The organism is Pseudomonas sp. Leaf48, from assembly GCF_001421885.1.
Lineage (GTDB): Bacteria > Pseudomonadota > Gammaproteobacteria > Pseudomonadales > Pseudomonadaceae > Aquipseudomonas.
The window spans coordinates 1-56,629 of sequence record NZ_LMLH01000012.1 but is presented as its reverse complement, the minus strand read 5'-3'; the positions used below and the strand labels follow the sequence as shown (position 1 = coordinate 56,629).

Genomic DNA, 56,629 nt, shown 5'->3' with positions numbered 1-56,629 from the left:
TCCCACAGGGGGTGATGCCCTTATTTCGTATACTGTCCGAGAGTCCTCCATGCCCCTATCCGCCACCCTTTGCGACGCTCCGATTGCCCACAAGGCTGAAGGCTCCGATCCCTACGCCTGGCTGCAGGAGCGCGACACCGAGGCAGTGCTCGACTACCTCAAGGCCGAAAACGCCTATCAGGAAGCACAAACCGCCGACCAGGCCGCATTGCGCGAGACCCTGTTCGAAGAGATCAAGGGCCGGATTCTCGAAACCGACCTGTCCCTGCCCTCGCCTTGGGGGCCGTACCTGTATTACACGCGCACCACCGCGGGCGACGAATACGCCCGGCACTACCGCTGCCCGCGCCCGGCAGATGACAGCCTGACCCTCGACGAAAGCCGGGAACAGCTGTTGCTCGACCCGAACGCACTGGCCAATGGCGGTTTCTTTTCCCTTGGGGCGTTCAGCATCAGTCCCGATCACCAGCGCCTGGCCTACAGCATCGACTCCAGCGGCGAGGAGATCTACACGCTGTTCGTGAAGGAGTTGTCCGACGGGCGTGTCAGCGAACTGGAGTTCCAGGACTGCGACGGCAGCATGACCTGGGCCAACGACAGCCTGACCCTGTTTTTCGGCGAGCTGGACGACACCCATCGCCCGCACAAGCTGTACCGCTATCGCCTCGATGGCACTGCGGCCGAAGAAGTGTTCCATGAGCCCGATGGCCGCTTCTTCATGCATTGCTATCGCTCCAGCTCCGAGCAGCAATTGCTGCTGTCCGTGGGCAGCAAGACCACCAGTGAAGTCTGGGTGCTCGACGCCTCCCAGCCCCAGCAAGCCTTTACCTGCATTGCGCCGAGGGTCGAAGATCACGAATACGACGTCGACCACGGTACGTTCGACGGTCAATGGACCTGGTTCATCCGCACCAACCGCGATGGCATCAACTTCGCCTTGTACACAGCCATTGATAACGGCGGCGCGCCGAGCGAGTCCGACTGGCAGAACCTGATCACGCACAGCGATACGGTGATGATCGATGGCGTCAGCCTCAATGCCGGCGCCATGACCCTGAGCCTGCGCATCGGCGGCCTGCCGATCATCGAGGTTCACCCCGAGGGTCTGCCGAGCTACCGCGTGCAACTGCCCGACGCTGCCTACAGCCTGCACGTGCAGAACAGCCTGGAGTTCCTCAGCGAGCGCATCCGCCTGCGCTATGAGGCATTGAACCGTCCGGCGCAGATTCGCCAGCTCGACCTGGCCACAGGCGAGCAGCAAGTCCTCAAGCAAACGCCGGTGCTCGGTCCGTTCGATGCCGACGCCTACGTCAGCCAGCGCCTGTGGGCGACCGCGCCGGACGGTACGCAAGTGCCGATCAGTCTGGTGATCAAGCGTGAGGACCTCGGCAAACCGGTACCGCTGTACCTCTATGGCTACGGCGCTTACGGCGAAAGCCTCGACCCGTGGTTTTCCCACGCGCGCCTGAGCCTGCTCGATCGCGGCATGGCCTTTGCCATTGCCCATGTGCGTGGCGGCGGCGAGCTGGGGGAAGCCTGGCATCGCGCCGGCAAGCAGGAGCACAAGCACAACACTTTCAGCGACTTCATCGCCTGCGCCGAACACTTGATTGCCGAGGGCTTCACCTCCTCTGCACAATTGGCGATCAGCGGCGGCAGCGCCGGTGGCCTGCTGATCGGTGCGGTACTCAACCAGCGCCCGGAGTTGTTCGCTGCCGCTATCGCCGAAGTGCCGTTCGTTGATGTGCTCAACACCATGCTCGATCCGGACCTGCCACTGACCGTGACCGAATACGACGAGTGGGGCAACCCCGAGGAGCCGGATGTCTATGAGCGGATCAAGGCCTATGCCCCGTACGAAAACGTCACCGCTCAGGACTATCCCGCGACCCTGGTGATCGCCGGCTACAACGACAGCCGTGTGCAGTACTGGGAAGCGGCCAAGTGGGTGGCGAAGCTGCGCGCGAACAAAACCGACGACAATCCACTGCTGCTCAAGACCGAACTGGGCGCCGGTCATGGCGGGATGAGCGGTCGATATCAGGGATTACGTGACGTAGCGCTCGAATATGGGTTTTTGTTCAAGGTTTTGGGCATTGCCTGAGGAACCTGGCCCGACGAAACGGTCTTAATTCCTGACGCCTCGGGCCGATACAACACTATCCCCCTGTGGGCGCCTTTGTGGTGAGGGGGCTTGCCCCCGTTGGGCTGCGAAGCAGCCCCAAACCCGGTGTCCTGAATTCATTCTGATAGATCGGGTGTGCTATGCGACCGCTACGCGGTCGAACGGGGGCAAGCCCCCTCGCCACAAAGCTCGCTCGTACATTAGGGGATTGCGGTGTATTCATAATCCAGCCAGTAAAAGACACTACAAAAAGACCGCAACGACATGTCAGAACCGACCTTGCTTAACAACGAAATCCGCGACTGGCTGATGGATTGCGGCCTGTTCAACCAGCTGCTGCCAGCGGACTTTGCCGCCGCCTCAGGCTACTTCAGCATCAGTGCCATCCCCCAGGGCGAAGAAATTTTCCAGGAAGGCGATGCCGGCAGCTTCATGTGCATCATCCACAGCGGCCAGGTGGCGGTACAGAAAACCACCGCCGACGGCCAACGGGTAACCATCGCCACTTTGCGCAGCGGTCGCTCGTTCGGTGAAATGGCTGTGCTCGACGGCGAGCGGCGCTCGGCCAGTTGCGTGGCGGCGAGCAACTGTCAGTTGCTTAACCTGGGTAAGGACTCACTGGAAAAAATGCTCAACGACGCGCCGAAAATCGCCGCGAAGATCATCCGTGCCCTCGCCGTTTCCCTCTCCAGGCGCCTGCGCATGGCCGACGGGCAACTGCTTTCACAGCAGGTTTAACCGCCCGGCGACTTGGCTTTCGGTGGTTGCGGTGTAAGCCCTGGCAACGGCTGGTCTTTGCTCGGCGGGCTGGGCATTTCCATCGGCACCAACGGCGGACCGCTGCTGCCTGGGCCAACCCTGGGCAAAGGTGCGGGGCTGATCTGCGGATATGGTGTAGGCGTCGCAGTGCCGGGAGCACCGAGCGTCGACGCGGGGCTGACAGGAATGGTTTGCAGCTGTTGGGCCTGCGCTGCAGTTATCGAGAGCGCGGCCAGGGCAATGACCGTTAGAATGGTGCGCTTCATCAATGGCTCCGTTGGCCTTGTCGTCATAAACAGGCTACTCCCAACTGCGTCGGTTTGCCCTCCTGAGTTCTGCCAATTTTCTTCAAGTGAGCCCCATGAAACGTTTTGTTCTGCTCGACACCACCCCTATTCCTGAAAACGGCGGCGCCCTGTGCCTGTTCGAGTACGGCGAGGATTTCGTCATCAAGATCCAGGGCGGTGACGGCGGGCAATTAATGAACACCCGTATGCACGGCTCCGAAGACGCCCTGGCCGAGATCCCTTGCCGCAAAGTCGCTGGCCGACCGAATTCACGGGTGCTCATCGGCGGACTGGGCATGGGCTTCACCCTCGCCTCCGCGCTCAAGCACCTGGGCAAGAGCGCCGAAGTGGTGGTGGCCGAGCTGGTGCCAGGCGTGGTCGAGTGGAACCGCGGGCCCTTGGGCGAAAAGGCCGGCAAGCCGCTGCTCGACCCACGCACGGTAATTCGCATGGAAGACGTCGCCAAGGTACTGCAAGCCGAGCCACAGGGTTTTGATGCGATCATGCTCGATGTCGACAACGGCCCTGAAGGACTGACCCAGAAGGCCAACAGCTGGTTGTACTCCGCAGGAGGCCTGGCGGCCTGCGCCAAAGCCTTGCGGCTCAAGGGCGTGCTGGCCGTGTGGTCGGCCAGCGCCGATCGGCAATTTTCCGACAAGCTGAAAAAAGCTGGCTTCAAGGCCGAGGAAGTCCAGGTCTTCGCCCATGGCAACAAAGGCACCCGTCACACCATCTGGATTGCCGAGAAGCTCAAGGGCTAGGCTAAACTTCACCCTATAACTGTCATTAGTCTTTCTACAAAGGTGAACCCATGAGTTCGTCCACCCCGACCAACACTTCGAAGCTGGATCGCATCCTTGCCGACAACCAGCGCGACAAGGAAATGGGCTACCGCGACAAAGCCCTGAAGATGTACCCGCACGTGTGCGGCCGCTGCGCCCGTGAGTTTTCCGGCAAGCGCCTGAGCGAACTGACCGTGCACCACCGCGACCACAACCACGACAACAACCCGCAGGACGGCTCGAACTGGGAATTGTTGTGCCTGTATTGCCACGATAACGAGCACTCTCGATATACCGACCAGCAGTACTTCGGCGAAGGCTCGCTGAGCACACCAAAAATCGCCAAGGCGACGCACAATCCGTTTGCGGCTTTGGCCGGGTTGATGAAAAAGGAAGACTGAAGATTTTTAGCGCCTGAACCGGCCCCTTCGCGAGCAAGCCCGCTCCCACAGTGGATTGGAGGTGAGCACTCAATTTATGTGCGCTTCAGGTCCAGTGTGGGAGCGGGCTTGCTCGCGAAGGCAATTGCGCAGACACCACTAATCTGCGAACAGACCACTGCCACCCATTCCCCGTATAATCGCGCTTTTTTCCTGAAAGGCGCTTCGCTCGTGGCAGACAAACGGTACAGCTGCATCGGTTTGTACAACCCAAAATCACCGGAGAACGTCGGTTCGGTGATGCGCGCCGCTGGCTGTTATGGCGTGGCGTCGGTGTTCTATACCGGCAAGCGCTATGAACGCGCCGCTGACTTCGTCACCGATACCAAGCGAGTCCACTACGACATTCCGCTGATTGGCATCGACGACCTGAAGAAAATCCTGCCCCTGGGCTGCGTGCCCGTTGCCGTTGAACTTGTCGACGGCGCCCGGGCGCTGCCTGAATACACTCACCCGGATCGCGCGCTGTACATCTTCGGCCCCGAGGACGGTTCGCTGGATCAAGAGATTCGCGACTGGTGCGAAGACGTGGTGTACATCCCGACCACCGGCTGCATGAACCTGGCGGCCACCGTCAACGTCGTGCTCTATGACCGCATGGCCAAGGGTCTCAATACCCGATCCGGGCCGAAATTCCGCTGAAGTGCCGCACATCCGATGGAACAAGCTGGCCGTTTCGGCAGTCAGCTTAACTATCCATTACTGAATCAACCCTTCCTGCCTGGAGTCAGATCATGAGCGAACTCAAGCGCGTCGAGCGTATCGAATCCACACCTTTCCAGAGCCCATCCGAGCAAAACGTGCAGGGCTGGGAACGCATCGGTTCCCTGGCGGGCGGCGTTGTGATGGTCGGTAAAGGCCTGCGCCGCGGCGGTATTTTCGGTTTGATCCAGGTGGCCATTGGCGGCGTCGCCCTGGCCCGCGGCATCACTGGCCATAGCTCGGCGAAAAGCCTGCTGGAAAAAAGCCGTCAGGACATGAACAACGTGCGGGCGAAAATCCAGCGGGCCGGGGAAGAGTTGAGCCAGTTGAAGGCCAATGCCGAGGCCGCGACAAAAACGGCAACTGTCACGGGCAATGATTCGCTGCAATCGCCGAAAGCCGGGGTCTGATCCAAGCGTTCTGGTGAGGCTGATGGCCTCATCGCCGGCAAGCCAGGTTCCACTTGTGGGAGCTGGCTCGCCAGCGATAGCCGAGTTACTGAAGCAACTCGGTATCCAGTACCTTCGACGAATCCCCGATCACACTCTCGCTGAGCTGCACAAACGCCTTGGTATCAACGTTCTCCAGGCGCATCACCCCACGCAGCACATCATCGAGCGAACGCTTGTTGTGGGTTTTCAGGCGAATCTCGCGATCCAGCTCTTGCAATAACACCACCGCCCTGGCCACCTGCGCCGGGCTCGCCGATTCAACGCGCAAGGTCGTGACCTTCTGGCCTGTCTTGATCAGCTTGGCGTGCAGACTTTCGTACCGCTCATCGCTCATGCCGCCGGCCCGCCGCACCAGTTCGATGGCGTAATACTCGGCAAGACCTTCGCTGATCCAGTCACTGCGCTGCGTGTCGTTGATTCTCCCGCACAGCTGAGCCAGTTCACGCACCAGGACGCTGGTGCCGCTTTCGCTGACCAGCGGCAGACGGCTGTTGAGGTAGATCGACTCATGTGCCGCCTGGCTGCCTCGCCACATGGGATCGCTGGCGCCGACAATCAGCAGTTTGGTCGGGTGTCGGGAATAAACCGCCTGTACCTGGGGCCAGACGAAGGTCAGCATGGTCAGCACATCCATGCGGCGCATGCCCTGCCCCTGGGGAGAGGCGACGGTGACTTCGGTTTCCCCAAGCCGCGTGCGCCGGCTGCCGAGGTGGCCGGCGAGCATCCAGCCCGTGGGCCGGTCGAACAGGCGGGAGGGATTATCGATGCGGAATTTGTTCGTGCCGATGCGCGGCCAGGCGGTTTCGACGCTTTTCCAGCCACTGGGCAGTTCAAACTCAAGGCGCGCCACCAATTCGACGCCATCCTGCTGATCGAGTCGGGCCGGCGGCACCAGGTCGTCACCGCGCATCAAGGCCCAGGTCGGGGTCATACGGCTATCGAAGCTGCCATTGTTGCGCCCGTGGCTGATGCGCACGCGATAGGTCAGGCTGGCCTTGTCGGCGCCTGGTTGCCAAACGCCCCGTGCTTGGCTGCCCGGCGTCAGCTGCCATTGGCCATCGGCCTTGAAATCACTGTAATGGCTGCCGTCACCAAGGTCGAAATCCAGACTGCGCACTGCCGAACCCTGGGCCAGGGTAAGGCGCACTTCGGCCTGATCGCTCTGCGGCAGCAAGCGCACGTGATAATCCAGATCAACCTTGTTCGCCGCCCACACGGGCGAACCCAGGGTCAGAAATCCACAAGCCAACGCCAGCCGCCATCCCACAGCCATACACACTCCTTCGTGAAACGCTAAAACCCCGGGCGATCAGCCCGCCCGGAAAATCAGGTGATCTTCCCAATCATCTTCCGGCACGCTGCCTTCGGCCAGCATGCGCCCGGACTGGGAGATGCGCTCGTGGTGCACGGCATCGCGATCACCGCACACCAGGTGATGCCACAGCGGCAGATCCTTGCCTTCGCTGACCAGGCGATAGCCACAGGTCGGTGGCAGCCACTTGAACTCGTCGGCCTTGCCCGGCGTGAGCTGGATGCAGTCCGGCACGAAGTCACGACGATTAGGGTAGTCAGTGCACTGACAGGTTTTCAGGTCCAGCAGTTTGCAGGCGATGCGCGTGTAATAGACGCTGTTGTCGTCTTCATCTTCAAGCTTTTGCAGGCAGCACAGGCCGCAGCCGTCGCACAGCGATTCCCATTCCTCTTGATCGAGTTGATCGAGGGTTTTGCGTATCCAGAACGGTTCGACTTTGGCGGCCATGGCTCGAGCATCAACATCAGGTGGTGAAAAGGCCGCCAGTCTAGTGCCCCCGGCCCGTTGGGCCAAGCATTGGCGACTGTCGGTACATCGCACTTGTCAGTTATTGCGCTGCCAAGTAGCTTTGCCAATCGCAAGGAGCCATACCCGCGTGCCATAAACGCTCGACCGCGTTGCATTGCAGTAGTCTGCCAGGCTCTCGACAAACCTCATCGCCCAGCTCAACTGCGCCCGCAGGTTTCAGACAACTCTCTTTCAAACGTAGCAAGGAATCTCTTGATGAGTGCCAACCCACGCGTTGCCGAATACGCCATTCACCCGCAGTTCACTGATCGCTGGTCCCCTCGCGCCTTCACCGGCGAAGCCATTCCCGTCGAGACCCTGCTGAGCTTCTTCGAAGCCGCACGCTGGGCGCCATCGGCGTATAACTCGCAGCCTTGGCGCTTTCTTTACGCCCGTCGCGATACACCGAACTGGGAGCGTTACCTGGGTTTGCTGAACGAGTTCAACCGCAGTTGGGCGCAACACGCCTCGGCCCTGGTGATTGTGATCTCGAAGACCACCTTCGCCGCACCCGGTGCCACCGAAGAAACCCCGGCCTTGTGGCATACCTTCGACACAGGCTCGGCCTGGGGCCACCTGGCGCTGCAAGCGAGCATCAGCGGCTGGCACACCCATGGCATGGCCGGCTTCGACCAGGAACTGACCCGCAAGGAGCTGAACATTCCTGAAGGCTACGCCCTGCACGCCGCCGTTGCGGTCGGCAAGCTGGGTGACAAGGCAAGCCTGGCGGACTACCTGCAGGCCCGCGAAGCGCCAAGCCCGCGGCAGCCGCTGAGCGAGCTGGCGGCCGAGGGTGATTTCACCCTCTAACTCCCACAGCATCCCCTCCTGTGGGAGCGGGCTTGCTCGCAAAGGTGGTGAACCAGTCGACATTTATGCTGGCTGACACACCGCCTTTGCGAGCAAGCCCGCTCCCACAGTCGATTGGGGTGATTTTAATACCCGCGATCGAAATCCACTTCCCCGCGCATCCCTTCGCCCGCCTGATACGCCCGCAGGTTCTCGAGGAACAGCTGTACCATCATCGCAGGTGAAGTCGGTGCCGAGCTGTGGCCGGTCAACAGCAACCCCCAGGCAGTCCAGAATGGGTGTCGTTGCGGCAACGGCTCCTGGCGGCACACGTCGATTATCGCGCCAGCCAGATGCCCTTCTTTCAAGGCCTCGACCAGGTCCGCATCGACCACGGCGACACCGCGTCCGACGTTGATAAACAGCCCGGTCGGCTTGAATTGCCTGAACAGCGCGGCATCGTAAATATCGTGGGTGTCCGGGGTATTGGGGAGCAGATTGACCACATAGTCCGCGTCGCCGACCAGTCGCGGCAGATCCGCCAGTGCACCGACTTCGATAAAGGGGGCCTGCTCACGGGCGCTGCTGGCGATGCCGTACAGTTCAACGCCAAACGGCACGAGGAACTGCGCCACACGCTGGCCGATATCACCGGTGCCCACAATCAGCACCTTGCGCCCCGCCAGACTGCGGCTTGCGCGATTGTCCCACTTGCGCTCGACCTGGCTGACCAGTCGCGCCAGCACTTCACGTTCATGACCGAGCATGTAGGTCAGTACATATTCGGCCATGACCTGACCGAAAATCCCCACTGCGCGGGTCAGCCGATAGTGGCGAGGCAAACCGTCGGCCAGCAGTGGAGTGATGCCTGCCCAGGTCGATTGCAGCCATTGGGGCTGGTGGCCCTGACGCAACAGCGTGGCCAGCAGATCAGGTTGACCAAGCCAGACCGGGCAATCGGCGGCCTGACTGGCCAGTTCGGCGGAATCACCGCTGGTCAGCACCTTCAGATCCGGCGCAGCCTCGCGCAACAACCGGGCGTAGACGGGGTGGTCGTGTTCGGCAATCAGAACGCGCATGCTTCAAACCTTTCAAAAACAGTGCAGATGGCCGCCGACAACGCTTCACAACGTCGTCACGGCCACCGCGAAAATCCTTCCAGTGTTTCATAAAGGCTCTGAACAGAACCTGTCTGGGTTTTACATCGGGTCGTTGCGGCGCAGCAGTTCTTCCGGCAAGTGCTCGATATATTCATCCTCGGCCGGAGGCATCTGCAGGTGATAACCCTGTTTTTCCAGGTTCTCCAGCACGACGGCAATGTCTTCGCGCGACAATTTGCGCTCGGGCGTCAGCACCAGGTCAAAAGCATGGATGGCTTTGCCGAAGGCGGCCATCAAAGTCTCCGGCACGCGCTCCAGAGCATCGCTCTTGAGCACATACAGGTACATTTCGTTTCTCTTCGAGCTGCGGTAGATGGAGCAAATACGTTTCAAGGCTGTTCTCCGGCGGTGGCCAGGCTGTCGAGCAGCGCCTGGCCCATCAATTCGCGGCGCCAGCCACGCAGCGAATCAGGCAATTGGTAGGGACCATTGGGGAAACCGCTCTTGAGCAGCGCTTCCAGGGTTTTCTTGCGCAGCATCAGTTCCGGCGCGATGTTCAGGCGCTCGGCCTCGGCCTGGCCGATGGCTTTGAGTTGCTTGAGCAATACGGCAGCGTCCACCGGCAACGGCTCCGGCACGGCTGGCGGCCACTGATCAGGCGACACACTGCCAGAGCGCTTGATCAGATCAAGCAGAAACTCGCCGTCCTGACGCACGGTACGCGGGTGCATGTCTTCGATTTTCGCCAAGGCACCGAGGTTGTCCGGCTGCGTGCGCGCCAGTGGCCACAGTGAGTGTTCACGAATAATACGATTGCGTGGCAAATCACGGGCCCGGGCTTGCTGTTCGCGCCAGGCGCAGAGTTCACGCAGTACGGCGAGCTGGGCGCGGGACAGTTTCCAGGCCAGCTTGGCGTCGCGATAGACCTCGTATGGGTCGGTTTCGCGGCGCAGGTTAGCCACCAGCTCGGCACCGTCCTCGAGCACCCAGGCGTATTTGTCATCGGAAAGCTTCGGACGTAGCTGTACGAAAACTTCCGCCAGGTGCAAGGCATCTTCGGCGGCGTAGCTGATCTGGGTGTCGGACAACGGCCGCTGCAGCCAGTCGGAACGGGTTTCACCCTTGGGCAGGTCGATGCCGAGCACTTCCTGCACCAGTCGCGAATAGCCCATGGAGAAACCCAGGTTCAGATACGCGGCGGCCAGTTGTGTATCGAACAACGGGGCCGGCAGGCTGCCGGTCAGGCGCAACAGGACCTCGAGATCCTCGCTGCAGGCGTGCACCACTTTGACCACGGCCGGGTTTTCCAGCAGCGCGGCCAGGGGTTGCCAGTTGTCGATGGTCAGCGGGTCGATCAGGTAAGCGCGAACGCCATCGCCAATCTGCAGCAGGCCGGCGATGGGGTAGAACGTGTCGACCCGCATGAATTCGGTATCGAGGGCAACGAATGGCAGCTGCTGCCACTCGGTACAAAGCCGACCGAGGCTATCGTTGTCGCGAATCCAGTGAATATCGATGGCCACACGGCTCTCCCTTGAAGAATGGCGCGCAGTATATATCGCCCCCGGCGATTTCCGCGCATCCACTGAACAAGAGCGTTAGCGAAAATTCGTGCCTGATACCAAGAATAGTCCGACAAATCGACGCTAGCTGGCCTTGCCCAGTACGTAAACGCGCATCCGCGCGCAACCGGGCAGGAAATCCTGTTGGTTGAGCAAACTGAAACCCGCCTGCCGGATTTCGTTTTCCACTTCGGCCTTACCCGGTAACGACCGGGTCGCGACACCCTCCCCGTCGCAATGTTGTCCCTGGAAGCGACCATCGAGGTGGACCGCCACAATCACTGTATCGCGGCTGACCCGATGGAACTCGCCAAGCATCGCCAGACGAAGTTCGCGGGTGGTGAGGTGTTGAAACACTTGCATGCAAAAAATGCAGTCAACCGCATTCTCCGACAAGCCGATGGCGAAAGCCGAGCTTTGAAAGGTCTTGACCCGTTTGAACAGACTCTGTGGATGGTGGGTGCGCGCATGATCGAGAATGTCCTGGGACGGATCAGTCGCAAGAATCACTCGATTGGCGTGCCCGGCCAGTACCGGCCAGTATCGCCCGACTCCACAGGCCACATCGAGGATCAGACCGGGTTCACCAGCGACCTTGAGCGCATTACGTACCAGCCGCTCCTCGCGCCAGTACCGCAGACGCTCGACCAAGCCTGGCGTGTGCGGCTGCAGGCAGACGCGCGCGTGCTCCTGATCGTAACGCCGGGCAATTTCAAGCTCGAAGGCGGATGGGGGCTGGAAGGACATGTGCAATGGCTCTTGGAGAAGGATTACAGGCCGCTGGTCGGCGGCCGTCGCGTGAGACAGGGTCGAAGCAATCAATCCTTGGCCAACACGCCATCGATCACCGCGCCGCGACATCCGGCAAACATATCCAGACCCTGGTTATAAACCTTGCTGTCGACCTCCAGCAGGCCGAGCATCGAATGAAACAGGTTGTCCTGACTCAATGGCATTTCCCGGCTCAGTTGCAGGCAATGAGTGTCCACCGAAAACGACTTCTGATAGCTGTCGGAGAACCAGGCCAGCATCGCCACATGCTTTTGCTGGTCTGGCGCCAGCATGTAAGGCGTGCCATGGAGAAACAGGTTGTATTCACCCAGGGACTCGCCGTGGTCCGACAGATAAAGCATGGCGGTATCGACCTTGTCCTGGTTCTTGCGCAACAAGTCGATCAGGGTCGACAACACATGGTCGGTATACACCAGGGTGTTGTCGTAGCCATTGACGATACTTTCGCGACTGCAGTTGTTCAGCGCGTTACTTTCACAGACCGGGGTAAAGTGTTCGAACTCTTTCGGGTAGCGCTTGAAGTACTCCGGACCGTGGCTGCCCATCTGGTGCAGGACCAACACCGTGTCCTTATCCAGCGTATCGATAAAGTGCTGCAAACCCTGCAGGAGGATTTCGTCGCGACATTCACTGTTGGCGCACAGCACCGGGTCTTTCAGGTTGCTGACGTCGTCGAGGGTGACGCGATCGCAGGTACCCTTGCAGCCTGACTGGTTGTCACGCCAGATCACGTCGAGGCCGGCGCGCTTGAGTACATCCAGCAGGCCTTCTTCATTTTTGGCCTTGCTTGCGTCGTAATTCTTGCGCCCCATATTGGAGAACATGCAGGGCACCGACACTGCTGTTTCAGTGCCGCAGGACTTCACATCGGTAAAGGCAATCAGGCCAGCTTCCTTATCCAGTTTCGGCGTGGTGTCGCGGTTATAGCCGAGGACGCCAAAGTTCTCCGCCCGGGCACTTTCACCGACCACCAGCACCGTCAAGGACTTGCGACCATGGGTTCGCCAGGCAGGATCGCGGCGGGCGTCTTCACCGACTCTGACAAAAGGCTGGCGTGCTGATACGACCTGCTCGCTCAAGTAACCGGCGGAGGCACCGATGTAGTTGCTCGGAACTGCCATCAAGTGCAGTTCATGGTGATTGCGAAACAGTGAAGAAAGGCCTTGATAGTTAACCAGCGCGACACCACCAATGACCGCCGCCGAGGCAAACATCACGAGTGCCTTGCTTAATAACTCACGATGCCAGCGTCGATAGCTTATCGGAGTTTTCCACAACAACCAGGTTGGCAATACGCCGAGGAAAAAAATATAAGCAAGCAACTTGAACGACAGTAAGTCGCGCACTTCCGTGGCATTGGTTTGAGCGAAGTTGCGCAACATGCCAACGTCGATCAAGACGCCGTATTGGCCCATGAAATAAGTAACGCCCGCGCTGATCATGAACAGCAGGCTCAGCACCGGTTTCAGCACCGGCCGTAAAGCCAGAAAGGTCAGGAAAATATTGAAGGCGGCGAAGATCATCACCCCGAATGCCACCCGCATGGCAATGCCTTTACCGTCAGACGCGGTGATTTCGAACAGGTGCTGCCACAGCACAAAATTGAAGCCAATTAACAAAAATGCGCTGGCAATCAGTGTCACCCACTCGGGGCGCACGGTTTTGATCTTAAACATGAGGCTCGGCTATTCCTGAAGATAGGTGCCTTCGGCAAATGTGAAAAATTCATTTACCGTGACAGTACTCATGCTAGAAAGCCGACCATCAATTTTTTGTGAAAAAGAAGCCAACGATTAGTTGGCTCTTAATAGGATTCTAACGTTTACGCTATTTGAGAATAATTAACTTTAATTCAGGCCTGATGCAAATACCACCGCCAATCCTGTTCCCCGACCTCCCCCATGAACTGGCGATACTCGGCGCGCTTCACGGCCAGATACACACCAAGGAATTCACTGCCGAACGCATCCTTTGCCCAATTCGACGCTTCCAGTGAACGCAGCGTGGTCAGCCAGTCGGTCGGCAACAGCTTGCTGGCCTGGGCGTAGCCATTGCCCTCGACCGGCGCACCAGGATCAAGTTGCTCACGGATACCCCGATGAATCCCGGCCAGAATCGCCGCCGCCGCCAGATACGGGTTGGCGTCGGCGCCACAGATGCGGTGTTCGATATGTCGGGAGAACGCCGGACCACCGGGCACGCGCAAGCTGACGGTGCGGTTGTCCACACCCCAGGTGGCTGCCAGCGGCGCATAGCTGTTGGTCTGGAACCGGCGGTAGGAATTGGCGTTGGGGCAGAACAGCAGCAGGGAATCGAGCAAGGTAGCGAGCATGCCACCCACCGCCTGCCTGAGCAGGGGTGTGCCGTCCGCGGCTTCGCTGGCGAACAGATTGTTCCCCTCCTCGTCCGCCAGACTGACGTGCATGTGCATGCCGGTGCCGGCCAGATCATCGAAAGGCTTGGCCATGAAGCAGGCCGTCATGCCGTGCTTGTGGGCGACGCCCTTGACCAGGCGCTTGTAACGCACCGCTTCATCCATCGCCTGCAAGGCATCGGTGCGGTGCTCCAGGGTGATTTCCACTTGTCCCGGTGCGTACTCGGAAATCGCCGTGCGCGCGGGAATCCCCTGGAGTTTGCAGGCGTTGTAGAGGTCGGCCAGAAACGGTTCTATCTGCTCCAGCTCACGCAAGCCGTAGACCTGCGTCCCGCGCGGGCGACCGCCGTCGACATCCCGCGCCGGTTGCGGCCGGCCATGACTGTCGCGTTGCTGATCGAGCAGGTAAAACTCCAGTTCGGCGGCCATGACCGGGTAATAGCCATCGGCGTGCAGGCCTTCAATGACTTTCGCCAGCAAGTGCCGGGGATCGGCGATGGTCGCCGGCATGCCTTCAGTGGGGTGCATGCTGACCTGCACCGCCGCTGTTGGAATCAGACGCCACGGCATGCGCGTCAGACTGCCGCTGATCGGGTAAGCCCGGCAATCGATATCACCGACATCCCAGACCAGCCCGGAATTTTCCACATCATCGCCGTTGATGGTCAGGCCCAGGATGGTGCTCGGCAGTGGCCGACCACTTTCATACACCGCCAGCAATTCATCCCGATGCAGCAACTTGCCCCGGGGCACACCGTTGTTGTCGAGGATGAACAACTCGAACATCTCGATATCCGGGTTCTGGTCCAGGAATGTCAGGGCTTCTTGCTTGGTGGCAAAGGTGGTCGTGGCACAACTCATGAGAATTCTCTTTTTTCCGCGTCGGGCAAACGCGCAGGCGCTGCCGCTTTGATCCGGCGCGCAGCGCGGGACCTGTAAGAAGATCAACGGGAAATGCAAAAATCCGGCGGGCGCGCATGGCGACAGTGCCATAACGCCCAGAAGGCCAATTCAGAAGGGAGTGCAGAGAGACTGGGGGCGGTGGCGCACGTAAATCGACGACCAAGGCTCGACGCTCGAACGCCGTTGCATGCCTTGTAGTGGATTGTGACTGGCCAACCGTCCATAGAGCGAACCGAGTAAACAGATGAGCAGCAGCGTCACACGGCGGCTTGAGGGGTTAAATCGGGATTTGAAGAACTTTGGTTGTGAAACGACTAAACATCTCCCGTACATCCCGGGCTTTTTGTGGGAGCGAACCTGCTCGCTCCCACAGTATTTTGTGTCGTTTAGCGCAACGCCAAACAGGCAACCACCTGAAATTCAGCCGTTGATAGCCGCCTTGCTGTAGGAGTCCCGATCAATATCAAGAATCTCCACACACAACTGAACCTCCACCCCGGCCGGCCACTCACACAAATCCTGCACCACCGCCAGCAGGCTTTCAGACAGCTGCTTCTTGATCTGCGCCGAGCGGCCGCTCAACAACGCCAGCTTCACATGCACGAATGCCCGCTCGGCCAATGCCGTTCCGACCTTGAATGCCTCAACCTTGACGGCGCGGCTCTTGATGTCGAATTCAGCAGCAAACTGGCCGGACCCCACCAGCGTATTGTTCAGCCGCATCAACGCCACATCGGCATTCAGCGCAGGCAGGTTGGCGGTGTATTCCATGTGCAGGTGAGGCATGAGGTAGCTCCTTAAGGGGTCCGAAGGTCGTACGTATAACACGGCAACACGCTGTTCACTCGGGCGGCGGCAACACGTCACGCTCGCTCATGAAGGCTTCCAGGCGCGAACGCAACCAGCGCTCGGCGGGATCGGTATCGACATGACTGAGCCAGACCATGGACAGATCCAGGGTCGGTGTCTCGAAAGGAAAGGGTTCCTTGAACAACAACCCTGATGCTGCCATCGCCTCGGCAGTGTAGTCCGGCAGGCTGGCAATCAGGTCAGTCCCGGCGAGCAAGGCCGGCAACGCGCTGTACTGCGGCACCGAAAGCACCACCTGACGGCTGCGACCTATCTCTGCCAGCCACTCATCGGCATAACCACTGACATTGGCGGTGTGCGACACCAGCACATGCGGGCGCGAACAATATTCATCGAGGGTCAGCGGCGCATCAGAGGCATCGGCGCGCAGAATGCTCGGCTGGATATGGCGCAGCAACTTGCGCTTGGCATTGGCCGGCAAACCGCGTGTCTGACTGATACCCACGGTGATATCGCCGGACGCCAGCAGATCGGGAATCCGCCAGTAATCGACGTGCTGCACGACAAACACCACCTTCGGCGCTTCCTGGCGCAGGGCCCGCAGCAACGGCGGCAACAGGCCAAACTCGACGTCGTCGGACAGCCCGATGCGAAAGGTCATGGTGCTGCTGGCCGGATCGAAGTCATGGGTCAGGCTCAAGGCCACCGACAACGAATCCAGTGCCGGCGACAGGTGCCTGATGATTTCCTCGGCCCGCGCCGTCGGCTCCATGCGATGGCCGACTCGAATGAACAACGGATCATTGAACATCGCACGCAAGCGATTGAGCGCAGAACTGATGGTCGGCTGACCGAGGAACAACTTCTCCGCCACCCGCGTGACGTTGCGTTCGAGCATCAAGGTCTCGAACACCACCATCAGGTTGATATCGGCCTTGCGTAGTTCGTTGCGATTCATTCCCTGCCCTCGATCCTTAGCTGCCGACAGTTTAGGTAGCTGGGGCAAGTGGCGTCTACGCAACTCAAGTGCCAATGCTCGCCACCTTCCTACCCTTTGTGGGCCATCGCATACAGAAATCCGTAACGCTCCAAGACGTAGTCAACGATTACATAGAGGCCCATCGTGCCGATTGGAAAAACGTCAAACATGCTCAGCAGTGGACGAATACACTGACTACTTACGCCGCCCCCATTATCGGTGAGCTAGCGCGCATACTCCAACACCACTTCCAACGGATGACGCAGCTGCCTGTCGGTTAAGCGCTTTACCTGGCTGCGGCAGGAATAACCCGTCGCCAGCGCTTCGCCCTTTTTATCCAACTGGCCAGCCCATGACTGCTCGAAAATGGTCCGCGAGGTGTTCTGATTCCGCGCCTCATGGCCGTAGGTGCCGGACATGCCGCAGCAGCCGGTCGCCTCCGTCACCAGCTTGAGCCCAAGCCGGGTAAACACGGTTTCCCATTGCGCAGTACTGGCCGGGGCATTGGTCTTCTCGGTGCAGTGCGCCAACAAACGGAATGTCTGGGTAGCGGGAGGCGAGTTTGCGGGCAACACATCGAACAGCCACTCCTGCGGGAGCAAGACTTTCGGGCAATCATTGAGCCCTGGTACTTTCTGATATTCCTGGCGGTAGACCAGCGTCATCGCCGGGTCCAATCCCACCAGTGCTACGCCGCAGTCGGCGAGAGCCTTGAGTTGATTGCCGTTGCGGATCGCCGCCTTGGCGAACGCTCCGAGAAAACCCTGCACGTGCAAAGGCTTGCCGTTGGGGCTATAGGGCGCCAGAAACACCTGATAACCCAATTGATGAGTCAATTGGATAAAGCTCGCCAGCAACGGCGTTTCGAAGTAACGGGTGAAGGCGTCCTGCACCAACACCACGCTGCGCTCACGTTGTGCCTCGGTCAGTTCGCGCAGGGCTGGCACGCTGGCGACCGCGACGTTGCAGCGGGTCAAAGTGCCCTGCAAGTCATGCCGGTGGATCAGTGGGCTGTCGAGCATGCCGACTTGTCGCTCAAGAAGGCGGCTCACCCATTTCGAGCCCATCACTGCGTTGTACAGGCCCGGCGCGTAAGCCATGTATGGAATCGTGAACTCCAGCGAGCCGATCAGGTAGTCACGCAGAGGACGTTGATAGCGACCGTGGTAAAGCTCCAGAAAACGCGAACGGAACTCCGGGACGTTGACTTTGACCGGGCATTGTCCCGCGCAGGATTTGCAGGCCAGGCAGCCCGCCATCGCGTCATAGACTTCATGGGAGAAATCCGCCTCGCCGCGCGAACGCGCCAGGTTATTACGCAACCTTGTCGGCAACCCGCTCAACCACGACAACTTGCCCCGGGCCGCTTGCAATACATCGATATTGGCCGCGCCTTGCAAGCGCAACCACTCGCGAATCAACGACGCCCTGCCCTTGGGCGAATGCTGCCGCTCACGTGTAGCTTTCCACGACGGACACATCGCATCGTTGGGGTCGTAGTTGTAGCAGGCGCCATTACCGTTGCAGTGCATCGCGGTGCCAAAGCTTTGCCAGACACGCTCATCAATCTGCCGATCCAAATCACCCCGCAGCGAAACTTCGTCAACCTTGAGCAAACCTTGGGCAGCATCTGGGGGCGTGCAGATCTTCCCGGGGTTGAACTGATTGTGTGGGTCGAACGCACCCTTGAGCGATTGCAACGCCGGGTACAGCTCACCAAAAAACCCGGGAACGTATTCCGAACGTAAACCTTTGCCGTGCTCGCCCCACAGCAGCCCCCCGTAACGTTTTGTCAGCTCGGCCACAGCATCGGAAATCGGTTTGACCAGTGCGGCCTGGGCCGGGTCTTTCATGTCCAGCGCCGGGCGCACATGCAACACGCCGGCATCGACGTGACCGAACATGCCATAGCTCAGGCCATAACTATCGAGCAATGCACGAAACTCAGTGATGTAGTCGGCCAGTTTCTCCGGCGGCACGGCGGTGTCTTCGACAAATGGCTGTGGCCGAACCTCGCCTTCGACGTTGCCCAACAGTCCGACCGATCGCTTGCGCATGGTGTAGACGCGGGACACGGCTTCGGCGCCTTCCGCCAACGTGTGGCCCAGCCGCTCGATCGTCGTGTCGGCCTTCAGATGCGCCACGAAAGACGCTACGTGAGCGTTCACTTGCGTCACGTCGTCACCGCTGAACTCAACCAGATTGATGCCCAGCGTCGGGCGCTCGGCGTCCGTCGGAAAATACTCGGCGACGCTATGCCAGACGATGTCTTTCATCGCCAGCAGCAACACCCTGGAGTCCACGGTTTCGATGGACAACGGCTTGTGCACCAACAACGCATTGGCATCGCGCAGCGCATCCATGAAGCTGCCGTAACGCACGTTCACCAGCACTGAGTATTTTGGAATTGGCAGCACGTTGAGCTTGGCTTCGACAATGTAGCCCAATGACCCTTCCGCACCGCAGAGCACACTGTTGAGGTTGAAACGCCCTTGCTCGTTGCGCAAGTGCGCTAGGTCATAACCGGTCAGACAACGGTTGAGCTTGGGAAACACCGCCTCGATCAGATCGGCCTGGGTGTCATGAATACTGCGCGCCACCCGATACACATGGCCGATACGGCCGGGCTGCGTGCAAGCCGCCTCCAGTTCCGCATCTGACAGCGGCTGGCTGTGCAAGCGCTCACCACCGAGCAGCACGCTATGCAATTCCAGAACGTGATCACGGGTCTTGCCATAGGTGCAACTGCCCTGGCCGCTGGCGTCGGTGTTGATCATGCCGCCGACGGTGGCACGGTTGGACGTCGACAACTCCGGCGCGAAGAACAGCCCGTGAGGCTTGAGCGCGGCATTGAGCTGGTCTTTGACCACGCCCGCCTGCACCCGCACCCAGCGCTCGGCGACGTTGATTTCGAGGATGGTGTTCATGTGCCGCGACAGATCGACCACGATTCCATCGGTCAATGACTGCCCGTTGGTACCGGTGCCACCACCGCGCGGGGTCAGATTGATCTGGCGAAAGCGTCGCTCGGCCATCAAGGTCGCGATGCGTACGATGTCATCCACATCCAGGGGGAACACCGCCGCTTGCGGAAGACGCTGATAAATCGAGTTATCGGTCGCCAGTACGGTACGGGTGGCGTAGTCAGCGCTAAGCTGACCGCGAAAGCCGCTGGCACGCAGGGCTTGCAGAAATTCCGGGTACTGTGCCGCAAGTGCAACGGTAGGCAACTGAGCGATCATCGCAGGCGGGTCTCTTGTTGGTCTAATCACGGAAAACTCAAAACACTTGTCGCCTGAGCATTAATGGGTCAGCCTCAGGTCTTCAGCTACACCAATGATCCTGTAGGATCCGGCACCAGACAAACGGATAATCCTGCCGCTATCGATGACTTTTACGAATGAATTACCGTCACCTCACCCCTTCAATGTCGTTGCTGCTGGCTTTTGAAGCCGCCGCCCGACATGAAAGCTATACCCGTGCAGCGATGGAGCTCTCACTGACCCAAAGCGCCGTGAGCCGGCAAGTCCAAGCGCTGGAGCAGCAACTGGGCCTGACGTTGTTCCGCCGTGAAGGCCGGCAAGTACAACTGACCGATGTCGGTCGTCTTTATCAGCGGGAAATGAGCGAAGCGCTCGGGCGCATCCGCAGCGCCACGTTGCAGGCCATGGCTTATCAGTCAGGCAGCGGCACGTTGCGCCTGGCCACCTTGCCGACCTTCGGCTCGAAGTGGTTATTGCCGCGCCTGCACGACTTCTACAAAACCCATCCAGGCATGCTGGTACACATCAACTCCCGAATCGACGCCATAGACTTTGAAACCAGCGGCATCGACGCCGCGATCGTCGTTGGCAATGCCGACTTTCCAGGCTTGATCAGCCATCGCCTGCACACCGAAGAACTGATGGTTATCATGTCCCCACAAGCGGCCGAAGCCCACGACACCTGGACCCCGGAACGCATTGGCGGTCAGACGCTACTCAACGTCGCGAGCAATGCCAACGTCTGGGGCGAGTGGTTCAGCCACCAAGGCCTGCCCCATCGGATGATGCGGCTGGGCCCGAGCTTCGAACTCACTTCACACTTGATCCAGGCCGTCAGGGCCGGCATCGGCATCGGTCTGGTACCGCGTATTCTGGTGGCCGACGAGTTGGCCAACAGCGAACTCATCAGCCTCGATCGGCCCTTTGCCAGCCAGCGCAGTTATTACCTGGCTTATCCGCCGCGCAACGAAATGCTGCCATCACTCGTCGCGTTTCGTACCTGGCTGCTAACACAGATCTGACGTTTACCGACCAAGGAACGCATAGCCGAAACCAACCACCTTGGCGTCTTCACCATAGCCACCCAGGAACGAAACACCTACCGGCAGGTTGCCCTTGATGGTGCCTGCCGGAACCGTAATCTCGGGAAATCCTGTGGCGGAGGCAATATACGACGACGCATAGGTATCGCCGGATGTGCAGACGTAACTGTCATCGGTCACGCCATGCACCACCGACGCAGGGCAGTTGATGGTCGCGAAGAACAGACTGTCGACTTTGTTCTGCTTCATGATGCCCATCAGCTGCGCGCGCAACTGAGGAATCTTCCGGGACAGGATGGAGATGTACTGCGGCGAATCGGTGCTTGTGGCATTCGCGACCGTTTCCAGTCCGGCCAGGCGTGCCGGGTTCATCCCGTGTGCAGCGTTTTGCGCCTGATTTTGCCTGGCCAGCTCGAGAAACTGCGCAAGCGTTCGCGGTTGGCCCGGATTGAGGGTGGCGAGGTAGCGTTCGAATTGAGGCTTGAATTCGCCCTCTCCCACTGGGCCGAGCACATCGCTCCATAAGGTTTCAAAAGCTTTTGGCAGTTCGATGGAGACGACACGAGCGCCGCGCTTGCCGAGGGTTTCCTGAGCGGCCTTGAAGACTGCATCCACCTCTGGATTGGCGCCTTTGAAATTGGTGATCACGCCAATGGTTTTTCCTTGTAACGAGGAACGGCTCAGCGTTGACTCGAACTGTATTTTGTCGGAGACCAGATCCAGGGTCGCCGGGTCGCTTTTGTCCTGCCCCTTAATCGCATCCAGCACGATGGCCTGATCCAGCACGCTGTTGGTTATGACGCCACCCGTATCAAACGCGAGCGACAGTGGAATGATGCCGCTGCGGCTGATCAACCCCAGCGAAGGTCGCAAACCCACTGTGCCGGTGACGCTGGCTGGCGCTCGGATCGAGCCGCTGGTGTCCGACCCTAGCGCAAACGGTGCAAACGCTGCCGCCACGGCGGCGGCAGAACCGCTACTGGAGCCAGAAGCATCACGCTTGGTATTTTTCGGATTCAGTGTCTGGCCACCGAACGAACTGTAACCAAACCAGCCAAAGGACGCCGCCAGTTCCGACAGGTTGGCTTTGCCGAGCAGGATCGCTTGCCCGTCGATCAGCTTCTTGACGGTAAAAGCATCCTGACTTGGCACCGACGTACGTAGCACGAAGGAGCCACCGGAGGTGACCATACCGGCAGTGTCAAAGTTGTCCTTCACCACAAACGGAATGCCGGCCAGAGGCGCGTATTTGGCAGTGGGGTTTTTCGCCCGCTCAGAATCCCACTTGCGGGCCTGATTGATCGCCTGTTCATTGATTGTCACCAGCGCATTGATCTTTTGGCCCTGATGATTGTTGGCCTCGATGTTATTCAGGTAATGCTGGACCAGTTGCTCGGAACTGAGGGTCCCGGCATTCAACGCATTACGCATGTCGGCGAGGCTCATACGGTCGATACCGTCATCTGCCTGAGCACTTGCCGCCAGAAGCAAAAACACGCACGCCACGAACTGTTTATTCAACTGCATGGGTAATTCCCCTAAGTACAGACGAACGGAATGAGCTCACGCCCTAAGCGATTGGGCTGAGCGTCATAACTACGCAGGATAAAAAGAGGCCAGCTAAAGAGCGCTGGCCCGCAAAGTCATGATCAAACCGGGTGACTTCAACGTCCCCGCGAATTAACTACAGCAACTGACTCTTTTGCAGAAATTCCTTGGACACGCTTTCGATGGATTCACGGCCGACATCGACCCGGGAATTGAGGCCCGCGATGGTGTCGTCATCCAGCTTGGACGACAGGGCGTTGAGCAACTCGCCGATCTTCGGATTTTCTTTAAACACCTCAGTGCGAATAACCGGGGTCAGCGCATAGCTGGGGAAGAAGCCTTTATCGTCTTTGAGCACCACAAAGCCGAAGGCCGGAATCCGCCCATCCGTCGACAGGACCAAGGCCAGATCGACCTGCCCATCCCTAAGCGCCTGATAGGTCAGCCCGCCGTCCATGCGGACGATGTTCTTGCGCTCAAATTTAAACTTGTATGTCTCTTGCAAAGGACCCAGGCCATCAGGCCGGGAAAAGAATTCAGCATTGGAGGCAAACTTATAGGACTTGCCTGTTTCGATATTCTTCGCAAGATCGCTGATCGAAACGATTCCATCCTTCTGTGCCTCTTCCTTGCGCATGGCAAAGGCGTAGGTGTTGTTGGCCTTGGAAGAGTTCAACCAGGTGATGCCTTTCTGCGCATCAAGCTCGCTGATTTTTTTGTACGTTTCGTCAGGGCTGAGCTTGTCCGTAACTTTATTGTAAGTAATCAGCGAAGTGCCGGTGTATTCCCAATACACATCGACCTGACCATTCTCTTGTGCTGCGCGCAGAACGGAAGAACCCAGGTCAGGGCGTTTGTCGACATTGTAGCCATTGGCGCGCAGGAGTTGAGTGGTCATCTCGGCAACCAATTGCTGCTCGGTAAACTTCTTGCCGCCGACCACAATCGTATTATTTGCAGAAGCACTGCCTACAACGCCAGAAACAAGACTCAGGGTAAAGATCAAACTGGCTAGCATTCGATAAATCATCGTGCACCTCATATTATTGATTTTTGTCTATGGTCTTCAGATTCATTCGCGCCCGGTCAACCTCAAGCCCCGTGACACTGCAATGTTTTGAATCAAGCCGCAGCCCAGATCGACCGCAATCGCCAATAGCGCGGTCGCTGCGGCACCGGCCAACATCATGCCGAAGTCGTTCAAGTCGATCCCGGTAAAGATCAACTCGCCCAGCCCGCCGCCACCGACCAAAAAGGCCAGCGGCGCAGTACCGACGTTGATCGCCAACGCCGTGCGGATGCCCGCGAAAATCACGTTCATCGCGTTCGGAATTTCAACTTTCCACAGCGTTTCCCGTGGCGTCATACCCATAGCTTCGGCGGCTTCAAGCAAGTGCTGCGGCACTGCGCGCAAGCCTTCATAGGTGTTGACTGCCACGGGCAACAACGTCGCGACAAACAACCCGATGATGGCCGCGCCGCTACCGACACCAATGAAGCTCATGGCCAGCGCCAGCAACGCGAGCTTAGGGATTGCCTGCCCTACGTTAAGGACCTGCATGCTGGCCATGGCATAACGCTGGTTCGCCGGCCGGCTCATCCAGACGCCCAACGGCAGCGCGATGATCAGGGCAAGTGCCCCACTGACTGCCACGATCTGCAGATGCTGGACCGTCAGGTAGCTGATGTCACCCCAGTAAAACTGCAGCCCTTCCCACAATCTGATCAGTAAGTCAGACATTGTCAGTGCACCACCGGAGTAATGTTTTCAACAAGTCGCGCCAAAATGTCGGTTTGGTGGACATAGCCGATAAAGCGTCCGTCGCTGTCGTTGCAAAGTGCCCAGTCCTGGCCGCGACCCAGTAATTGCGAAAGCACCTGACGCAGGTCATCCCCAGGTTTAACGATCAGGTGCGATTGCGAAGTAACACCGCTGTTGCCGCCGACGATCTGCATGTGTTCCCGCGGCGGGACCTTGGTGGCCACATCAACCGCGCGCAGCAGACGCAGACGCTTCATGATGCGGTCGCCGCCCATGAAGTTCGCCACGAACTCGCTGTTGGGCCGGGCCAGCAGATCATCCGAGCTGCCGAATTGCTGGATTTTTCCGTTATGGAACAGGGCGACACAGTCCGCCATCTTCACCGCTTCATCGATGTCGTGACTGACGAACAGTACGGTCTTGTTGACGAGTCGCTGGATGCGCATGAACTCGTCCTGGATCACTTCCCGGTTGATCGGGTCGATCGCGCCAAAGGGCTCGTCCATCAACATGACGGGCGGATCCGCTGCCAGGGCCCGGGCCACGCCTACGCGTTGCTGTTGACCACCGGAAAGTTCACACGGGTAGCGCTTGAGGAATTTGGACGGATCCAGCGCGACCACTTCCAGCAACTCCGCTGCGCGCTTTAGGCTTTTGCTTTTGTCCCATCCCAACAGATTCGGAACGACGCAGATGTTTTCCTCGACGGTCATGTTCGGGAACAAGCCGACTTGCTGGATCACATAGCCGATGGAGCGTTTAAGGGTGACGCTGTCCAGTTCGGACGTGTCGCGACCACCGATCCTGATCGTGCCGGAGGTTGGCGTGATCAGTCGGTTGATCATTTTCAGCGTCGTGGTTTTACCGCAGCCCGACGGACCAAGCAGTACGCAGATCTGCCCCTCTTCAACATTGAATGAGACATCTTCTACTGCTGTGATTGAGCCGAATTGCTTGTTCAGGTTTTCGATCTGGATCACGTCGTCGCTTCCTTCATTTGGCCGGTGGCCATTTTGTTCTTGTTCAAGCCTTTTGGCGTCAGGAGGCGCTGCAAGCCGTACAACGCGTAATCGGCCGCAATGGCGATGACGCTGATGACGATCGCGCCGGCCAACAGCTGGCGGGTATCCGACTGCGCAATGCCGCGAATGATGAGACTGCCCAAACCGCCGGCACCGATGTAGGCCGCGATGGCTGCGATGCCGATGTTGATGACGGTCGCCATCCTCACGCCCGCCATGATCAGCGGAACCGCAATCGGCAGTTCAACCTTGCGCAATCGTTGCCCGGTCGACATGCCCATCCCGATCGCCGCTTCGCGCAATGCAGGATCGATGTTGGAAATCGCGGTGGTGGTGTTTCGGATGATGGGCAATTGGGAGTAGAGAAACAGCGCAATGACCGCCGGTACGACGCCGATCCCATAGCCAATCAGCGACAGGGCCGGAATCATCAGCCCGAACAGCGCGGCAGAGGGAATAGTCATCAGGACGGCAGCGAAGGCCAGGACCCAACGACGTGTTCTGGGGTGCTGAGAGATCGCGATCCCGACAGGCACGCCGGTCAGAATTGCCAAACCTACCGCTACCGCCACGATGAGAAGGTGTTGTCCGAGTAGCAGACTGATCAGCCCGACGTTTTCCAGAATGAAACTCAAGGTTTCCATGGTTGTTATGCCTTCTGTAGTCATTGTTATTTTTATCGGTCGCGTATCTGGAATTGAGCGCCGGATCTGTAAGAAACATTACCGCGCTACCGTAGGCCCTCTTAGATTCGAGTTCGACGATTTCTATCAAAAAAACGACGTCTCGGAGCAAATCAACGTGTGATGCAAAGCGTAGGGGCAATTGAAGACGGGAGTATGCGGGATCACCAAATGACCAAGGTTGGCCAGAGCGCACCACCTGCTCGCCCGAGTCATTAGCTTGCTACGGGATTTTGAGGAGAGGATTGGCTCAGATGTTTTTCAGGGGGTTAGCGTATGTTGATCCATGCTTTCAGTGACTGAAGTCAGAGTGAGCATCATCAAATTTCCGCCGCTCTTCACCGGGCGTACATCCCCAGATACGACGGTAAGCTGCACCCAGGTGTGACGCTGAGACGAACCCGCAGCTGTAGGCTATGGACGCAATGGGCTGGGCGCTCTCACGGAGCAACCGGCGTGCTTCGCTCAACCTGAGCTCTAGATAGAATTTCTTCGGCGTCATGCCGAAGTGCTGATGCCACAGCCGTTCAAGTTGGCGGTGGGACAGATTGCATCGGTCGGCGATTTCTTCGATGCCGACGATGTTCTCCAGATTGTCCTCCATGAAGGCGATGGCTGCCGTCAGCCTGCGATCGTGAATGCCGAACCGCCACTGAATCGACATCCGCTGATGCTCTTCCGGTGCCCTTATCCTGGCGTGCAGAAATTGCTCGGCGATGTTCGCCGCAAGCTGGTTACCGAAATCAAGCGCGATCTGCGCCAGCATAAGATCGATGGCCGCCGTCCCCCCGGCACACGTCCAACGGTTTCCATGATTGACGTACAGCTCCTTGGTGACTTCGATCGTGGGGAATTCCTCCGAAAACTGGCCGATGGACTCCCAGTGCAAGGTGCAGCGCTTACCTTCGAGTAGCCCGGCGCGGGCGAGGATGAACGTACCTGTGCTCAGTGCGCCTACGGTTATCCCGCGGGACGCTGCACGCTGCAGGAAGCGCAGCATTTTCGGTGGTTTCTGACGCTCGATATCCAGGCTCGCCAGGACAAAAACACGATCCAGTTCCGGGGCCTGATCAACTGGTATGGTCTGGATCTCGATACCACTGCTGGAGCTGACCGGCCCACCCGTTTCCGTAAGCAGGCTCCACTCATAAAGCGCTTTGCCAGAAAGTCGATTGGCCGCGCGCAGAGGCTCGCTGGCACCTGCCAGGGCCATCATGGAGAACTGAGGGAGAATGAGCAGCCCAATTCGCTTGGTTGTGGAGCTATTCACAGACGTCGCTGATTCACTGGGGGCTGTCATCGCCGGGTCCTTGTCATGGTTGGTTCCAGCAGTTCAAGTGAACAGCTTAGGCCAGCCCGAGGGAGTGGCTTTGGACACACCATGTTAGGGGTTGGGCACGCATTCAGCCAGATTGAATCGTTGAGACAGTGAACGAGCCATGCCGAAGCGTTACAACCGATCAGAATGACGGGAGGAATACACCCCACGATGCAAAAAAACGCTGCGAGTCCTCGACGCCCGAGGTCTCGCAGGAGAGTGACGAGCGGATCAGCCGCGCGCGCGGATAGCTTCGTCGATGCTCTGGATCATCGACTCGAACACAGGGCTGTCGACCTGATTCTGCTGGCCGTGTTGCATGTGCGAAATGATCAGCGCGTTCGGGCCGGCATCGCCCGGATAGTTCTGATGCAGACGCACAGACTCCGACGGCATGTGCAAGGTGTTGTCGGCGCCGTGGATGATCAGCGCAGGCGGGAAGCCTTTGGCACCCTCGATGGACTGCTCAGGGTCATACGCCACATAGGACTTGTAGGACTTCGCCGTCACGTAGGTGCAGCCCGGCCAACGGTCCGCTCCGCCTGCTTCAGTGTAGCCACCCAGTTGCTGATCAACATACGCCTGAGTTTCAGGGTCCAGCGGGTAGTAACCGAGACGGGTCGCATCAGTGCCGGTGTCGAATGGAGGGATCGGCGCGTCATCCGCGAGTTGCAGGATGGCCGCGTCAGCTGCTGCCTGATCAGCTCGCAAGGATTGCAGTTTACGGATGTTGGTATAGCTCATGGGTACCCAGAAGCGGATCTGCTCACCGCCGGCCGCAGCCAGTTCAGCCACTGCACCGAGGCTTGCCACCGAGCCCATCGCCCACGATGCGACCACCGGCATCTCACCGAAATTCTCGCGCGCCCATTCAACGGCACCGAGCACTTCATCTTTCTGGTCTTCCAGGATGACGTTGGTGATGACCTTGTCACCAGACTCGAGGGTATTTCGGATGTGCTTGTTGGAAAAAAAGCCGGCCACGTCGTAGGTCATGACGCGATAGCCCAGGCCTGCCAGGGCGCGACCGAATAGTTGGCCGTACATCGTGACCCCGCCGGTGAAGCCGGAGTTGAAGATGACCGGTGGCAGTTTTTGCGACGCGGCGTCGAGTTGTTCTGGCTGAAAAACAGTGCCTTTGAGGCTCAGGGTTTCATCGCCATACTTGACGGTGAAGTTGATGTCTTTTGTTGTAATGTTCGTCATCGCTAGATATCTCGAAGTGGGAGCGTGGGCGGAGATCAACTTACCAATTGGCCAGATGCTCTTCGCAGAAGTTGGCCAACAGGAATTCGGGTTTCTTTAGAAACATGATTTGCAACGGCATCAACAAAGTTGAAGGCCTTGCTCAAATCAAAAAGATCGGAATACGGCACACCCTGGTTGTCAGTACCGACATGAGGTGCATCGGTGGCGCTCAGAAGTATCTTTCCCGCGCCAACCGCGCGAACAATCTGCGTCACGAAACGAGCGGTTTCCTCGGGGTGAACTGAAGTGCGATAGCCGGGACCTTTGAACCACACGTTGCCTCGCTCTCTCGCTTCAGCGAGTAGCGCGATGTAAGCCGGTTCTGTAATGTCACGCTCGCAGTGACAGGTGCCTAGATGATCGATGATGACCCGTACATCGCGAGGGATCTGGCGCAATACGCGCAGATTCGTCTCGGCTTCCTTCGCGTAAATGTGCAGATGCTGGTGCGGGAACAGGCGGGCATAAAATGCCGACCATTGCCCATCACTGAACCGCGTATCAGAAACCGTTTCAGGTCTTGCATCATGCAGCACGATTCGAGCGCCAATCACCTGCGGGTGCGAGAGACGCTGCAGAGTGGCATAAGCAGGCTCCGCCTTGATCGTGCCCACCAGTTCGACCCCCCCATAGCGCTGCGGGTCTACTGCCTGGAGTTTCTTGAGCTCCTCAAAGGAAGCGAACACGTTTTCTGAATCCGGCAGGATACTTAGATGAACATTATTGATGAGCGTCGGTGCAACTCCGGCATCTATCAACCTATCCAAATAAGCAGTCAGCGGATGCGGCTCAGGTAACGTATAAGGCAACGAACCGGCCACCCGACGAAGATCTTCCGAAGTATAAAAATGAACGTGGCAATCTATTCTTTTGGTCGACGGCAGCATGATTATTGTTTCCTGCTTCTGTGCGAAAACAATAATCTCCGTCAGCGCTTCGTCGCTCCCGCCAACTCGACGTGTAGTATCAAAATTTCGCCATCAAGGATTTTATGAACGAGATTTCAGGAATAACCGCTCGGATTTGCATCGCCGAGTAAGCTCTTGTGCAGCGATGCTGCCCTGTCTGGCGGATTTGGAAGTCGCGAACGGATGATTCGGTCATCTAATGGGTAAAGCGCTACGTTCGGTTAATGGCGAAATTTTGTTGTCGTGACAATTGAACAAACTCAAGGCGAATCGGGCGATTTTGTTGAAGATAAGGGTCGCTTGCCGCCCACCGGGACAGAATGCAATCGGCCAAAAGTGGTCGTTCGGCAGTCCATCAAGTTCGTTCAGCCAGGCACGGGCGATTTCTTCGCGCGCAGGAAACCACACATCTCCATATTGCTTGGCAAACGCGATAAATTGCTTGATCGCCCTTACCCGCCCGGGACGGCCCGCCATACGTGGGTGCAGTCCGATCAACATCATACGTGGCCCTTCAGCCAACTCCACATAAAGGACCTCAAAGCTCTCCTTCATTTATTCGAAAAAAGCCCGATGCCTGCGAAAGCTCCGGAGAATTCCAGTAGCGGAAATCGCTCACGTCGGCGGTGTAAGGCACCATGAGATGACGTTTAATGCAGATCATCCTTAGTCCCTCACAGAACACGCCCTTATCGTCGTGACGAAACGTTGGGGTTTAGAGCGGGCTAGAGCGGGCTAGAGCGGCAACACGGCGAGGTTTATGCCCTAAAAACACCCTAAATAATACGACGGAAACGAAAAAGCCCCTGTAATCGCTAACGATTACAGGGGCTTAGTCTTATTCAATAATGGCGGAGAGATAGGGATTCGAACCCTAGGTACCGGTGAAGGTACAACGGATTTCGAATCCGTCCCATTCGGCCACTCTGGCATCTCTCCAACGGCGCGCATCATAACAACACTTTCGCCTAAAGCGAACCCCCCAGGCGAAATATTTTCTGTGCTTTCAGATGCTTGCGTCGATTAAAGCGGTACGCCCAGACGATTGGCGACTTCTTCGTAGGCTTCGATGACGTCACCGAGGCCCTGGCGGAAGCGGTCTTTGTCCATCTTCTTCTTGGTGTCCTTGTCCCAGAGGCGGCAGCCGTCCGGGCTGAACTCGTCGCCCAGGACGATGGAGCCGTCACTGAATACGCCGAACTCAAGCTTGAAGTCCACCAGCAAGAGGCCGGCGTCGTCGAACAGCTTGCTGAGGATTTCGTTGACCTTGAGCGACAGTTCTTTCATGCGAACCAGTTGCTCGGCGGTGCCCCAACCGAACGCCACGACGTGGGATTCGTTGATGAACGGGTCGCCCTTGGCGTCGTCCTTGAGGAACAGTTCGAAGGTGTAAGGGTTGAGCTTCATGCCCTCCTCGACACCCAGGCGCTTGACCAGGCTGCCGGCGGCGTAGTTACGCACGACGCACTCGACCGGGATCATGTCCAACTTCTTCACCAGGCACTCGTTGTCGCCCAGCAGCTTGTCGAACTGGGTCGGTACGCCGGCCGCTTCGAGTTTTTGCATGATGAAGGCATTGAACTTGTTGTTCACCATGCCTTTGCGGTCGAGCTGCTCGATACGCTTGCCGTCGAACGCCGAGGTGTCGTTGCGAAACAGCAGGATCAAGCGGTCAGCGTCGTCGGTCTTGTAAACCGATTTGGCTTTGCCGCGGTAGAGTTCTTCACGTTTTTCCATGATGGGCTCCGCTTGCTAAGTAGGTGGGCTAGGCGATGTGGCGCCAGTCGAGCCCTGAATCTTGATCGGCCAGTTGCAGCCAGTCCGGGTCGCACCCGAGGGTGTCGACGAAACATTGCCGGGCCAGCTGCGGCAGGTTGTTCTTGCTGCTCAGATGGGCCAGGACCAGGTGTTGCAGGCCTTGCCAGCCCAACTCGGACACCAGGAATGCCGCCTGATGGTTGTTCAAATGCCCCAGTTCACCGCCCACCCGTTGCTTGAGAAAGTACGGGTAATGACCGCGAGCCAGCATGTCCCGGCAATGGTTGGACTCGATCATCAATGCATCGAGGTCACGATAGCCGTCCAGCACCTTGTCGCAATACGAGCCCAGGTCGGTCAGCAGGCCGAAGCGCCGCTCACCATCACTGAATACGTACTGCGTCGGCTCCTGCGCATCGTGGGCCACGGCAATGACACCGATGCTCAAGTCGCCGATTTGCAGTTGCTCGCCGCCGGCCAGCAGGCCTGCGGGTTCTATCGGTTTGCGCATCCCGCGCAGGGTCCCGCGACTGAGGTAGACAGGCAGATTGTAGCGCCGAGACAGCAAACCCACGCCATGCACGTGGTCGGCATGTTCGTGGGTCACGAGTATCGCGCTCAGCTGCGCAGGGTTCACCCCCAGGCGCAGCAGGCGTTTTTCGGTTTCCCGCAGGGAGAAACCACAATCCACCAGCACATACGTGTCAGCGCTGGCTATCAGCGTGCCGTTCCCTTGGCTACCGCTGCCGAGAACGGCAAAACGCATGTGATCAGCCCAGGTTGTCCTGAATAACGCTCAACACTTTACGCGCCACGTCTGCCGGCGCCACGGTGTTGATGTTTTTCTCGACGGTGACCTGGACGTTATCGCCAACCTTGCTCAGGCGAACCTGATAACGCTCGGCACGGGCTTCAACTTCTTCCTTGCTCGGCGCGGTGCCGAACAGGCTGCTGAAGAAGCCAGGCTTGTCGTCCTTGCTCTCGGCTTTTTCGGCCAGATTGAGGTAGTACAGGCCCAGGCTGCGGTTGATGTCTTCAACACGCCATTCGCCCTGTTCCAGCGCGCGACCGACACTCGACCAGGCACGATCCAGATCGGTGCCGACGTTCAGCACAGGGTTGCCGCTGCCGTCTTCGCTCAGGCTGATACGGCTGGGCGCGTCGAAATCACGCGAAGCCAGCATCGAGACCGAACCGCCCTTCTCCGAGATGCGGCTCATGCTCGCGAGCATGTCGTCGACCAGTGCCGCGTCCAGGCCGGTGTTGACCGAACGATTGGTGAAGTCCACGTCGGCGGTGCTGCCGGCAGGACGCTCGGCGCTGACCACGTACACTTCACTGGTGTTGCGTTGCACGCCCGGCTCGATGCGAACCCGTACACGGGTTTGGCTGTCGGCGCTGACGCCGGCCGCGCTCAGGCGCTTGGCCATGGCTGCGGACAGTTCGTCGGAGTGCTGCCAGGTGGTGGTGAACTCGCCGGTTTGCGGACGCTGTTCATCCAGGCGGAAACCGTTGTCCTGGAAGAACTGCACGGCCACGGGCCAGACTTCGGCCGGCGGGCTCTGCGCCAGGATCGAGCGCGAGTCGCCGCTCTTCTGCAGGGTGTAGGGGCTGGCATCGGCAGCAGCGGTCAATGGCTGCGGCCGCGGAACGATGTATTCGCCCTTGGCGGTGTCATCGGCCACGTTGCGCGGGATCGGCAACAGCGGATCCAGGCGCTTGGCCGTGGTGATATCCGGCGGCAATTGCATCGGTGCAGTCTGTTGCGCTACCAGGTAGTCGCTACCACGGTCACGGAAATAACCTTCCGGGCCCCAGACCCATCCGCAGCCACTGGTGCTGGAGATAATCAAGGCAAGTGCGGAAAGTCCGGCCATTCGCTTCATGCGTTGTATTTCCTCAATTAAACCAGGACGCCGCACTGGCGCAGGGCCGTGCGTAGCGTTTCATGACAAGGTGTGCTCAGCCAGGTCAGCGGCAGGCGAATGCCTTCATGCATCAGGCCCATTTCGACCAAAGCCCACTTCACCGGAATCGGGTTGGCTTCGATGAACAGGTCCTTGTGCAGCGGCATCAATTTTTCGTTGATTGCCCGTGCAGTCTCGGCGTCGCCCTTGAGCGCGGCCTCGCACAGGTCGGCCATTTCGCGCGGGGCGACGTTGGCGGTGACGGAGATATTGCCTTTGCCGCCCAGCAGAATCAGCTCGACAGCGGTCGGATCATCGCCGGACAGCACGATGAAGTCCTTGCTCACGCCATCGAGGATGGCCTTGGCGCGCTTGAGGTCGCCGGTCGCTTCCTTGATACCGATGATGTTCGGCACGGTGGACAGGCGAATCACGGTCTCGGCCTGCATGTCGCAGGAGGTGCGGCCAGGAACGTTGTAGAGGATCTGTGGAATGTCGACCGCTTCAGCGATGTGCTTGAAGTGCTGGTACAAGCCTTCCTGAGTCGGCTTGTTGTAATACGGCACTACCAGCAGGCAGGCGTCGGCGCCGGCTTCCTTGGCGTTGCGGGTCAATTCGACGGCTTCGCGAGTCGAGTTGGCACCGGTACCGGCGATCACCGGAACACGGCCATTGACCTGCTTGACCACGGCCTTGATGACCGCGATGTGCTCATCTACATCGAGGGTTGCCGACTCGCCGGTAGTACCGACCGCGACAATGGCATGGGTGCCGTTTTCAAGGTGGAAGTCCACGAGTTTGCTGAGGCTGTCCCAGTCAAGACGCCCTTGTGCATCCATGGGTGTGACCAGTGCCACCATACTGCCCGCAATCATGAAACCGCTCCTGCCGGAAAAAGAGAGCCGTAATGGTACTGGCGCCAAGATGCTTGCACAAGCAAAGTACTGCGCTGCCGCCATTCCCCTTGGCGCCGGTTTTCGCTACCCTTCAGACTTTGATCGATACTGACAAGCTTGTACGTCGGGTTTGCGCCTCCCTTTTCGACATCACAAGCCCCGAGCCAGCGTTGCCAGCCCTCGCTCCTGCCACACTGGAGCACGTTGCAACCTGAATGCGCCGGGTTTTCTGAATTCGCATCCGCAGGCTTGCATCCGACAAGACAGCCCTTGCTTATATCGACCGCTCATCGCTTTAGGAATGCTGCATGTCCACCCCCACAGTTCGCGAACAATTCCTTGTAATCAGTGCCCTCGGCGCCAACCCCATGGAGCTGACCAACGTCCTGTGCCGCGCCAGCCATGAAAATCGCTGCGCCGTGGTTACCTCTCGCCTGACCCGTCACGGCGAATGCAGTGCGCTGGTGCTGGAAGTCACCGGCAGCTGGGATGCCCTGGCACGCCTCGAAGGTAGCCTGCCGGTACTGGCCAAACGGCATGCGTTCACCGTCAACGTGGTACGCAGCGCCGCCCTGGAAAACCGCCCCCAGGCCCTGCCATACGTCGCGTACGTCAGCTCGGCCTACCGCTCGGACATCGTCAATGAGCTGTGTCAGTTCTTCATGGACCACAACGTCGAGCTGGAGAACCTGACCTGCGACACCTATCAGGCTCCACAGACCGGCGGCACCATGCTCAACGCCACGTTCACCGTGACCTTGCCGGCCGGCGTGCAGATCAGCTGGTTGCGTGATCAGTTCCTGGACTTCGCCGATGCGTTGAACCTGGACGCCCTGATCGAACCGTGGCGCCCACAGAACCCAATGTAAGGAAGCTTTCATGGCCGTTGCCATCGACCAACCGGTTGCCGATTTCGAAGCCCCCGCCACCAGCGGGCAGACCGTCAGCCTCTCGGGTCTGAAGGGCAAGCAAGTAGTGATCTACTTCTACCCCAAGGACAGCACCCCGGGTTGCACTACCCAGGGACAGGGCTTTCGCGATCAGCTGGAAGCGTTCAAAGCGGCCAACACCGAAGTGTTTGGCGTGTCGCGCGATAGCCTCAAATCCCATGAAAACTTCAAGGCCAAGCAAGCCTTCACCTTCGAGCTGATCAGCGACAAGGAAGAAGCGCTCTGCCAGCTGTTCGATGTGATCAAGCTGAAAAAGCTGTATGGCAAGGAATACATGGGCGTGGATCGCAGCACGTTCCTGATCGACAAGGATGGTGTGCTGCGCCAGGAGTGGCGTGGCGTGAAGGTGCCGGGGCATGTTGATGCCGTTCTGGCGGCTGCCCAGGCATTGAACAAGGCCTGAGCCATATCTGGCGTCCATTCGAACGCCTTCGCGAGCAAGCCCGCTCCCACATTAAACCGTGTCCGTCCAGGCAACAGGGTTAAATGTGGGAGCGGGCTTGCTCGCGAAGGGGTCGCCCGCCCCGCTGAAAAACCTGAAATACCCGTTACAGCAGCGGCGCAACCACCGGCTCCTTGCGCGGCCAAGCATCCAGCACGGCCTTGAACAGCGTCGCCAGGGGAATCGCGAAGAACACCCCCCAGAAGCCCCACAGCCCGCCAAACAACAGAACCGCACAGATGATCGCCACCGGGTGCAGGTTAACCGCCTCCGAAAACAGCAACGGCACCAGCACATTGCCGTCCAGGGTCTGGATGATCCCGTAAACCGCCATCAGATAGATGAACTGATCGCTCCAGCCCCACTGGAACAGCGCAATCAGCAACACCGGCACCGTCACCACCACCGCGCCGACGTAGGGCACCACCACTGAAATGCCCACCAGCATCGCCAGCAGCGCTGCATAGTTGAGCCCCAGGACGACGAAGGCGACGTAGGTCACTCCCCCGCAAATGAAAATCTCGATGACCTTGCCGCGAATGTAGTTGGCGATCTGCCGGTTCATGTCACGGGCGACACGGGTCAGCAGTGCCCGCTCCCGGGGCAGGTAGCCGCGCACCCACTGGCCGATCATTTCCCGGTCCTTGAGAAAGAAAAACACCAGGATCGGCACCAGGACCAGGTAGATCATGATGTTCACCAGCAGCGGCAGGCTCGACAGCGAAAACGTCAGCGCCCACTGGCCGAACTTGCCGATTTCACCGCGCATCACTTCGATGGCCCGCAACACCTGCTCGTCGGACACCAGATGCGGATAGCGCTCGGGCAGCAACAACAACACCGACTGCCACTTGACCAGCATGCCGGGCAATTCATTGAACAAAGTGATCAGTTGGTGCCAGAGCAACGGCACCACCACCACGATGAACACCAGCAAAATCCCCATGAACAAGGCAAAGACCAGCCCTACCGCTACCCCACCGGGCACTCGCAGGCGCTCAAGGGCTACCACCAGTCCCTGCATCAGGTACGCCAGCACCATCCCGGCCAGCACCGGCGCCAGCATGCCACCCAGGGTAAGCACGGCGGTGAAGGCCAGAAACAGCAAAACCGCGAGCACCACCGCTTCTTCATCGGAGAAATACCGCTGAACCCAGTCCCGCAACACTTTGAACATCAATAATCCTTAGGAAAACGCGCAGCGATTTCAGGCCTTTTTCAACCAGTAGCGGTATACACCCGCTTCATCTTCTTCGCGAAGCAAGGTATGACCGGCCAATCGGGCAAAGGTGCGGAAGTCGCGCTGGGATCCCGCATCGGTGGCGATGACCTTGAGGACCGCGCCGCTGGCCAGCCGATTGAGTTCCATCTTGGCCTTGAGCAACGGCAAGGGGCAATTCAGGCCGCTGGCGTCCAGCTCAACGTCATGGTCTACAGCGTCGGTCATTATTTCACTCCGGATCAGGTGCTTGAGTCACCTAGAATATCTGGTCGCAGGGCTGGTGTCCGGCTACAGTAAGGTCTTTGTCGACTAAGGCTTTGTGCATGACTTTTCTGCGCCCCACCCTGCTGACGCTCGCTTGCCTGCTCGCCTCTCCAGGCTTCGCCGACGACCTGCCGTCACTCGGCGACGCCAGTTCTGCCATCGTCTCGCCGCAACAGGAATATCAGTTGGGTCGTGCCTGGCTGGCGCTGTTGCGCAGCCAGGTCTCGCAGCTCAACGATCCTGAACTCAAGGACTACGTGGAATCGAGCGTTTACCGGCTGGTGGAGACCAGTCAGGTCAACGACCGACGCCTTGAATTCATTCTGATCAACAGCCCTCAACTCAACGCCTTTGCAGCGCCGGGCGGGATCATCGGGGTCAACGGCGGTCTGTTCCTCAACGCCCAGACCGAAGGCGAGTACGCCTCGGTACTGGCGCACGAATTGGCTCACTTGTCGCAACGCCACTTCGCCCGCGGCGTGGAAGCCCAGCAGCGCATGCAGGTGCCGATGATGGCCGCCTTGCTGGCCGGCATCGTTCTGGCCGCTGCCGGCGGCGGCGATGCAGGGATCGCGGCCATTGCCGGGTCCCAGGCAGCAGCGATTCAGGAACAACGGCGATTCTCGCGCCAGAACGAACAGGAAGCCGACCGCATCGGCATCCTCAATCTGGAAAAAGCCGGATACGACCCACGCTCGATGCCGACCATGTTCGAGCGTCTGGGGCGCCAATACCGCTTCGACGCCAAGCCACCGGAATTCCTGATGACTCACCCGGTCACCGAATCGCGGATCGCCGACACCCGAAACCGCGCCGAACTGGCTCCACACGGCGGCATTGAAGACAGCCTGCGCTATCAACTGATTCGTGCACGGGTGCAACTGATCTACGAAGAAACCCCAGGGCTTGGTGCCAAGCGTTTTCGCGCCGAGCTCGACAGCAATCCCAATAGCGATGTGGCACGCTATGGCCTGGCGATCGCACAGATCAAGGGCGGTCGGCTGAACGAGGCAAGAGAAAATCTCAAGCTGCTGTTGGCCAAGGCCCCGAACGAGATCATTTACAATCTGGCGCAGGTCGATCTGGACATCACCAACAGTCGCCTGGCAGATGCCCAGACCCGGGTGGATCGGTTGCTGACTCAATACCCCGGCAATTATCCGCTGAACCAGATGCGCGTCGACCTGCTGCTCAAGCAGAACCGCACCGCCGATGCGGAAAAAGCCCTCGAAGGCCTGCTCAAGTCGCGTCCGGACGATCCGGACGTGTGGTACCAGGTGGCCGAGACTCGCGGCTTGTCAGGCAACATCATCGGCCTGCATCAGGCGCGCGCCGAGTATTTCGCGCTGGTCGGGGACTACAAGCAGGCCATTCAGCAACTGGACTTCGCCAAGCGCAAGGCCGGGAGCAACTTCCCGCTGGCATCGCGAATCGACGCGCGACAACGGGAGCTCATGGAACAGGAACGCATGATCAAGGACATGATGGGCTGACTCCTCCAGCAGGAAAACAGACAAAAAAAAACCGCCTCTTTCGAGGCGGTTTGTGTTTCAGCCAACCAGCGGATTATTCAGCCAGTTTGAAGGTAATGAAACTGGCGCGACCTTGACGCAAGACCCGCATCGACACCGAGCGGTTCTTCGGCAACGCCTTGGCGATGTCCGCGAACTCCTTGGCAGAACCGATGGCCTGATTGTTCAGGTGAGTGATGACGTCGCCCGGCTGCAGGCCGATCATGGCGGCAGGACCGTCCTGGACTTCCTTGATCAGCACACCCCCCTTGAGGTCGTAGGTCTTCTTCTGTTCGTCAGTCAGTTCGACCACGGACACACCCAGGCGGTTGCTGCTGCGCTCGATGCTGGTACCTGGCAGCGCACCGACATCCTTATCGTCGTCCGGAATCGAGCCTACAGTCAGTTCGACGTTCTTGCGCTTGCCGTCGCGAATCACTTCCAGATCGGCTTTGGCGCCCGCCTTCAACGCACCGACGAGATGTGGCAGGTCGGCCGACATGACGATAGGTTGACCGTTCATGCTCAGGATCACGTCGCCCACTTGCAACCCACCCTTCGCAGCCGGGCCATCGTCCTGGATTTGCGCAACCAGCGCGCCGGCCGGTTTCTCCAGGCCGAACGACTCGGCCAGATCCTTGCTCACTTCCTGGATGACTACACCCAACCAGCCGCGACTGACCTTGCCACCGCTTTTGAGCTGATTGGAAACGTCCATGGCTACGTCGATTGGAATCGCGAACGACACGCCCATGAAACCACCGGAGCGGGTATAGATCTGCGAGTTGATGCCGACCACTTCACCGTTCAGGTTGAACAGCGGGCCACCGGAGTTACCCGGGTTGATCGGCACGTCGGTCTGAATGAACGGCACATAGTTTTCGTTCGGCAGACTGCGGCCCACGGCACTGACAATGCCCTGGGTCACCGTGTGATCGAAGCCGAACGGCGAGCCGATGGCCACGACCCATTGGCCGGCCTTCAGGTCCTGGGATTTGCCAAGCTTGAGGACCGGCAGGTCCTTGCCTTCGATTTTCAGCAGGGCCACGTCCGAGCGCGGGTCGGTGCCGACCAGCTTGGCCTTCATTTCACTGCGGTCGGCCAGACGCACGAGAATCTCGTCGGCATCGGCGATCACGTGGTTGTTGGTCAGGATGTAGCCGTCAGGCGAGATGATGAAACCCGAACCCAGGGAGGTCGCTTCGCGCTGACGATCACGGGGTGAACGAGACTGTGGCGGCATGCCGCGTTCGAAGAACTCGCGCAACATTGGCGGCAAGCCTTCGAGGTCAGGCATCTGCTGATTGACCTTGCGGTCGGGCAGCTTTTGCGTGGTGCTGATGTTCACTACCGCAGGCGACGCCTGTTCGACCAGTTGCGTGAAATCAGGCAACTCCACCGCTTGAGCGGTGACCGCCTGACCGAGCACCAGCACGGTAGCAAAAATGGAAAGGTAAGACTTCAAGCGTGGTATCGACATACGGCTCCCGTTACAACGAGCATGGTTAAGCGATATGGAGCAAGGAACACCGGGAACAATACGCCGGTATTTTTGTTCCGGGAACAACAAACAAGGCCAGAGCCGAGGGGCTCTGACCTATAAAAAATTCAAGGGATATTTGCAAACTGAAATGTTCACGAAACATTTCGGTTTCAGCTCACTGCTTGGTTGCAGCTGCGTCGGTACGCATTGAAAGCGCGATCCGCTCTGCGGTACCTACCGGAATCTCGCCGACTACGGTCACCATCATATCGCCCTGAGCCGTGGTCAGGCGCCGGGAAACGGCAACGGTCGGGCCCAACTGCGTGCGGGTATCGGTGACTTTGGCGCCGTTCAAGGGCTCGAGGAATACCGAAAAACGAGTCAGACCATCGTCATACATCAGACTGTTGACCAGGGTTTTGGTCTCCGAATCCTTGCGCGCACTGCTGCTGGTCAGCTCGAAACCTGGTGGCAACCAGTCAGAGTGCCAGACCTGGGCAGCCTTGATGGCCGAAGCCTTGTCGCCTTCAAGATTGACGGCCTTGCAATCGGCGCCTGCCTGCAGATCCTTGTCGGCAGGGATGTCTGAAGTATCCAGCCGTGTGAACTGGAAGCGCTCCAGCAACTGTCCCTTGTCGCTAAGCAACAATGACTTGAGCGGCAGCCCGGTTTCTTTATCCAGGTGCAACTCAAAACCATAGCGGTGTTGATCGCGAGGAGTGAGCGAGACGATCACCGCCGAACGTCCGGCCACGCGCGAGCTGCCAATGACAGCAAGGTCATACCAATTTTTGAGCTTTTGTGGATCGAGTGCACGAGCCGCGGTATTGGGGCTATCCCCCAGTCCTGCTACGAGTGTGCCGCTCACGCATTGAGTACGCCCATCAATGCGCACAACTTCCTGAGCCGAGCCGTCAAGCTGGAGCAAACGCTCACGGACCTTGCCATCCTGGACGCGGTGCCAGATGTTGTGCGTAGAAAAACTACCGTTACGCTCGTAGACAAAAGTACCTTGAAAGCTCTGCTGCTGCTCGGCCTGGCCCAGACGTTTCAACCAGTCCTGGGCTTCATCGGCATGGGCTGGAACAACAAACCAGCCACTGAGCACAAGCGTAAGTAAAGGTATGGCGCGCATGATCCTCCTTACTGGTTTTCCAGACTTGCGGCACGAGCGTATGGCAGCGCGCTCTCAGTCCCTTTCAATGCAGCCTGCTGTGCGTGCTGGCGCAGGTACCCGGGCAGACGCTGATCGTGCCAGCCTGGCTGACCTTGCAAAACACCATTGGCCATGGGACCGGTGGTCTCTGAACCCTCATTGTAGCCTGCCAGTACAGCCGGGCCTTTTGCTTGAGGGGCAACCAGACCAGGCTGGTTCGATTGCTGGGCCAGTTCGACGCCGGCGATCTCATCCTGGTTATACAGGCGAACACCTGCCAATACGGCCAGGGTGACCGAAGCGGCGACCGCCAGGCGACCCAGGCTGCGCCATGGACCACGTGAGGCTTTTGCCGGCACGGCTTCGTCAGCAAGCGCTGCGGATACAGCCGCGGCAATATCCAGACGCGGGAGCAGCAGATCCTTGTGCATCACTGCCCGAGCGATCTGATAACGAGCCCATGTATCACGGGTTTCAACATCGTCGCAGGCACTTAATACCCGACGCAATTCCAGTTCGTCCGCTTCGTTATCCATCACTGCGGACAGCGATTCCTGCAGGGCTTCACGACTCATGGCGTTCCTCTCTTGGCTGTCGCCGCTGTCTTTAGTTTTCCTGCAACAACGGTTGCAGGGCTTTATCGATGGCCTCCCGGGCGCGGAAAATCCGGGAGCGCACGGTACCCACCGGACATTGCATGACGCTCGCAATATCCTCGTAACTCAGACCGTCGAACTCACGTAAAGTTAACGCCGTACGCAAATCTTCCGGCAGTTGCTGAATGGTTCGATGGACGGTGCCTTCGATCTCATCCCGCAGCAAAGCCCGTTCTGGTGATTCGAGATCCTTCAGGCCGTGATCGCCATCGTAGAACTCTGCATCCTCGGAACTGACATCGCTATCCGGCGGCCGGCGGCCGCGTGAAACCAGATAATTCTTCGCCGTGTTGATGGCGATGCGGTAAAGCCACGTATAAAACGCGCTGTCTCCGCGAAAATTTCCAAGTGCACGGTACGCCTTGATAAAAGCTTCCTGTGCGACGTCCTGGGCTTCATGGGTGTCGTGCACAAAACGCACGATCAACCCGAGAATTTTGTGCTGATATTTCAGCACTAGCAGATCGAAAGCACGCTTGTCGCCGCGCTGAACGCGTTCGACCAGTTGCTGATCCTCTTCCTGGGTTAGCATGAACACTCCTCAATAAGCATGGAGGAGGCTTGCAGAACAAAACGACCAGACTTGCAAACATAGACTCGGACTTTTCGCAAAAGTTCTCCCCCTCCAGGCAAGTTTCCTGCGGGCTCTGATTGGCACGCACGAAAAGCGCAGCGCGAGTTGACCCGGCTGCGCGAATAATCTTGTCGTCGGATCCGCTGGCAGGGATCGAACCGCAATCCCCCATCGAAACCGACACTGTCCCTTGATTCAGGCAACGGTCTATTGATCATGGCACTTTGACAAAAGTTCCAAATATTTATAGCTGTGCCGAACAGACATTGTGCAACCGTGGAGGGAAAAAGACCGGTAAATCGACGATACCGCTCCTTTGTCGCCCAAGGGACAAAAAAACATCCGACGAAGCGTCCGGAATTTTCCGTAACGGTAGTTTCACAATGCCATGCGCGCTCGGGTATTGTGCCGCTCCCCCCCTCTATATACTAGTGGGCTGTGCGGCTGCCTTGACTCGCAAATGAGGTGCGCCAACCCCGAACCGGGTCGCTTTGAGCGGAATCCTGAAATGAGCCAACAGTTTCAACACGATGTTCTGGTAATTGGCAGCGGTGCTGCCGGTTTGAGCCTTGCGCTGACCTTGCCCGGTCATTTGCGCATTGCCGTACTGAGCAAGGGCGATCTGGCCAACGGTTCGACGTTCTGGGCCCAGGGCGGTGTGGCCGCTGTTCTCGATGACACCGACACTGTCGAATCCCATGTCGAGGACACGCTCAACGCCGGCGGCGGACTCTGTCATGAAGACGCCGTGCGCTTTACCGTCGAGCACAGCAAGGAAGCGATCCAGTGGCTGATCGACCAGGGAGTACCTTTTACCCGCGATGAGCAATCCGGCACCGAGGATGGCGGTTTCGAGTTCCACCTGACCCGCGAAGGCGGACATAGCCATCGACGTATCATTCATGCAGCCGATGCCACCGGCGCGGCGATTTTCCGCACCTTGCTCGAGCAAGCCAGGAAACGTCCCAACATCGAACTGCTGGAACAGCGCGTCGCCGTTGACCTGATCACCGAAAAGCGCCTGGGCCTGGCCGGTGATCGCTGCCTCGGCGCCTACGTGCTCAATCGCGGCACAGGAGAAGTCGACACTTATGGCGCGCGTTTTGTGATCCTCGCCTCCGGCGGCGCCGCCAAGGTCTACCTCTATACCAGCAACCCCGATGGCGCCTGCGGTGATGGCATCGCCATGGCCTGGCGCTCCGGGTGCCGGGTGGCGAACCTGGAATTCAATCAGTTCCACCCCACTTGCCTGTATCACCCGCAAGCCAAGAGTTTTCTGATCACCGAAGCCCTGCGCGGTGAAGGTGCACACCTGAAACTGCCCAACGGCGAACGTTTCATGCAGCGCTTCGACCCTCGGGCCGAGCTGGCACCACGGGACATCGTTGCACGAGCCATCGACCACGAAATGAAGCGCCTGGGCATCGACTGCGTCTACCTGGACATCAGCCACATGCCCGAAGCGTTCATCAAGACGCACTTCCCGACGGTGTACGAACGCTGCCTGGAATTTTCCATCGACATCACAAAGCAACCGATTCCGGTGGTGCCGGCGGCCCATTACACCTGCGGTGGCGTGATGGTCGACCAGCATGGCCGTACCGACGTGCCGGGGCTGTATGCCATTGGCGAAACCAGCTTCACCGGCCTGCATGGCGCCAACCGCATGGCCAGCAACTCGCTGCTGGAATGTTTCGTTTATGCGCGGTCGGCAGCAGCAGACATTATCGACCAACTGCCTCGGGTTTCGATGCCTGCCCCCCTGCCCGTCTGGGATGCCAGCCAGGTCACCGACTCCGATGAGGACGTGATCATTGCGCACAACTGGGATGAGTTGCGCCGGTTCATGTGGGACTACGTGGGCATCGTGCGCACCAACAAGCGCCTGCAGCGCGCACAACACCGCGTGCAACTGCTGCTGGATGAAATTGACGAGTTCTACAGTAACTACAAAGTCAGCCGCGACCTGATCGAGTTGCGCAACCTGGCCCAGGTTGCCGAACTGATGATTCTCTCAGCCATGGAACGCAAGGAAAGCCGGGGCCTGCATTACACCCTCGACTACCCGAACCTGTTGCCGGTCGCCCTGGACACTATCCTGGTGCCGCCCACCTACGCCGACTGAACTTGAGTCGCACGCGCAGGCGGCGGTGCACATCCGCCGCCTGTGCGTCCCGGGGCACGCAAATGGCCCTGACCCGGCGCTCGCCACGCAGACGAAAACGCAGCACCACGATCAACGGCAACGCCAGGCTGTCCGGCCTTAATTGCACAGGCTGCCAACCCGACTTCTGATTCCATAACTGCCAGCCATCGGCATCACGACGCAAGCCGCGCAATGCCTGCGGGTGTGTCAGCAATATCTGCCTGGGCAACGACCAAAACCCGTGCGCCAGGCACAGTAAAACGCCGAGCAGCCTGGCCCAGTACGGAATCGAGAGAAAAAACAGCGAACCCAGGGCGAACAGCTGGGCCAACAGATACGCCGCCAGCAACTGCCGTGAGGCATGCCAGCGGCATTCGAACGAATTACTTGGGCTGGACACGATCCAGGATCATGCGAACCATGCGCTGCAGCTCAGGGTCCTCGGATTCGTTGCGTTCCATGAACCAGCCGAACATGTCCTGATCTTCGCATTCGAGCAACCTGACGTAGCAGGCGCGATCAACCTCATTGAGATGCGGGTAAACCTCTTTTACGAATGGCACCAGCAACACGTCAAGCTCAAGCATGCCGCGGCGGCTGTGCCAGTAGAGGCGGTTCAGTTCAACATCTTCGACCATGGAGCGCTCCTCAAATAGGCCGCAAGTATACAGGCCCGCGCACTGGCGAACAGTCGGCTTTGGTCGGGACCGGCGATCCTTTGTAAACTACCCATTTCAAGGGCGCCCCCTTATGATGTGCCCCAGACTCTTTACCCTGCGATGACCCATGGCCGATTCCGCTTTTTTCTGCACCCTGACTCATGAAGGCGTTCTCGCGGTCCGCGGCGCGGACGCCAGCAAATTCCTGCAAGGCCAGTTGACCTGCAACCTCAATTACCTGAGCGACACCCGGGCCAGCCTCGGCGCACGCTGCACGCAAAAGGGCCGGATGCAATCGAGTTTTCGCATCCTGCTCGAAGGTGATGGCGTTCTAATGGCCATGGCCACCGAGTTGCTGGAACCGCAATTGGCGGATCTGAAGAAATACGCAGTGTTCTCCAAATCGAAGCTGACCGATGAAAGTGCCGCGTGGGTGCGCTTCGGCGTTGATCACGGCGATGCGGCACTGGCCGGTCTGGGCCTTGAGCTACCCGCAGAAACCGACAGCGTCGTGCGCAATGACGCACTGATCGCCATTCGCATCTCACCTGAGCGTGCCGAATTGTGGGTCGCCGCCGACCAGGCCGACAGCATCAAGGGCAAACTGTCCGCGGCGTTGAGCGAGGGCGATCTCAATCAATGGCTGCTGGGCCAGGTCCGCGCCGGGATTGGCCAGGTCATGCCGGCTACCCGTGAGTTGTTCATCCCGCAGATGCTCAACCTGCAAGCCATCGGTGGCGTGAGCTTCAAGAAAGGCTGCTACACCGGCCAGGAAATCGTCGCGCGAATGCAGTACCTGGGCAAACTCAAGCGCCGCCTGTATCGCCTGCAACTGGCTGGCGGCGAACTGCCTGAGCCTGGCGTGCCGCTGTTTGCCCCGACCCACGGCAGCTCCATCGGCGAGGTGGTGCTTGCCGCTCGTGCTGGACAGAACATTGAGCTCCTGGCGGTGTTGCAAGCCGAGGCAGCAGAAAGTGGAGATATCCACCTGGGAACGACCGAAGGGCCATCCCTGCAACTGCTCGACTTGCCGTATGCACTGGATCGCGATCGCGAGATACAGCAATAACGGCGGCAACTGGCCTAGAGAGACTAAATGAGCGAGCTGGCGGAAAGGGTCCAACAGGATTTGGTTACGGCCATCAATAACGATGATCTGGTGCTGCCGACATTGCCGGAAGTGGCCCTGCAGATTCGCAAGGCCGCCGAGGATCCGGAAATCAGCGTCAGCACACTGAGCAAGGTGATTGGCCGCGATGCCGCGCTGTCAGCGCGCCTGATCAAAGTCGTCAACAGCCCGCTGCTGCGCGCCACCCACGAAGTGACTGATCTGCACACGGCGATCACCCGCCTGGGCATCAACTACAGCAGCAACCTCGCAATCGGCCTGGTCATGGAGCAGATCTTCAATGCCCGCTCCGATGTGGTCGAACAAAAGATGCGCGAAGTCTGGCGTAAAAGCCTGGAAATCGCCGGCATCAGCTACGCACTGTGCCGCACCTATACCCGCCTCAAGCCCGATCAGGCAGCTCTGGGTGGGTTGGTGCATCAGATTGGCGTGCTGCCGATCCTGACTTATGCCGAAGATCACTATGAACTGCTGTCCGACCCGGTCAGCCTCAATCATGTGATTGATCAGATCCATCCATTGATCGGTGAGAAACTGCTCAAGGTCTGGGATTTTCCGGACCTGCTGGTGCAGGTGCCGCAGTTGTACCTGGATTTGAAACGCCAGTCCGCCCGGGTCGATTATGTGGATCTGGTACAGGTTGCCAGCCTGTACTGCCACAAAGACACCGATCACCCGCTGGCTCGCGTCGATGTTTTGAGCGTGCCGGCCTTCGGCAAACTCGGGGTCGACATCGACAACAAGGCGATGTGTACCGAGCTGGAAGAGTCGCGATCGATGTTTTACTGATCAGGGACCGTGTCGTCCCTCGCGATGAGATCGGCACATCCAACATCTCTGGTGACTGACACTCCGCCATCGCCGGCAGGCCAGCTCCCACAGTGGATCTGTGGTAGTACGCAGATTTTGTGTCCGCTACAGATTCACTGTAGGAGCGAGCATGCTCGCGATGACCCACAGTGGATCTGTGGTAGTACGCAGATTTTGTGTCCGCTACAGATTCACTGTAGGAGCGAGCATGCTCGCGATGAGGCCGGCACATCCAACATCTCAGGCGACTGACACACCGCCATCGCCGGCAGGCCAGCTCCCACAGTGGATCTGTGGTAGTACGCAGATTTTGTGTCCGCTACAGATTCACTGTAGGAGCGAGCATGCTCGCGATGAGGCCGGCACATCCAACATCTCAGGCGACTGACACACCGCCATCGCCGGCAGGCCAGCTCCCACAGTGGATCTGTGGTAGTACGCAGATTTTGTGTCCGCTACAGATTCACTGTAGGAGCGAGCATGCTCGCGATGAGGCCGGCACATCCAACATCTCTGGTGACTGACACTGCGCCTTCGTCGGAACGCCGCCCGGAGCAAGCCCGCTCCCACAGTGGGTCTGTGGTCGTACGCAGATTTTGTGTCCGCTACAGATTCACTGTAGGAGCGAGCATGCTCGCGATGAGGCCGGCACATCCAACATCTCTGGTGACTGACACACCGCCATCGCCGGCAAGCCAGCTCCCAGTGGATTTGAGGTCGTACGCAGATTTTGTGTCCGCTGCTGATTCCATGTGGGAGCGAGCCTGCTCGCGATGAGGCCGGTACAAACAGCATCACTCCCCGGCGATAAAACTCACCCGCACCTTCAACCCCGCCTGCTCGCCATCATGCAGACTGATCTGTGCCAGGTGCGCGCGGCAGATTTCTCCGACAATCGCCAAGCCCAATCCCGAACCGGCCACCTGCTGGTTACGCCGGTAAAAACGTTCAAACACCCGGTCACGCTCATCCAGAGGAATCCCCGGTCCGTCATCCTCCACCTCAAGCACCGCCGGGGCCGTGACGCGCAGGATCACATTGCCACCCGGTGGCGTGTGGGCCAGGGCGTTATCCACCAGATTGCTCAGCAGTTCGTTCAACAGCGTCGGTTCACCGCGCAACCACACCGGTTCGTCCGCTTCCAGCGCCAGTGCGACGCCGCGTTTATGCGCCAAGGGTGCCATGGCCATGCCCAGCTCCCGTGCCAGCTGACTCAAGTCCAGCAACTGCGCGCCGCCTTCGGCAATGGCCCTGGCGCCATTTTCGACCCGAGCCAGGGACAGCAACTGATTGGCCAGATGGGTCAAGCGGTCAGTACTCTGCGCTGCGGTTTCCAGGGTACTGCGCCAGGCCTGCGGTTCACTTGAGCGCATGCCCAATTCCAGTCGCGCCTTGAGCGCTGCCAACGGGGTTCGCAGTTCATGGGCCGCGTCGGCAATGAACTGCGCCTGGCGTTCGAACTGCCCGCGCAGGCGCTCGGTAAAGTGATTGAGCGCACGCACCAACGGCCACAACTCATGTTGCACTTCCACCAGCGGCAATGGCCGAAGGTCATCCGGCTGACGCTCTTCCACCGCCGAGCGCAAGCGCTCCAGCGGACGCAGCGCGGCACTGACCGCAAACCACACCACCATCAACGCACCGATCGCCAGCATGCCCAAACGCAGCAAAGTGTCCGCCGCCAGACTGCGGGCCATGCTGACGCGCGCCTCATCAGTCTCCGCCACGCGGATTTCCGCCATGCCATTCATGTTCGGCTCGCTGACCGGCTTGAGCAGGCTCACCACTCGCACGTTCTGCCCTCGATAGGTCGCGTTGTAAAAACGCGCCAGGGCCGGATAGTCGTCGGTGCGAGGCGTCCCGGGAGGTGGTGGTGGAAGGTTTTCGTAACCGGAAATCAGCTTCTGATTGATGTCGTTGACCAGGTAGAAAATCCGCCCGGCGCTGTCGTAAGCGAAGGTATCGAGGGCCACATAGGGCACGTCCGCACTCAGCGTGCCGTCGCGCTGGGTGACGCCTGCGGCAATGGTCCGCGCCGATGCCAGCAAGGTGCGGTCATAGGCGGTGTCGGCGGCCTCGCGACCGTTCCAGTAGGCGCTCAGACCGCTGGCCAGCATCAGTACCACCAACAACAGCGCGAGGTTCCATAGCAACCGCCAGCGCAGGCTGTTGGGCTTATGCATCGCGGCTTTCCAGCAAGTAGCCGAGGCCGCGGAAGGTCACGATGGCGACCGGCTGGCCATCGAGTTTCTTGCGCAAGCGATGCACGTAGATTTCGATCGCATCGGGGCTGGCTTCTTCGTCGAGGCCGAACACCTGCGAGGCCAGTTGCTCCTTGCTCATCACTCGGCCAGGCCTGGCAATCAAGGCTTCGAGCACGGCCTGCTCGCGGGAAGTCAGGGTCAGCAGTTCTTCGCCGAGGGTGAAGCGCCGGGTTTCCAGGTCGTAGGCCAGCACACCGCAGCGCTGGATGCGCTCACCGCCCAGCACGCTGCGGCGCAGCAAGGCCTTGACCCGGGCTTCGAGCTCGCTCAGTTCAAACGGCTTGGCCAGGTAATCGTCGGCACCCAGGTTCAGGCCATGGACCCGATCCTTGACGTCACTGCGGGCGGTGAGCATCAGCACCGGCAGATTCTTGCCCCGGGCACGCAGGCGCGCCAGCACTTCGAAACCATCCATGCGCGGCAGGCCGACATCGAGAATCGCCATGGCGTATTCCTCGCTGCCCAGCGCCAGATCGGCAGCCACGCCATCGTGCAGCACGTCCACGGTCAACCCGGTGCTTTTCAGTGCCTGGGCGACACTATCGGCGAGCTGCAGATGATCTTCGACGAGCAGGACACGCATGGATCTTTACCTCGTTCAGGGATGGTCGACGCCATTCTTTGGCGCGGAGTTTACCGCCGCAACCGACGCTGTGAAGCCCGAAAAAACATGAAAGCCCGATGAAAGGTTAGCGAAAGGTTGGCACGTTAGAGTCGGCCCACGGATGGTTTCGACTGCAGACCATCGAATCGTAGTTTGAAACGTGCCTTGCCATGTAACTACCGAAAAACGCCTTGAAGCGTTTTCGCCAATAAGAACAATAAACGAGGTATTGCATCATGCTGTCCACACAGCTTCAGGCTTGCCCGCCCCGCCCTCTTCATCGATCCCCTGTTCTTACCCTTGCCAGCGCCGAAGCCGGCTGCTCGTCGTTCAGACCGCGCCGAACTGAACACACTCAAAGCGTAAGAAATCGTCGCGCTTGAATCATCCCCAAAAACAATAACTCCCGTGGAGACAACTATGAATCGATCACTGCGCCGTGTCGCCCTCGCCGCCAGCTGTGTGCTGTTCGCCGGCCAACTCATGGCCGAGCCCAAACGCCCGGAATGCATCGCCCCGGCCTCGCCCGGTGGTGGTTTCGACCTGACCTGCAAACTGGCGCAAAGCGCGCTGGTCAACGAGAAGCTGCTGAGCAAGCCGATGCGCGTGACCTACATGCCTGGCGGCGTCGGTGCGGTGGCCTACAACGCAGTGGTCGCCCAGCGCCCTGCCGATGCCGGCACGCTGGTGGCCTGGTCCAGTGGCTCGCTGTTGAACCTGGCCCAGGGCAAGTTCGGTCGCTTCGACGAAACCAACGTGCGCTGGCTGGCAGCGGTGGGCACCAGCTACGGCGCCATCGCAGTGAAAAACGATTCGCCCTACAAGACCCTGGACGATCTGGTGCAGGCCCTGAAGAAAGATCCGAGCTCCGTGGTGATCGGTTCCGGCGGCACCGTCGGCAGCCAGGACTGGATGCAAACCGCGCTGATCGCCAAAGCCGCCGGGATCAACCCGCGGGACCTGCGCTACGTTGCCCTCGAAGGCGGCGGTGAAATCGCCACCGCCCTGCTCGGCGGTCACATCCAGGTCGGCAGCACGGACATTTCCGACTCCATGCCGCACATCCAGAGCGGGGACATGCGTCTGCTGGCGGTGTTCTCCGACAAGCGTTTGGACGAGCCGGAGATGAAAGACATCCCTACCGCCAAAGAGCAAGGCTACGACATCGTCTGGCCGGTGGTTCGCGGCTTCTACCTCGGGCCGAAAGTCAGCGATGAAGACTACGCCTGGTGGAAAGATTCCTTCGACAAACTGCTGGTGTCCGAGGAATTCGCCAAGCTGCGCGATCAGCGCGAACTCTTCCCGTTCGCCATGACCGGCCCGGAGCTGGACACCTACGTGAAGAAGCAAGTCGCGGACTACAAAGTGCTGGCCAAAGAGTTCGGCCTGATCCAGTGATCGCCTCTGTCTAGCGGCTGCGGCTCCGTTTTGCGGAGCCGCGGCACAGGAGTTCCTTATGCTCTTACAACGTATTTTCGCTTCGGTGCTGTTGCTGGCTTGTGTCGGCCTGGCCTTGATGGCGTGGCCGTATCAAGCGGCTTTTTCCTACGAACCGGTGGGGCCTCGGGCCTTTCCCTTGCTGATGCTCGCCTTGATGGGTTGCGCGCTGTTGTACATGGCGTTTCGCCCGACACCCATCGTGCACAGCGAAGACGACCCGAAACTGGACCGTGAAACCCTGAACAAGATTGGCCTCTGCATCGTGCTGCTGCTGATCTTCGCCGGGTTGTTCGAACCTCTGGGCTTCATCCTCAGCAGCATCCTGATCGGTATTCCGATGGCGCGCCTGTATGGCGGTCGCTGGCTGCCCAGCGTGGTCGTCACCACGCTGATGGCCGTTGGACTCTACCTGTTGTTCGACAAGTTGATGGACGTGCCGCTGCCCCTGGGCCTGCTCGACGTTCTGGAGAACTGATATGGATACCCTTGGCTATTTGGGTCAGGGTTTCGGCGTCGCGCTGAGCCCGTACAACCTGGTGACCGCCCTCTGCGGCACCCTGATCGGCACCGTCGTCGGTTTGTTGCCGGGCCTGGGCCCGATCAACGGCGTGGCGTTGTTGATCCCGATCGCGTTCGCTCTCGGCTTGCCACCGGAATCGGCGCTGATCCTGCTGGCGGCGGTGTACCTGGGTTGCGAATATGGCGGGAGGATCAGCTCGATCCTGCTGAACATTCCGGGCGAAGCCTCCACCGTGATGACCACCCTCGACGGTTACCCGATGGCCCGCAAAGGCCTGGCTGGTGTGGCCTTGTCTCTGTCGGCTTGGAGTTCTTTCATCGGTGCGTTCATCGCCACCTGCGGCATGGTGCTGTTTGCCCCGCTACTGGCGAAATGGGCAATTGCCTTCGGCCCGGCGGAATACTTCGTGCTGATGGTATTCGCCATTGTCTGTCTGGGCGGCATGGCCGGTGACCGACCACTGAAAACCTTTATCGCCGCATTGATCGGCCTGTTTCTGTCGACCGTTGGCATCGATGCCAACAGCGGTGTGTACCGCTTCACCGGCGACAACATCCACCTCACTGACGGCATTCAGTTTGTCGTGCTGGTGCTGGGCCTGTTCTCCATCAGTGAAATCCTCCTGCTGCTGGAAAAAACCCATAGAGGCCAGGAAGCGGTGAAGGCGACCGGGCGCATGATGTTCAACTTCAAGGAAGCTTCAGCGGTGTTCGTTGTGAACATCCGTTGCGGTGTATTCGGTTTCATCATGGGTGTATTGCCGGGGGCCGGTGCAACCCTGGCCAGCGCCGTGGCCTACATGACCGAAAAACGTATCGCCGGCGCCAAGGGTACCTTCGGCCAGGGCGACATGCGCGGTCTCGCCGCTCCCGAAACCGCCATCGGTGCATCCGCCTGCGGCGCCCTGGTGCCGATGCTGACCCTCGGCGTGCCGGGTTCGGGTACGACGGCGGTGATGATCGGCGCCCTGTCGCTGTACAACATCACTCCCGGCCCCCTGCTGTTCCAGCAGCAACCGGACATCGTCTGGGGCCTGATTGCCTCGTTGTTCATCGCCAACATCATGCTGGTGATCCTCAACATTCCGATGATCCGCATCTTCACCCGCATCCTCGCCGTGCCGAACTGGGCACTGGTGCCGGTGATCGCGATCATCACAGGGATCGGCGTCTATGCGGTGCACGCCACCACCTTCGACTTGTTCCTGATGGTCGGCATCGGCATCTTCGGCTACATCCTGCGTAAACTGGACTTCCCGCTGTCGCCGGTACTGCTGGGGTTCATTCTCGGAGGGCTGATGGAACAAAACCTGCGTCGCGCGCTGTCGATTTCCAACGGTGCGCTGGAGATCCTCTGGTCGAGCCCGATCACCTTCGGTGTCTGGGTGCTGACCGTGGTCATGCTGTTGGTGCCGCTGCTGCGGATCTGGCGCAAACGTTCGGTTGCACGGCGCGTTATCGCCGATGTCTGATCGAACACCCTTCAAAGCCTGGTGGGGAACCCCGCTGGTCGGCCTGCTCGGCGGATACCTCGCCAGCCAGGTCGGCTGGCCTCTGCCGTGGATGGTCGGCTCGTTGCTGGCGATCATCCTCGTGCGCTGCCTGACTCCCTGGCAACTGGCGGAAATCCCGGGCGGGCGCAAGTGCGGCCAGTGGGTCATCGGTATCGGTATCGGCCTGCACTTCACCCCGGTGGTGATGGAACAGGTGCTCAGTCATTTCGGTTTGATCTTCTTCGGAGCCTTGGTCACCAGCCTGTCCGCCGTGGTCGGGGTCTGGTTGATGCGGCGCACCGGTGAAGATCGCGCCACCGCGTTTTTTTCCAGCATGCCCGGCGGTTCAGGGGAGATGGTCAACCTCGGCGCGCGCAATGGCGCGGTGCTCAGTCGCGTGGCGGCGGGGCAGAGTTTGCGGGTGCTGGTGGTGGTGCTCTGTGTACCGGCGGCATTCAAGTATTTGATGGGCGACGGTACGCCGGTCTCCCATGCCACCAGTGTGGACTGGCGCTGGCTGGCACTTCTATTCCCGGCGGGCGCTTTGGCGGCCTGGATCTGGGAGCGTCTGCGTCAACCCAACCCCTGGCTGTTCGGGCCGTTGCTGGTGACGGCTGCGGTGAGCATCGGTTGGGACCTGCACATCGCCTTGCCCAACGGCGGCAGCGAGATCGGCCAATGGCTGATCGGCAGTGGTCTGGGTTGTCACTTCAACCGGCAGTTTTTCCGTCGCGCCCCGTCGTTCATGGGCCGGACGTTGATCGGCACGGTGCTGACCATGCTGATCGCCACGGCGGCGGCATTGGCCTTGAGCGCGCTGACCCATCTGGATCTGCGGTCTCTGACATTGGGCATGATGCCCGGGGGGATTGCCGAGATGAGCCTGACGGCGCAAACCCTGCAACTGTCGGTGCCGCTGGTAACGGCGATGCAGGTGATGCGGTTGTTGTTTGTGTTGTTTCTGGCGGAGCCTTTGTTCAGATATTGGAACCGCAATCCAGATTCAGTCTGATAGACCGAGGTGCCTTCTTCGCGAGCAAGCCCGCTCCCACATGGGTTTTTGCGGTGTCCACAAAGCCAATGTGGGAGCGGGCTTGCTCGCGAAGAGGCCCTCATCATCGCCGCTTAAACCGGCGGCAACCGCCACTCGATCGGCGTCTCGCCATTCTGTTCGAGAAACTTGTTGGTCCGGCCAAAGTGCCCGCAACCGAGGAAGCCACGATAGGCCGACAGCGGTGACGGATGCACCGAGGTCAACACCAGATGTTTGGTCGCATCGATCAGCTTCTGCTTGCTCTGGGCATGCGCGCCCCACAGCATGAACACCAGATGTGGCTGATGCTGGCTGACCACTTCAATGATCCGGTCGGTGAAAAACTGCCAGCCCTTGTCCTTGTGCGCGTTGGCGTTGGCGCGTTCCACCGTCATGGTGGTGTTGATCATCAGCACGCCCTGATCGGCCCAGCTCTGCAGGTGGCCGTGATTGGGGATGTCGATGTTCAGGTCGCGCTTGAGCTCTTTATAGATGTTCACCAGCGACGGTGGCGCCGGCACCCCGGGCTGCACTGAAAAGCACAGGCCATGGGCCTGGCCCGGGCCGTGATACGGGTCCTGGCCAAGGATGACCACCTTGACCTTGTCCAGCGGGGTAGAGTTGAGCGCGTTGAATATCATCGGACCCGGTGGATAGATCTCTTTGCCGGCCGCGCGCTCCTGTTGCAGAAAGTTTCGCAACTCTGTCATGTAGGGCTGGTCGAATTCGGCACGCAGTGCCTCCTTCCAGCTCGGTTCGAGTTTGATACGGTCATCTGCAGTCATGGTTACATCCGGTAAAGACAATGGGGCGAACCCTAGGAAACCCTCCCTGGCTTGTCAATTGCTCTGACGCAGATCCAGCACTTTCCTACGCAGCGATCATACTGAACGTTCAAATTCCCGATCGAGGTCACGATGAATCTGCACTTCGAAGAACTCACCGGCACCGACGGCGCCCGCATCGGCATCGCCAGCCTGGACGCCGAACAGTCACTCAATGCCCTGTCCCTGCCGATGATCAACGCCCTGCGCGAGCGCATGGACGTTTGGGCCAGGGACGCGCAAATCGTCTGCGTGCTGTTGCGCGGCAATGGCGCAAAGGCTTTTTGCGCCGGCGGCGAAGTGCGCAGCCTGGTGGACGCCTGTCGTGCCCACCCGGGTGAGGTGCCGCCATTGGCCGCGCAATTTTTTGCCGCGGAGTATCGCCTGGACTTCAACCTGCACACCTACCCCAAACCGCTGATCTGCTGGGGGCATGGTTATGTGCTCGGCGGTGGCATGGGGTTGTTGCAAGGCGCAAATATCCGCATCGTCACACCGAGCAGCCGCCTGGCGATGCCCGAAATCAGCATCGGCCTGTACCCGGATGTCGGTGCCAGCTGGTTCCTGTCGCGACTGCCGGGCAAGCTCGGGTTGTTCCTGGGGCTGAGCGGTGCCCACATGAACGGCCGCGACGCCATTGACCTGGACCTGGCGGACCGTTTCCTGCTCGATGAGCAGCAGCAGGACCTGATCGAAGGTCTGTTGCAATTGAACTGGCAGGAACAGACACCCATGCAGCTCAACAGTCTGCTCAAGGCGTTGCAGCAGGAAGCCGTGGCCGGGATGCCCGAAGCCCAGTGGCTGCCACGTCGTCGACAGATCGACGAATGGCTGGATGTCAGTGATGTGCGTTGCGCGTGGAAAGCCATCAGTGCGTTGGCCGATCACACCGACCCGCTGCTCAGTCGGGCGGCGAAGACCATGAGCGCAGGCTCGCCACTGACTGCGCATCTGGTCTGGGAGCAGATCCAGCGCGCCCGGCACCTGTCACTGGCCCAGGTTTTTCAGATGGAATACACCCTGAGCCTCAACTGCTGCCGTCATCCGGAGTTCAGCGAAGGGGTGCGCGCGCGGTTGATCGACAAGGATCAGAAGCCCCACTGGCACTGGCCGGATGTCAACAACGTGCCGGATGCGGTCGTGGAGGCGCATTTTCACAAGGCGTGGGAAGGTCGGCACCCGTTGGCGGATCTGTCGTCGGAATACTGAAAACCGATGTGGGAGCGGGCTTGCTCGCGAAGGCGGAGTGTCAGCCACATTCTTGTTGTCTGACACTCCGCCTTCGCGAGCAAGCCCGCTTGTATGTTTAGACTTGAAGGGGTGGGTGGGACTAAAGCCTCGCTTCTGACTCTGACCAGTACAGACCGTGGGAGACATCGTCCCACCCCTTCACCTAATGCGCCGATAAGGAATGCATCG

56 protein-coding genes and 1 tRNA gene are annotated in these 56,629 nt (G+C 59.3%); 20 read left to right on the top strand and 37 right to left on the bottom strand.

Going from position 1 to position 56,629, the window contains the following annotated elements; genetic code table 11:
- Positions 1-49 precede the first annotated feature (49 nt).
- Positions 50-2,104, top strand: a complete 2,055-nt coding sequence (locus ASE98_RS10375; protein ID WP_060541275.1) for a S9 family peptidase — start codon at positions 50-52, stop codon at positions 2,102-2,104.
- 285 nt (positions 2,105-2,389) lie between these two features.
- Entirely contained in the window at positions 2,390-2,863 is a 474-nt protein-coding gene (locus ASE98_RS10370) for a cyclic nucleotide-binding domain-containing protein (RefSeq protein WP_060541274.1), read from the top strand.
- Here ASE98_RS10370 and ASE98_RS10365 read toward each other — a convergent pair.
- Positions 2,860-3,150, bottom strand: coding sequence for a hypothetical protein (locus tag ASE98_RS10365; protein WP_060541273.1), 291 nt, complete (start codon positions 3,148-3,150; stop codon positions 2,860-2,862). The two genes, ASE98_RS10370 and ASE98_RS10365, sit on opposite strands and share 4 nt — an antisense overlap.
- Before the next feature lie 95 nt (positions 3,151-3,245).
- On the opposite strand from ASE98_RS10365, the gene ASE98_RS10360 reads away from it, so the two are divergent.
- From ASE98_RS10360 to ASE98_RS10345, 4 genes are all read left to right on the top strand, one after another.
- Positions 3,246-3,932: a spermidine synthase gene (locus tag ASE98_RS10360; RefSeq protein WP_060541272.1), complete on the top strand. Its 687-nt coding sequence runs from the start codon at positions 3,246-3,248 to the stop codon at positions 3,930-3,932.
- A gap of 50 nt (positions 3,933-3,982) precedes the next feature.
- On the top strand, positions 3,983-4,354 hold the full coding sequence (locus ASE98_RS10355; RefSeq protein WP_007944009.1) for a YajD family HNH nuclease: 372 nt from the start codon (positions 3,983-3,985) through the stop codon (positions 4,352-4,354).
- Between the two features lie 210 nt (positions 4,355-4,564).
- Positions 4,565-5,035, top strand: a complete 471-nt coding sequence (locus tag ASE98_RS10350; protein WP_060541271.1) for an RNA methyltransferase — start codon at positions 4,565-4,567, stop codon at positions 5,033-5,035.
- Between the two features lie 92 nt (positions 5,036-5,127).
- Entirely contained in the window at positions 5,128-5,505 is a 378-nt protein-coding gene (locus tag ASE98_RS10345; RefSeq protein ID WP_060541270.1) for a YgaP family membrane protein, read from the top strand.
- Positions 5,506-5,590: 85 nt separating this feature from the next.
- On the opposite strand, the gene ASE98_RS10340 is transcribed toward ASE98_RS10345, so the two are convergent.
- Together ASE98_RS10340 and ASE98_RS10335 are read right to left on the bottom strand one after the other, a co-directional pair.
- On the bottom strand, positions 5,591-6,820 hold the full coding sequence (locus ASE98_RS10340) for a hypothetical protein (protein ID WP_060541269.1): 1,230 nt from the start codon (positions 6,818-6,820) through the stop codon (positions 5,591-5,593).
- 36 nt (positions 6,821-6,856) lie between these two features.
- On the bottom strand, positions 6,857-7,306 hold the full coding sequence (locus tag ASE98_RS10335; protein WP_007944020.1) for a YcgN family cysteine cluster protein: 450 nt from the start codon (positions 7,304-7,306) through the stop codon (positions 6,857-6,859).
- A 276-nt stretch (positions 7,307-7,582) separates the two neighbouring features.
- Between ASE98_RS10335 and ASE98_RS10330 the strand changes: the two genes are divergently transcribed.
- A complete protein-coding gene (locus tag ASE98_RS10330; protein WP_060541268.1) occupies positions 7,583-8,176 on the top strand; it encodes a nitroreductase family protein in 594 nt (197 codons plus the stop codon).
- A 125-nt stretch (positions 8,177-8,301) separates the two neighbouring features.
- Here ASE98_RS10330 and ASE98_RS10325 read toward each other — a convergent pair whose 3' ends face one another.
- The 8 genes from ASE98_RS10325 to ASE98_RS10290 all read right to left on the bottom strand — a co-directional run bounded on the left by ASE98_RS10325 (position 8,302) and on the right by ASE98_RS10290 (position 16,654).
- Positions 8,302-9,234: a D-2-hydroxyacid dehydrogenase gene (locus tag ASE98_RS10325; protein ID WP_060541267.1), complete on the bottom strand. Its 933-nt coding sequence runs from the start codon at positions 9,232-9,234 to the stop codon at positions 8,302-8,304.
- Positions 9,235-9,354: 120 nt separating this feature from the next.
- Positions 9,355-9,648: a YcgL domain-containing protein gene (locus tag ASE98_RS10320; RefSeq protein ID WP_060541266.1), complete on the bottom strand. Its 294-nt coding sequence runs from the start codon at positions 9,646-9,648 to the stop codon at positions 9,355-9,357.
- Positions 9,645-10,778: a ribonuclease D gene (gene rnd / locus ASE98_RS10315; protein WP_060541265.1), complete on the bottom strand. Its 1,134-nt coding sequence runs from the start codon at positions 10,776-10,778 to the stop codon at positions 9,645-9,647. The genes ASE98_RS10320 and rnd overlap by 4 nt, the downstream gene beginning before the upstream one ends.
- Before the next feature lie 123 nt (positions 10,779-10,901).
- The gene (locus ASE98_RS10310; protein ID WP_060541264.1) at positions 10,902-11,564 is read right to left on the bottom strand and encodes a class I SAM-dependent methyltransferase; all 663 of its coding nucleotides are present in this window, start codon (positions 11,562-11,564) and stop codon (positions 10,902-10,904) included.
- Between the two features lie 71 nt (positions 11,565-11,635).
- Positions 11,636-13,285 carry a phosphoethanolamine transferase gene (locus tag ASE98_RS10305; RefSeq protein ID WP_060541263.1) on the bottom strand — a complete coding sequence of 550 codons (1,650 nt, stop codon included), beginning with the start codon at positions 13,283-13,285 and terminating at the stop codon, positions 11,636-11,638.
- A gap of 176 nt (positions 13,286-13,461) precedes the next feature.
- Positions 13,462-14,844 carry a glutamine synthetase family protein gene (locus tag ASE98_RS10300; protein ID WP_060541262.1) on the bottom strand — a complete coding sequence of 461 codons (1,383 nt, stop codon included), beginning with the start codon at positions 14,842-14,844 and terminating at the stop codon, positions 13,462-13,464.
- A 462-nt stretch (positions 14,845-15,306) separates the two neighbouring features.
- Positions 15,307-15,672, bottom strand: coding sequence for a 5-carboxymethyl-2-hydroxymuconate Delta-isomerase (locus ASE98_RS10295; protein WP_060541261.1), 366 nt, complete (start codon positions 15,670-15,672; stop codon positions 15,307-15,309).
- A 55-nt stretch (positions 15,673-15,727) separates the two neighbouring features.
- Positions 15,728-16,654, bottom strand: a complete 927-nt coding sequence (locus ASE98_RS10290) for a LysR substrate-binding domain-containing protein (RefSeq protein ID WP_060541260.1) — start codon at positions 16,652-16,654, stop codon at positions 15,728-15,730.
- 74 nt (positions 16,655-16,728) lie between these two features.
- Between ASE98_RS10290 and ASE98_RS27715 the strand changes: the two genes are divergently transcribed.
- Positions 16,729-16,956, top strand: a complete 228-nt coding sequence (locus ASE98_RS27715) for a phage integrase central domain-containing protein (protein WP_082457517.1) — start codon at positions 16,729-16,731, stop codon at positions 16,954-16,956.
- On the opposite strand, the gene ydiJ is transcribed toward ASE98_RS27715, so the two are convergent.
- The gene (gene ydiJ / locus ASE98_RS10285) at positions 16,900-19,917 is read right to left on the bottom strand and encodes a D-2-hydroxyglutarate dehydrogenase YdiJ (protein ID WP_060541259.1); all 3,018 of its coding nucleotides are present in this window, start codon (positions 19,915-19,917) and stop codon (positions 16,900-16,902) included. The two genes, ASE98_RS27715 and ydiJ, sit on opposite strands and share 57 nt — an antisense overlap.
- A gap of 158 nt (positions 19,918-20,075) precedes the next feature.
- Between ydiJ and ASE98_RS10280 the strand changes: the two genes are divergently transcribed.
- Positions 20,076-20,960 (top strand): LysR substrate-binding domain-containing protein, encoded by an 885-nt coding sequence (locus ASE98_RS10280; protein ID WP_060541258.1) that lies wholly within the window; start codon positions 20,076-20,078, stop codon positions 20,958-20,960.
- 3 nt (positions 20,961-20,963) lie between these two features.
- Here the strand turns inward: ASE98_RS10280 and ASE98_RS10275 are convergent, their stop codons facing one another.
- The 14 genes from ASE98_RS10275 to dapA all read right to left on the bottom strand — a co-directional run bounded on the left by ASE98_RS10275 (position 20,964) and on the right by dapA (position 34,010).
- Complete coding sequence (locus ASE98_RS10275) at positions 20,964-22,508, bottom strand: amidase family protein (RefSeq protein ID WP_060541257.1); 1,545 nt, start codon at positions 22,506-22,508, stop codon at positions 20,964-20,966.
- Positions 22,509-22,665: 157 nt separating this feature from the next.
- A complete protein-coding gene (locus tag ASE98_RS10270; protein ID WP_236707791.1) occupies positions 22,666-23,547 on the bottom strand; it encodes a glycine betaine ABC transporter substrate-binding protein in 882 nt (293 codons plus the stop codon).
- Positions 23,548-23,601: 54 nt separating this feature from the next.
- Positions 23,602-24,270 (bottom strand): ABC transporter permease, encoded by a 669-nt coding sequence (locus ASE98_RS10265; protein ID WP_060541255.1) that lies wholly within the window; start codon positions 24,268-24,270, stop codon positions 23,602-23,604.
- 2 nt (positions 24,271-24,272) lie between these two features.
- A complete protein-coding gene (locus ASE98_RS10260) occupies positions 24,273-25,271 on the bottom strand; it encodes an ABC transporter ATP-binding protein (RefSeq protein ID WP_060541254.1) in 999 nt (332 codons plus the stop codon).
- Positions 25,268-25,957: an ABC transporter permease gene (locus ASE98_RS10255; RefSeq protein WP_060541253.1), complete on the bottom strand. Its 690-nt coding sequence runs from the start codon at positions 25,955-25,957 to the stop codon at positions 25,268-25,270. Before ASE98_RS10255 ends, ASE98_RS10260 begins: the two co-directional genes overlap by 4 nt.
- 331 nt (positions 25,958-26,288) lie before the next feature.
- On the bottom strand, positions 26,289-27,296 hold the full coding sequence (locus ASE98_RS10250) for a GlxA family transcriptional regulator (RefSeq protein WP_060541252.1): 1,008 nt from the start codon (positions 27,294-27,296) through the stop codon (positions 26,289-26,291).
- Positions 27,297-27,545: 249 nt separating this feature from the next.
- Positions 27,546-28,520, bottom strand: a complete 975-nt coding sequence (locus tag ASE98_RS10245; protein WP_060541251.1) for an alpha/beta hydrolase — start codon at positions 28,518-28,520, stop codon at positions 27,546-27,548.
- Between the two features lie 35 nt (positions 28,521-28,555).
- Entirely contained in the window at positions 28,556-29,449 is an 894-nt protein-coding gene (locus ASE98_RS25750) for an amidohydrolase family protein (protein ID WP_082457516.1), read from the bottom strand.
- A 213-nt stretch (positions 29,450-29,662) separates the two neighbouring features.
- On the bottom strand, positions 29,663-30,025 hold the full coding sequence (locus ASE98_RS27180) for a hypothetical protein (RefSeq protein ID WP_060541248.1): 363 nt from the start codon (positions 30,023-30,025) through the stop codon (positions 29,663-29,665).
- Between the two features lie 294 nt (positions 30,026-30,319).
- Positions 30,320-30,409: transfer RNA gene (locus ASE98_RS10225), tRNA-Ser, on the bottom strand.
- Positions 30,410-30,493: 84 nt separating this feature from the next.
- On the bottom strand, positions 30,494-31,207 hold the full coding sequence (gene purC / locus ASE98_RS10220; protein ID WP_060541247.1) for a phosphoribosylaminoimidazolesuccinocarboxamide synthase: 714 nt from the start codon (positions 31,205-31,207) through the stop codon (positions 30,494-30,496).
- Positions 31,208-31,235: 28 nt separating this feature from the next.
- Positions 31,236-31,994 (bottom strand): MBL fold metallo-hydrolase, encoded by a 759-nt coding sequence (locus ASE98_RS10215; protein ID WP_060541246.1) that lies wholly within the window; start codon positions 31,992-31,994, stop codon positions 31,236-31,238.
- Between the two features lie 4 nt (positions 31,995-31,998).
- A complete protein-coding gene (gene bamC / locus ASE98_RS10210; protein ID WP_060541245.1) occupies positions 31,999-33,114 on the bottom strand; it encodes an outer membrane protein assembly factor BamC in 1,116 nt (371 codons plus the stop codon).
- Between the two features lie 17 nt (positions 33,115-33,131).
- Positions 33,132-34,010, bottom strand: a complete 879-nt coding sequence (gene dapA / locus ASE98_RS10205) for a 4-hydroxy-tetrahydrodipicolinate synthase (RefSeq protein WP_060541244.1) — start codon at positions 34,008-34,010, stop codon at positions 33,132-33,134.
- A gap of 329 nt (positions 34,011-34,339) precedes the next feature.
- Between dapA and ASE98_RS10195 the strand changes: the two genes are divergently transcribed.
- Both ASE98_RS10195 and ASE98_RS10190 read left to right on the top strand, forming a co-directional pair.
- On the top strand, positions 34,340-34,900 hold the full coding sequence (locus ASE98_RS10195) for a glycine cleavage system protein R (protein ID WP_060541243.1): 561 nt from the start codon (positions 34,340-34,342) through the stop codon (positions 34,898-34,900).
- A gap of 10 nt (positions 34,901-34,910) precedes the next feature.
- On the top strand, positions 34,911-35,384 hold the full coding sequence (locus ASE98_RS10190) for a peroxiredoxin (protein WP_060541242.1): 474 nt from the start codon (positions 34,911-34,913) through the stop codon (positions 35,382-35,384).
- A gap of 145 nt (positions 35,385-35,529) precedes the next feature.
- On the opposite strand, the gene ASE98_RS10185 is transcribed toward ASE98_RS10190, so the two are convergent.
- Together ASE98_RS10185 and ASE98_RS10180 are read right to left on the bottom strand one after the other, a co-directional pair.
- Complete coding sequence (locus ASE98_RS10185) at positions 35,530-36,600, bottom strand: AI-2E family transporter (protein WP_060541241.1); 1,071 nt, start codon at positions 36,598-36,600, stop codon at positions 35,530-35,532.
- Between the two features lie 30 nt (positions 36,601-36,630).
- On the bottom strand, positions 36,631-36,870 hold the full coding sequence (locus ASE98_RS10180; RefSeq protein WP_060541240.1) for a sulfurtransferase TusA family protein: 240 nt from the start codon (positions 36,868-36,870) through the stop codon (positions 36,631-36,633).
- 98 nt (positions 36,871-36,968) lie between these two features.
- Between ASE98_RS10180 and ASE98_RS10175 the strand changes: the two genes are divergently transcribed.
- Entirely contained in the window at positions 36,969-38,402 is a 1,434-nt protein-coding gene (locus ASE98_RS10175) for a M48 family metalloprotease (RefSeq protein ID WP_060541239.1), read from the top strand.
- Between the two features lie 73 nt (positions 38,403-38,475).
- Here ASE98_RS10175 and ASE98_RS10170 read toward each other — a convergent pair whose 3' ends face one another.
- The 4 genes from ASE98_RS10170 to rpoE form a co-directional block, all read right to left on the bottom strand.
- Positions 38,476-39,900 carry a DegQ family serine endoprotease gene (locus ASE98_RS10170; protein WP_060541238.1) on the bottom strand — a complete coding sequence of 475 codons (1,425 nt, stop codon included), beginning with the start codon at positions 39,898-39,900 and terminating at the stop codon, positions 38,476-38,478.
- Positions 39,901-40,078: 178 nt separating this feature from the next.
- On the bottom strand, positions 40,079-41,038 hold the full coding sequence (locus ASE98_RS10165; protein WP_060541237.1) for a MucB/RseB C-terminal domain-containing protein: 960 nt from the start codon (positions 41,036-41,038) through the stop codon (positions 40,079-40,081).
- 8 nt (positions 41,039-41,046) lie between these two features.
- Entirely contained in the window at positions 41,047-41,634 is a 588-nt protein-coding gene (locus ASE98_RS10160) for a sigma-E factor negative regulatory protein (protein ID WP_060541236.1), read from the bottom strand.
- A gap of 31 nt (positions 41,635-41,665) precedes the next feature.
- Positions 41,666-42,247: an RNA polymerase sigma factor RpoE gene (gene rpoE, locus ASE98_RS10155; RefSeq protein WP_003172477.1), complete on the bottom strand. Its 582-nt coding sequence runs from the start codon at positions 42,245-42,247 to the stop codon at positions 41,666-41,668.
- Positions 42,248-42,797: 550 nt separating this feature from the next.
- Between rpoE and nadB the strand changes: the two genes are divergently transcribed.
- Positions 42,798-44,414, top strand: a complete 1,617-nt coding sequence (gene nadB, locus ASE98_RS10150) for an L-aspartate oxidase (protein ID WP_060541235.1) — start codon at positions 42,798-42,800, stop codon at positions 44,412-44,414.
- On the opposite strand, the gene ASE98_RS10145 is transcribed toward nadB, so the two are convergent.
- Positions 44,383-44,835 (bottom strand): protein YgfX, encoded by a 453-nt coding sequence (locus ASE98_RS10145; protein ID WP_060541234.1) that lies wholly within the window; start codon positions 44,833-44,835, stop codon positions 44,383-44,385. The two genes, nadB and ASE98_RS10145, sit on opposite strands and share 32 nt — an antisense overlap.
- On the bottom strand, positions 44,819-45,073 hold the full coding sequence (locus ASE98_RS10140; RefSeq protein ID WP_060541233.1) for an FAD assembly factor SdhE: 255 nt from the start codon (positions 45,071-45,073) through the stop codon (positions 44,819-44,821). Before ASE98_RS10140 ends, ASE98_RS10145 begins: the two co-directional genes overlap by 17 nt.
- A 148-nt stretch (positions 45,074-45,221) precedes the next feature.
- Here ASE98_RS10140 and ygfZ point away from each other — a divergent pair, with 148 nt between their 5' ends.
- Both ygfZ and ASE98_RS10130 read left to right on the top strand, forming a co-directional pair.
- Positions 45,222-46,163: a CAF17-like 4Fe-4S cluster assembly/insertion protein YgfZ gene (gene ygfZ / locus ASE98_RS10135; protein ID WP_060541232.1), complete on the top strand. Its 942-nt coding sequence runs from the start codon at positions 45,222-45,224 to the stop codon at positions 46,161-46,163.
- 27 nt (positions 46,164-46,190) lie between these two features.
- Positions 46,191-47,012, top strand: coding sequence for an HDOD domain-containing protein (locus ASE98_RS10130; protein WP_060541231.1), 822 nt, complete (start codon positions 46,191-46,193; stop codon positions 47,010-47,012).
- 815 nt (positions 47,013-47,827) lie between these two features.
- Here ASE98_RS10130 and ASE98_RS10125 read toward each other — a convergent pair.
- Positions 47,828-49,216, bottom strand: a complete 1,389-nt coding sequence (locus ASE98_RS10125) for a sensor histidine kinase (protein ID WP_060541230.1) — start codon at positions 49,214-49,216, stop codon at positions 47,828-47,830.
- Positions 49,209-49,880 carry a response regulator gene (locus tag ASE98_RS10120; RefSeq protein WP_060541229.1) on the bottom strand — a complete coding sequence of 224 codons (672 nt, stop codon included), beginning with the start codon at positions 49,878-49,880 and terminating at the stop codon, positions 49,209-49,211. Before ASE98_RS10120 ends, ASE98_RS10125 begins: the two co-directional genes overlap by 8 nt.
- Positions 49,881-50,321: 441 nt before the next feature.
- Here ASE98_RS10120 and ASE98_RS10115 point away from each other — a divergent pair, with 441 nt between their 5' ends.
- Genes ASE98_RS10115 through ASE98_RS10100 form a run of 4 tightly spaced genes read left to right on the top strand, consistent with a single transcriptional unit; the run spans position 50,322 to position 54,365 of the window.
- On the top strand, positions 50,322-51,299 hold the full coding sequence (locus ASE98_RS10115; RefSeq protein ID WP_060541228.1) for a Bug family tripartite tricarboxylate transporter substrate binding protein: 978 nt from the start codon (positions 50,322-50,324) through the stop codon (positions 51,297-51,299).
- Positions 51,300-51,357: 58 nt separating this feature from the next.
- A complete protein-coding gene (locus ASE98_RS10110) occupies positions 51,358-51,816 on the top strand; it encodes a tripartite tricarboxylate transporter TctB family protein (protein WP_060541227.1) in 459 nt (152 codons plus the stop codon).
- Position 51,817: 1 nt separating this feature from the next.
- Entirely contained in the window at positions 51,818-53,332 is a 1,515-nt protein-coding gene (locus ASE98_RS10105; protein ID WP_060541226.1) for a tripartite tricarboxylate transporter permease, read from the top strand.
- Complete coding sequence (locus tag ASE98_RS10100; protein ID WP_060541225.1) at positions 53,325-54,365, top strand: AbrB family transcriptional regulator; 1,041 nt, start codon at positions 53,325-53,327, stop codon at positions 54,363-54,365. The genes ASE98_RS10105 and ASE98_RS10100 overlap by 8 nt, the downstream gene beginning before the upstream one ends.
- Positions 54,366-54,478: 113 nt before the next feature.
- Here ASE98_RS10100 and ung read toward each other — a convergent pair whose 3' ends face one another.
- Positions 54,479-55,171 carry a uracil-DNA glycosylase gene (ung, locus tag ASE98_RS10095; protein ID WP_060541224.1) on the bottom strand — a complete coding sequence of 231 codons (693 nt, stop codon included), beginning with the start codon at positions 55,169-55,171 and terminating at the stop codon, positions 54,479-54,481.
- Positions 55,172-55,303: 132 nt separating this feature from the next.
- Between ung and ASE98_RS10090 the strand changes: the two genes are divergently transcribed.
- Positions 55,304-56,419, top strand: a complete 1,116-nt coding sequence (locus tag ASE98_RS10090; RefSeq protein WP_060541223.1) for an enoyl-CoA hydratase/isomerase family protein — start codon at positions 55,304-55,306, stop codon at positions 56,417-56,419.
- Positions 56,420-56,629 lie beyond the last annotated feature (210 nt).

Bases quoted from the DNA above. Each gene is read 5' to 3' on its own strand.
- ASE98_RS10375 (WP_060541275.1), top strand. From the start codon at position 50: ATGCCCCTATCCGCCACCCTTTGCGACGCTCCGATTGCCCACAAGGCT.
- ASE98_RS10370 (WP_060541274.1), top strand. From the start codon at position 2,390: ATGTCAGAACCGACCTTGCTTAACAACGAAATCCGCGACTGGCTGATG.
- ASE98_RS10365 (WP_060541273.1), bottom strand. From the start codon at position 3,150: ATGAAGCGCACCATTCTAACGGTCATTGCCCTGGCCGCGCTCTCGATA.
- ASE98_RS10360 (WP_060541272.1), top strand. From the start codon at position 3,246: ATGAAACGTTTTGTTCTGCTCGACACCACCCCTATTCCTGAAAACGGC.
- ASE98_RS10355 (WP_007944009.1), top strand. From the start codon at position 3,983: ATGAGTTCGTCCACCCCGACCAACACTTCGAAGCTGGATCGCATCCTT.
- ASE98_RS10345 (WP_060541270.1), top strand. From the start codon at position 5,128: ATGAGCGAACTCAAGCGCGTCGAGCGTATCGAATCCACACCTTTCCAG.
- ASE98_RS10340 (WP_060541269.1), bottom strand. From the start codon at position 6,820: ATGGCTGTGGGATGGCGGCTGGCGTTGGCTTGTGGATTTCTGACCCTG.
- ASE98_RS10335 (WP_007944020.1), bottom strand. From the start codon at position 7,306: ATGGCCGCCAAAGTCGAACCGTTCTGGATACGCAAAACCCTCGATCAA.
- ASE98_RS10330 (WP_060541268.1), top strand. From the start codon at position 7,583: ATGAGTGCCAACCCACGCGTTGCCGAATACGCCATTCACCCGCAGTTC.
- ASE98_RS10325 (WP_060541267.1), bottom strand. From the start codon at position 9,234: ATGCGCGTTCTGATTGCCGAACACGACCACCCCGTCTACGCCCGGTTG.
- ASE98_RS10310 (WP_060541264.1), bottom strand. From the start codon at position 11,564: ATGTCCTTCCAGCCCCCATCCGCCTTCGAGCTTGAAATTGCCCGGCGT.
- ASE98_RS10305 (WP_060541263.1), bottom strand. From the start codon at position 13,285: ATGTTTAAGATCAAAACCGTGCGCCCCGAGTGGGTGACACTGATTGCC.
- ASE98_RS10300 (WP_060541262.1), bottom strand. From the start codon at position 14,844: ATGAGTTGTGCCACGACCACCTTTGCCACCAAGCAAGAAGCCCTGACA.
- ASE98_RS10295 (WP_060541261.1), bottom strand. From the start codon at position 15,672: ATGCCTCACCTGCACATGGAATACACCGCCAACCTGCCTGCGCTGAAT.
- ASE98_RS10290 (WP_060541260.1), bottom strand. From the start codon at position 16,654: ATGAATCGCAACGAACTACGCAAGGCCGATATCAACCTGATGGTGGTG.
- ASE98_RS27715 (WP_082457517.1), top strand. From the start codon at position 16,729: ATGCTCGCCACCTTCCTACCCTTTGTGGGCCATCGCATACAGAAATCC.
- ydiJ (WP_060541259.1), bottom strand. From the start codon at position 19,917: ATGATCGCTCAGTTGCCTACCGTTGCACTTGCGGCACAGTACCCGGAA.
- ASE98_RS10280 (WP_060541258.1), top strand. From the start codon at position 20,076: ATGAATTACCGTCACCTCACCCCTTCAATGTCGTTGCTGCTGGCTTTT.
- ASE98_RS10275 (WP_060541257.1), bottom strand. From the start codon at position 22,508: ATGCAGTTGAATAAACAGTTCGTGGCGTGCGTGTTTTTGCTTCTGGCG.
- ASE98_RS10270 (WP_236707791.1), bottom strand. From the start codon at position 23,547: ATGCTAGCCAGTTTGATCTTTACCCTGAGTCTTGTTTCTGGCGTTGTA.
- ASE98_RS10265 (WP_060541255.1), bottom strand. From the start codon at position 24,270: ATGTCTGACTTACTGATCAGATTGTGGGAAGGGCTGCAGTTTTACTGG.
- ASE98_RS10255 (WP_060541253.1), bottom strand. From the start codon at position 25,957: ATGGAAACCTTGAGTTTCATTCTGGAAAACGTCGGGCTGATCAGTCTG.
- ASE98_RS10250 (WP_060541252.1), bottom strand. From the start codon at position 27,296: ATGACAGCCCCCAGTGAATCAGCGACGTCTGTGAATAGCTCCACAACC.
- ASE98_RS10245 (WP_060541251.1), bottom strand. From the start codon at position 28,520: ATGACGAACATTACAACAAAAGACATCAACTTCACCGTCAAGTATGGC.
- ASE98_RS25750 (WP_082457516.1), bottom strand. From the start codon at position 29,449: ATGCTGCCGTCGACCAAAAGAATAGATTGCCACGTTCATTTTTATACT.
- ASE98_RS27180 (WP_060541248.1), bottom strand. From the start codon at position 30,025: ATGAAGGAGAGCTTTGAGGTCCTTTATGTGGAGTTGGCTGAAGGGCCA.
- purC (WP_060541247.1), bottom strand. From the start codon at position 31,207: ATGGAAAAACGTGAAGAACTCTACCGCGGCAAAGCCAAATCGGTTTAC.
- ASE98_RS10215 (WP_060541246.1), bottom strand. From the start codon at position 31,994: ATGCGTTTTGCCGTTCTCGGCAGCGGTAGCCAAGGGAACGGCACGCTG.
- bamC (WP_060541245.1), bottom strand. From the start codon at position 33,114: ATGAAGCGAATGGCCGGACTTTCCGCACTTGCCTTGATTATCTCCAGC.
- dapA (WP_060541244.1), bottom strand. From the start codon at position 34,010: ATGATTGCGGGCAGTATGGTGGCACTGGTCACACCCATGGATGCACAA.
- ASE98_RS10195 (WP_060541243.1), top strand. From the start codon at position 34,340: ATGTCCACCCCCACAGTTCGCGAACAATTCCTTGTAATCAGTGCCCTC.
- ASE98_RS10190 (WP_060541242.1), top strand. From the start codon at position 34,911: ATGGCCGTTGCCATCGACCAACCGGTTGCCGATTTCGAAGCCCCCGCC.
- ASE98_RS10185 (WP_060541241.1), bottom strand. From the start codon at position 36,600: ATGTTCAAAGTGTTGCGGGACTGGGTTCAGCGGTATTTCTCCGATGAA.
- ASE98_RS10180 (WP_060541240.1), bottom strand. From the start codon at position 36,870: ATGACCGACGCTGTAGACCATGACGTTGAGCTGGACGCCAGCGGCCTG.
- ASE98_RS10175 (WP_060541239.1), top strand. From the start codon at position 36,969: ATGACTTTTCTGCGCCCCACCCTGCTGACGCTCGCTTGCCTGCTCGCC.
- ASE98_RS10170 (WP_060541238.1), bottom strand. From the start codon at position 39,900: ATGTCGATACCACGCTTGAAGTCTTACCTTTCCATTTTTGCTACCGTG.
- ASE98_RS10165 (WP_060541237.1), bottom strand. From the start codon at position 41,038: ATGCGCGCCATACCTTTACTTACGCTTGTGCTCAGTGGCTGGTTTGTT.
- ASE98_RS10160 (WP_060541236.1), bottom strand. From the start codon at position 41,634: ATGAGTCGTGAAGCCCTGCAGGAATCGCTGTCCGCAGTGATGGATAAC.
- rpoE (WP_003172477.1), bottom strand. From the start codon at position 42,247: ATGCTAACCCAGGAAGAGGATCAGCAACTGGTCGAACGCGTTCAGCGC.
- nadB (WP_060541235.1), top strand. From the start codon at position 42,798: ATGAGCCAACAGTTTCAACACGATGTTCTGGTAATTGGCAGCGGTGCT.
- ASE98_RS10140 (WP_060541233.1), bottom strand. From the start codon at position 45,073: ATGGTCGAAGATGTTGAACTGAACCGCCTCTACTGGCACAGCCGCCGC.
- ygfZ (WP_060541232.1), top strand. From the start codon at position 45,222: ATGGCCGATTCCGCTTTTTTCTGCACCCTGACTCATGAAGGCGTTCTC.
- ASE98_RS10130 (WP_060541231.1), top strand. From the start codon at position 46,191: ATGAGCGAGCTGGCGGAAAGGGTCCAACAGGATTTGGTTACGGCCATC.
- ASE98_RS10125 (WP_060541230.1), bottom strand. From the start codon at position 49,216: ATGCATAAGCCCAACAGCCTGCGCTGGCGGTTGCTATGGAACCTCGCG.
- ASE98_RS10120 (WP_060541229.1), bottom strand. From the start codon at position 49,880: ATGCGTGTCCTGCTCGTCGAAGATCATCTGCAGCTCGCCGATAGTGTC.
- ASE98_RS10115 (WP_060541228.1), top strand. From the start codon at position 50,322: ATGAATCGATCACTGCGCCGTGTCGCCCTCGCCGCCAGCTGTGTGCTG.
- ASE98_RS10110 (WP_060541227.1), top strand. From the start codon at position 51,358: ATGCTCTTACAACGTATTTTCGCTTCGGTGCTGTTGCTGGCTTGTGTC.
- ASE98_RS10105 (WP_060541226.1), top strand. From the start codon at position 51,818: ATGGATACCCTTGGCTATTTGGGTCAGGGTTTCGGCGTCGCGCTGAGC.
- ASE98_RS10100 (WP_060541225.1), top strand. From the start codon at position 53,325: ATGTCTGATCGAACACCCTTCAAAGCCTGGTGGGGAACCCCGCTGGTC.
- ung (WP_060541224.1), bottom strand. From the start codon at position 55,171: ATGACTGCAGATGACCGTATCAAACTCGAACCGAGCTGGAAGGAGGCA.
- ASE98_RS10090 (WP_060541223.1), top strand. From the start codon at position 55,304: ATGAATCTGCACTTCGAAGAACTCACCGGCACCGACGGCGCCCGCATC.